The sequence below is a fragment of the Aurantimonas sp. 22II-16-19i genome (assembly GCF_002088275.1).
In the GTDB taxonomy this organism is placed as follows: domain Bacteria; phylum Pseudomonadota; class Alphaproteobacteria; order Rhizobiales; family Rhizobiaceae; genus Jiella.
This window is the reverse complement of record NZ_AQQS01000005.1, coordinates 114520-171117: the sequence shown is the minus strand read 5'-3', so window position 1 is coordinate 171117 and position 56598 is coordinate 114520. Positions and strand designations below refer to the sequence as shown.

The 56598-nt window shown below is 68.9% G+C and carries 53 protein-coding genes (2 of these 53 cut by a window edge); 36 read left to right on the top strand and 17 right to left on the bottom strand.

Annotated features, from left to right (window positions below; all coding sequences use genetic code 11):
* On the top strand, positions 1-1041 hold the 3' portion of the coding sequence (locus ATO4_RS06985) for an NAD(P)/FAD-dependent oxidoreductase (RefSeq protein ID WP_083590706.1). The gene continues 537 nt to the left of window position 1, outside the view; the window shows 1041 of its 1578 coding nt (coding positions 538-1578); its start codon lies beyond the left edge, outside the window; it ends in the stop codon at positions 1039-1041.
* A gap of 19 nt (positions 1042-1060) precedes the next feature.
* Here ATO4_RS06985 and ATO4_RS06980 read toward each other — a convergent pair whose 3' ends face one another.
* Positions 1061-2452: an FAD-binding oxidoreductase gene (locus tag ATO4_RS06980; protein ID WP_083590705.1), complete on the bottom strand. Its 1392-nt coding sequence runs from the start codon at positions 2450-2452 to the stop codon at positions 1061-1063.
* Positions 2453-2799: 347 nt separating this feature from the next.
* Between ATO4_RS06980 and ATO4_RS06975 the strand changes: the two genes are divergently transcribed.
* From ATO4_RS06975 to ATO4_RS06880, 20 genes are all read left to right on the top strand, one after another.
* Positions 2800-3591 carry a cyclase family protein gene (locus ATO4_RS06975; RefSeq protein ID WP_083590704.1) on the top strand — a complete coding sequence of 264 codons (792 nt, stop codon included), beginning with the start codon at positions 2800-2802 and terminating at the stop codon, positions 3589-3591.
* Positions 3592-3705: 114 nt separating this feature from the next.
* Complete coding sequence (locus ATO4_RS06970) at positions 3706-4188, top strand: MarR family transcriptional regulator (protein ID WP_083590703.1); 483 nt, start codon at positions 3706-3708, stop codon at positions 4186-4188.
* Between the two features lie 53 nt (positions 4189-4241).
* Complete coding sequence (locus ATO4_RS06965) at positions 4242-6404, top strand: indolepyruvate ferredoxin oxidoreductase subunit alpha (RefSeq protein ID WP_083590702.1); 2163 nt, start codon at positions 4242-4244, stop codon at positions 6402-6404.
* Complete coding sequence (locus ATO4_RS06960; RefSeq protein ID WP_083590701.1) at positions 6401-8077, top strand: indolepyruvate oxidoreductase subunit beta family protein; 1677 nt, start codon at positions 6401-6403, stop codon at positions 8075-8077. Before ATO4_RS06965 ends, ATO4_RS06960 begins: the two co-directional genes overlap by 4 nt.
* 195 nt (positions 8078-8272) lie before the next feature.
* Positions 8273-9079 carry an ABC transporter substrate-binding protein gene (locus ATO4_RS06955; RefSeq protein WP_083590700.1) on the top strand — a complete coding sequence of 269 codons (807 nt, stop codon included), beginning with the start codon at positions 8273-8275 and terminating at the stop codon, positions 9077-9079.
* 130 nt (positions 9080-9209) lie between these two features.
* Positions 9210-9881: an amino acid ABC transporter permease gene (locus ATO4_RS06950; RefSeq protein ID WP_083590699.1), complete on the top strand. Its 672-nt coding sequence runs from the start codon at positions 9210-9212 to the stop codon at positions 9879-9881.
* Between the two features lie 599 nt (positions 9882-10480).
* Positions 10481-11662 carry an ABC transporter substrate-binding protein gene (locus ATO4_RS06945; RefSeq protein WP_083590698.1) on the top strand — a complete coding sequence of 394 codons (1182 nt, stop codon included), beginning with the start codon at positions 10481-10483 and terminating at the stop codon, positions 11660-11662.
* A 434-nt stretch (positions 11663-12096) separates the two neighbouring features.
* Complete coding sequence (locus ATO4_RS06940) at positions 12097-13023, top strand: branched-chain amino acid ABC transporter permease (protein WP_083590697.1); 927 nt, start codon at positions 12097-12099, stop codon at positions 13021-13023.
* A complete protein-coding gene (locus tag ATO4_RS06935) occupies positions 13020-14042 on the top strand; it encodes a branched-chain amino acid ABC transporter permease (RefSeq protein WP_083590696.1) in 1023 nt (340 codons plus the stop codon). Before ATO4_RS06940 ends, ATO4_RS06935 begins: the two co-directional genes overlap by 4 nt.
* Positions 14039-14803 carry an ABC transporter ATP-binding protein gene (locus ATO4_RS06930; protein WP_083590695.1) on the top strand — a complete coding sequence of 255 codons (765 nt, stop codon included), beginning with the start codon at positions 14039-14041 and terminating at the stop codon, positions 14801-14803. Before ATO4_RS06935 ends, ATO4_RS06930 begins: the two co-directional genes overlap by 4 nt.
* Positions 14797-15498 (top strand): ABC transporter ATP-binding protein, encoded by a 702-nt coding sequence (locus ATO4_RS06925; RefSeq protein ID WP_083590694.1) that lies wholly within the window; start codon positions 14797-14799, stop codon positions 15496-15498. The genes ATO4_RS06930 and ATO4_RS06925 overlap by 7 nt, the downstream gene beginning before the upstream one ends.
* Positions 15499-15712: 214 nt before the next feature.
* On the top strand, positions 15713-16171 hold the full coding sequence (locus ATO4_RS06920) for a cupin domain-containing protein (protein WP_083590693.1): 459 nt from the start codon (positions 15713-15715) through the stop codon (positions 16169-16171).
* Between the two features lie 89 nt (positions 16172-16260).
* The gene (locus ATO4_RS06915; protein WP_083590692.1) at positions 16261-17526 is read left to right on the top strand and encodes a flavin-dependent oxidoreductase; all 1266 of its coding nucleotides are present in this window, start codon (positions 16261-16263) and stop codon (positions 17524-17526) included.
* A 138-nt stretch (positions 17527-17664) separates the two neighbouring features.
* The gene (locus ATO4_RS06910) at positions 17665-18429 is read left to right on the top strand and encodes an SDR family oxidoreductase (protein ID WP_083590691.1); all 765 of its coding nucleotides are present in this window, start codon (positions 17665-17667) and stop codon (positions 18427-18429) included.
* A 71-nt stretch (positions 18430-18500) separates the two neighbouring features.
* Complete coding sequence (locus tag ATO4_RS06905) at positions 18501-18968, top strand: MarR family transcriptional regulator (RefSeq protein ID WP_083590725.1); 468 nt, start codon at positions 18501-18503, stop codon at positions 18966-18968.
* Positions 18965-19798 (top strand): enoyl-CoA hydratase family protein, encoded by an 834-nt coding sequence (locus ATO4_RS06900; protein ID WP_083590690.1) that lies wholly within the window; start codon positions 18965-18967, stop codon positions 19796-19798. The genes ATO4_RS06905 and ATO4_RS06900 overlap by 4 nt, the downstream gene beginning before the upstream one ends.
* 2 nt (positions 19799-19800) lie before the next feature.
* Positions 19801-20955 carry an acyl-CoA dehydrogenase family protein gene (locus tag ATO4_RS06895; RefSeq protein WP_083590689.1) on the top strand — a complete coding sequence of 385 codons (1155 nt, stop codon included), beginning with the start codon at positions 19801-19803 and terminating at the stop codon, positions 20953-20955.
* A gap of 14 nt (positions 20956-20969) precedes the next feature.
* A complete protein-coding gene (locus tag ATO4_RS06890) occupies positions 20970-22613 on the top strand; it encodes a benzoate-CoA ligase family protein (protein ID WP_083590688.1) in 1644 nt (547 codons plus the stop codon).
* Between the two features lie 44 nt (positions 22614-22657).
* Entirely contained in the window at positions 22658-23065 is a 408-nt protein-coding gene (locus tag ATO4_RS06885) for a RidA family protein (protein ID WP_083590724.1), read from the top strand.
* 47 nt (positions 23066-23112) lie between these two features.
* A complete protein-coding gene (locus ATO4_RS06880) occupies positions 23113-23973 on the top strand; it encodes an alpha/beta hydrolase (protein WP_083590687.1) in 861 nt (286 codons plus the stop codon).
* A 105-nt stretch (positions 23974-24078) separates the two neighbouring features.
* Here the strand turns inward: ATO4_RS06880 and ATO4_RS06875 are convergent, their stop codons facing one another.
* The 7 genes from ATO4_RS06875 to ATO4_RS06845 all read right to left on the bottom strand — a co-directional run bounded on the left by ATO4_RS06875 (position 24079) and on the right by ATO4_RS06845 (position 31260).
* Positions 24079-25545: an aldo/keto reductase gene (locus ATO4_RS06875; RefSeq protein ID WP_083590723.1), complete on the bottom strand. Its 1467-nt coding sequence runs from the start codon at positions 25543-25545 to the stop codon at positions 24079-24081.
* A gap of 65 nt (positions 25546-25610) precedes the next feature.
* A complete protein-coding gene (gene kynA, locus ATO4_RS06870) occupies positions 25611-26483 on the bottom strand; it encodes a tryptophan 2,3-dioxygenase (protein WP_083590686.1) in 873 nt (290 codons plus the stop codon).
* Positions 26480-27745 carry a kynureninase gene (gene kynU, locus ATO4_RS06865; RefSeq protein WP_083590685.1) on the bottom strand — a complete coding sequence of 422 codons (1266 nt, stop codon included), beginning with the start codon at positions 27743-27745 and terminating at the stop codon, positions 26480-26482. The genes kynA and kynU overlap by 4 nt, the downstream gene beginning before the upstream one ends.
* Positions 27742-28734, bottom strand: coding sequence for a branched-chain amino acid ABC transporter permease (locus tag ATO4_RS06860; protein WP_083590684.1), 993 nt, complete (start codon positions 28732-28734; stop codon positions 27742-27744). The genes kynU and ATO4_RS06860 overlap by 4 nt, the downstream gene beginning before the upstream one ends.
* On the bottom strand, positions 28731-29633 hold the full coding sequence (locus ATO4_RS06855; protein ID WP_083590683.1) for a branched-chain amino acid ABC transporter permease: 903 nt from the start codon (positions 29631-29633) through the stop codon (positions 28731-28733). The genes ATO4_RS06860 and ATO4_RS06855 overlap by 4 nt, the downstream gene beginning before the upstream one ends.
* Entirely contained in the window at positions 29630-30382 is a 753-nt protein-coding gene (locus ATO4_RS06850; RefSeq protein WP_083590682.1) for an ABC transporter ATP-binding protein, read from the bottom strand. The genes ATO4_RS06855 and ATO4_RS06850 overlap by 4 nt, the downstream gene beginning before the upstream one ends.
* Positions 30379-31260: an ABC transporter ATP-binding protein gene (locus ATO4_RS06845; protein WP_083590722.1), complete on the bottom strand. Its 882-nt coding sequence runs from the start codon at positions 31258-31260 to the stop codon at positions 30379-30381. The genes ATO4_RS06850 and ATO4_RS06845 overlap by 4 nt, the downstream gene beginning before the upstream one ends.
* Before the next feature lie 173 nt (positions 31261-31433).
* Between ATO4_RS06845 and ATO4_RS06840 the strand changes: the two genes are divergently transcribed.
* The 5 genes from ATO4_RS06840 to ATO4_RS06820 are packed head-to-tail and all read left to right on the top strand — an operon-like array spanning position 31434 to position 35364.
* The gene (locus ATO4_RS06840) at positions 31434-32195 is read left to right on the top strand and encodes a GntR family transcriptional regulator (protein ID WP_083590721.1); all 762 of its coding nucleotides are present in this window, start codon (positions 31434-31436) and stop codon (positions 32193-32195) included.
* Positions 32192-32575, top strand: coding sequence for a TIGR04076 family protein (locus tag ATO4_RS06835; RefSeq protein WP_083590681.1), 384 nt, complete (start codon positions 32192-32194; stop codon positions 32573-32575). Before ATO4_RS06840 ends, ATO4_RS06835 begins: the two co-directional genes overlap by 4 nt.
* Before the next feature lie 2 nt (positions 32576-32577).
* A complete protein-coding gene (locus tag ATO4_RS06830; RefSeq protein ID WP_083590680.1) occupies positions 32578-33627 on the top strand; it encodes an aldo/keto reductase in 1050 nt (349 codons plus the stop codon).
* Positions 33624-34079 (top strand): hypothetical protein, encoded by a 456-nt coding sequence (locus ATO4_RS06825; protein WP_083590679.1) that lies wholly within the window; start codon positions 33624-33626, stop codon positions 34077-34079. The genes ATO4_RS06830 and ATO4_RS06825 overlap by 4 nt, the downstream gene beginning before the upstream one ends.
* A 10-nt stretch (positions 34080-34089) precedes the next feature.
* Complete coding sequence (locus tag ATO4_RS06820; RefSeq protein WP_083590678.1) at positions 34090-35364, top strand: ABC transporter substrate-binding protein; 1275 nt, start codon at positions 34090-34092, stop codon at positions 35362-35364.
* A gap of 140 nt (positions 35365-35504) precedes the next feature.
* Here the strand turns inward: ATO4_RS06820 and ATO4_RS06815 are convergent, their stop codons facing one another.
* A complete protein-coding gene (locus ATO4_RS06815) occupies positions 35505-37067 on the bottom strand; it encodes a 3-hydroxyacyl-CoA dehydrogenase (protein ID WP_083590677.1) in 1563 nt (520 codons plus the stop codon).
* A 97-nt stretch (positions 37068-37164) separates the two neighbouring features.
* Entirely contained in the window at positions 37165-37935 is a 771-nt protein-coding gene (locus ATO4_RS06810) for an enoyl-CoA hydratase-related protein (protein WP_083590676.1), read from the bottom strand.
* A 171-nt stretch (positions 37936-38106) separates the two neighbouring features.
* On the opposite strand from ATO4_RS06810, the gene ATO4_RS06805 reads away from it, so the two are divergent.
* Positions 38107-38532 carry a hypothetical protein gene (locus tag ATO4_RS06805; RefSeq protein WP_083590675.1) on the top strand — a complete coding sequence of 142 codons (426 nt, stop codon included), beginning with the start codon at positions 38107-38109 and terminating at the stop codon, positions 38530-38532.
* Entirely contained in the window at positions 38529-39311 is a 783-nt protein-coding gene (locus ATO4_RS06800; RefSeq protein ID WP_083590674.1) for an aspartate/glutamate racemase family protein, read from the top strand. The genes ATO4_RS06805 and ATO4_RS06800 overlap by 4 nt, the downstream gene beginning before the upstream one ends.
* 34 nt (positions 39312-39345) lie before the next feature.
* On the opposite strand, the gene ATO4_RS06795 is transcribed toward ATO4_RS06800, so the two are convergent.
* The 7 genes from ATO4_RS06795 to ATO4_RS06765 form a co-directional block, all read right to left on the bottom strand.
* Positions 39346-40950: an ATP-dependent acyl-CoA ligase gene (locus tag ATO4_RS06795; RefSeq protein ID WP_083590673.1), complete on the bottom strand. Its 1605-nt coding sequence runs from the start codon at positions 40948-40950 to the stop codon at positions 39346-39348.
* Positions 40951-40984: 34 nt separating this feature from the next.
* Complete coding sequence (locus tag ATO4_RS06790) at positions 40985-41449, bottom strand: acyl-CoA thioesterase (RefSeq protein WP_083590672.1); 465 nt, start codon at positions 41447-41449, stop codon at positions 40985-40987.
* Positions 41449-43827, bottom strand: a complete 2379-nt coding sequence (locus ATO4_RS06785; protein ID WP_083590671.1) for an FAD-dependent monooxygenase — start codon at positions 43825-43827, stop codon at positions 41449-41451. The genes ATO4_RS06790 and ATO4_RS06785 overlap by 1 nt, the downstream gene beginning before the upstream one ends.
* Before the next feature lie 167 nt (positions 43828-43994).
* Entirely contained in the window at positions 43995-44801 is an 807-nt protein-coding gene (locus tag ATO4_RS06780) for a cyclase family protein (RefSeq protein ID WP_083590670.1), read from the bottom strand.
* Entirely contained in the window at positions 44798-46039 is a 1242-nt protein-coding gene (locus ATO4_RS06775; RefSeq protein ID WP_083590669.1) for an SDR family NAD(P)-dependent oxidoreductase, read from the bottom strand. Before ATO4_RS06775 ends, ATO4_RS06780 begins: the two co-directional genes overlap by 4 nt.
* Positions 46036-47223 (bottom strand): thiolase family protein, encoded by a 1188-nt coding sequence (locus tag ATO4_RS06770; protein WP_083590668.1) that lies wholly within the window; start codon positions 47221-47223, stop codon positions 46036-46038. Before ATO4_RS06770 ends, ATO4_RS06775 begins: the two co-directional genes overlap by 4 nt.
* Positions 47223-48869 (bottom strand): AMP-binding protein, encoded by a 1647-nt coding sequence (locus ATO4_RS06765; RefSeq protein ID WP_083590667.1) that lies wholly within the window; start codon positions 48867-48869, stop codon positions 47223-47225. The genes ATO4_RS06770 and ATO4_RS06765 overlap by 1 nt, the downstream gene beginning before the upstream one ends.
* A 634-nt stretch (positions 48870-49503) precedes the next feature.
* Here ATO4_RS06765 and ATO4_RS06760 point away from each other — a divergent pair.
* The 8 genes from ATO4_RS06760 to ATO4_RS06725 form a co-directional block, all read left to right on the top strand.
* On the top strand, positions 49504-51048 hold the full coding sequence (locus ATO4_RS06760) for an ABC transporter substrate-binding protein (protein ID WP_083590666.1): 1545 nt from the start codon (positions 49504-49506) through the stop codon (positions 51046-51048).
* A gap of 49 nt (positions 51049-51097) precedes the next feature.
* Positions 51098-52105 carry an ABC transporter permease gene (locus ATO4_RS06755; RefSeq protein WP_083590665.1) on the top strand — a complete coding sequence of 336 codons (1008 nt, stop codon included), beginning with the start codon at positions 51098-51100 and terminating at the stop codon, positions 52103-52105.
* A gap of 52 nt (positions 52106-52157) precedes the next feature.
* Complete coding sequence (locus ATO4_RS06750) at positions 52158-53006, top strand: ABC transporter permease (RefSeq protein WP_139802296.1); 849 nt, start codon at positions 52158-52160, stop codon at positions 53004-53006.
* Entirely contained in the window at positions 53003-53887 is an 885-nt protein-coding gene (locus ATO4_RS06745) for an ABC transporter ATP-binding protein (RefSeq protein ID WP_083590663.1), read from the top strand. The genes ATO4_RS06750 and ATO4_RS06745 overlap by 4 nt, the downstream gene beginning before the upstream one ends.
* Entirely contained in the window at positions 53880-54749 is an 870-nt protein-coding gene (locus ATO4_RS06740) for an ABC transporter ATP-binding protein (protein ID WP_083590662.1), read from the top strand. Before ATO4_RS06745 ends, ATO4_RS06740 begins: the two co-directional genes overlap by 8 nt.
* A gap of 79 nt (positions 54750-54828) precedes the next feature.
* Positions 54829-55812 (top strand): TRAP transporter substrate-binding protein DctP, encoded by a 984-nt coding sequence (gene dctP / locus ATO4_RS06735; RefSeq protein WP_083590661.1) that lies wholly within the window; start codon positions 54829-54831, stop codon positions 55810-55812.
* Between the two features lie 69 nt (positions 55813-55881).
* Positions 55882-56394: a TRAP transporter small permease gene (locus ATO4_RS06730; RefSeq protein ID WP_176222885.1), complete on the top strand. Its 513-nt coding sequence runs from the start codon at positions 55882-55884 to the stop codon at positions 56392-56394.
* A gap of 3 nt (positions 56395-56397) precedes the next feature.
* Positions 56398-56598 carry the start of a TRAP transporter large permease subunit gene (locus tag ATO4_RS06725; RefSeq protein WP_083590659.1) on the top strand. The gene runs 1110 nt beyond the window's last position, so 201 of the gene's 1311 nt are visible here — the first part of the coding sequence; the start codon lies at positions 56398-56400; its stop codon lies off the right edge, out of view.

Here is a 56598-nt window from a genome sequence, read left to right as displayed (position 1 = left end):
CCGCGCGAGTTCCTCGAGCAGACCTTCGTCTCGCCCGAAATCCGGGCCGCGATGGGGGCCTGGGGCATGCATCTCGATTTTGCCCCGGACATCGCGGGCGGCGCGCTGTTTCCCTATCTCGAGAGCATGGTCGACCAGGCCATGGGCATGGTCGTCGGCAAGGGCGGCGCCGACACGATCGTCAGGGCGATGGTGGCGCGGATCACCGAACTCGGCGGCGTCGTCCAGACCGGCTGCGGGGTCACCGGCATCCGTCGCGGCGGCGGCAGGGCCGACGGCATCCGCCTTGCCGACGGGAGCGAGGTAACCGCAAGGCGCGCGGTCGTCGCCGGCGTGACGCCGGGTGCTCTGGTCGAGCGGCTGCTGGGCGGGGACAGCGGCAACGCCGGCTTCGATGCCGGCGCCCGCAGGTTCCGCCACGGACCGGGAACGATGATGGTGCATCTGGCGCTGTCGGATCTGCCCGACTGGAGCGCGGGGGACGAGCTGAAGCGCTTCCTCTATGTCCACCTTGCGCCCGATCTCGACATGATGGCGAAGGCTTATGGCGAGGCGATGGCCGGGCTCCTGCCGGTCGAGCCGCTGATCGTCGTCGGCCAGCAGACGGCGGTGGACCCGTCGCGCGCGCCGGAGGGCAGGCATACGCTCTGGGTCCAGGTCCGCATGGTGCCCGGCGAAATCCGCGGCGACGCCGCCGGCATCATCACCTCACGGGACTGGACAGAGGCCGGCGAGGCCTATGCCGACCGCGTCGTCGACATCATCGAGCGCTACGCCCCCGGGACGAGAGCCAAGATCCTCGGCCGCCACGTCGAGACGCCGGCTGATCTGGAGCGGCGCAACCCCAACCTCGTCGGCGGCGACAGCGTCTCGGGCAGCCATCACCTGTCGCAGAACTTCCTGTTCCGGCCGATGCCGGGCTGGGCGCGCTACCGCACCCCGGTGGAGAAGCTCTATCTGATCGGCGCCTCGACATGGCCGGGCGGCGGCCTCGGCGCCGGTTCCGGCTACATGCTGGCGCAGGAACTCGGCAGGCGATGAGGCCGGCCTCGCAAGCTGCTCAACCCAGCACCTTGCCCGGATTGAGGATCCCCTTCGGGTCGAGCGCGAGCTTCATCCGCCGCATCAGGTCCAGCTCCTGCGGGGAGCGGGTGTAGGGCAAGTACTTGCGTTTGAGCGTGCCGATGCCGTGTTCGGCGGAGATGGTGCCGCCCGCCTCGCGCACCGTGTCGTAGACGAAGGCGGAGATTTCGGCGGCCGGCTGCTCCCTGCCGGCCGAGGGGACGTTGACCACGAGGTGCAGGTTGCTGTCGCCGATATGGCCGTAGGACAGGGCGATGACGTCCGGCCAGCGGCTCTTCAGGCCGGCCTCCAGTCGTTCGACGACCGGGCCGGTGACATGGGCGGGCACGCCGACGTCGAAGGCCGTGATCGGGCCCATGATCTTCGAATATTCCGCGACGCTTTCGCGGATGGCCCAGAAGTCGGCGACGTCCTTGCCGGAGGCCGCGAGCAACGCGTCCTCGACATGGCCTTCCTCCAGCATGGCGCCGAGGACCGCCTCCAGCCGCGCGGCCTCGTGTTCGGCGTCGAAGCCGCTGACCTCGATGAGGACGGTGATGGCGTGCCGACCGGAAAGCGGACGCGGCAGGGACGGCAGGCTGCCGGCCATGAAGTCGTAGAAGCTCGGCCACATCACCTCGAAGGAGGTGAGCGACGGGCCAAGCCCCGCCCGCGCCGCCCGCAGCAGCGCCAGGGCGGCGTCGAAGTCGCGGCAGCCGCAAAGGGCGCTGGTCGAGAAGGTCGGCCGCGGCTGCAGGCGCAGGACCGCCCGGGTGATGACGCCGAGCGTGCCTTCCGAGCCGATGAACAGCTGCTTGGAATCATATCCCGCATTGTTCTTCAGCATCTTGTTGAGCGAGGTGACGATGGTGCCGTCGGCCAGCACGACCTCGAGGCCCAGGACATGCTCGCGCGCCATGCCGTAGCGGATGACGCGGTTGCCGCCGGCATTGGTCGACAGGACGCCGCCGATCGTGCAGGAGCCGCGGGCGCCGAGATCGACGGCGAGGAACAGGCCCGCCTCCTCCGCCGCGGCCTGGGCAGCCTGCAGCACCACCCCCGCCCCGACCGTCATCGACGCCATGGCGGGATCGATCTCCTCGATCCGGTTCATCCGCTCCAGCGACAGGGCGACCGCGCCCGCGACCGGATGCGCGCCCCCGGCAAGGCCGGTCAGGCCGCCCTGGGGCACGACGCCGATCCCGGCCTCGCTGCACAGCGCCAGGACTGCCGAGACTTCTTCGGTGCTTCGCGGCCGTATCCAGGCCAGCGGGCGCACCGGCGGCGCACCGCTCCAGTCGTGCCAGGCGCGCTCGGGGATCGCCTCCGCCAACGTGACGATGGCGGGATCCAGGCGCTGGCCGAGAAGCCGTTCGGGCTGCATGTCCATCCGTCACTCCCTCCGGCAGCCCCGTGCACGTCGCCCGGAGCCTTGCATTGCAGCATCAGTCTATATCCATTTTCATACGATTCCCAAGCGATGCCATGCGATCGGCCGCCTCGGTCCATCATTCAGCTCAGACATCATCATGCTGCAGCTGCACAGAAGTGATGGCATTTCGCAGCTGCGAAGAGTCTTGCTCGGGTTATGAGCAGATACTGCCTGTTTCTACGGCGAGAAGCACAGCCTCTCAGCAGACTGGAAAGATTCCGAGGAGATACTTGCAAACGCATATTTGCCACGATAGCGTACAGCTCCCAACATTGCCCTGAAGCGGGCAGCGACAGGAGGTGGCGATGGCCGATACGCAGGCACTGGCAGGTCTGGCGAACATGCTTCTCAGCGGCGCGGTGGAGGTCGTCGACCTCAGCGCCGTACTGGGTCCGAACACGCCGCTTCTGAAGCTGCCGCCGGAACTTGCGGTCGACACGCCGAAGATCGAGATCCACAAGATCTCGGCCTATGACGAGAACGGCCCGTGGTGGGCCTGGAACTGGCTGAAGGTCGGCGAGCACTCGGGCACGCATTTCGACGCGCCGCATCACTGGATCACCGGCCGCGATTATCCCGACGGCGCCACCGACACCATCGTCCCGCAGAACTTCGTGGCGCCGGTCAACGTCATCGACTGTTCGGCCGAGGCCGCCGCGGACAACGACTTCCTGCTGACGGCGGACGCCGTCAAGGCCTGGGAGGCCGATCACGGCGAGATCCAGCCGGGCGAGTGGGTCGTCATGCGCACCGACTGGTACAAGCGCAACAAGTCCGAGGACGCCTTCCTCAACGCCGACGAGACCGGCCCGCATTCGCCCGGGCCGACGGCCGAATGCATCCAGTACCTGGTCGACAAGGGCGTCGTCGGCTGGGGCACCGAATGCATCGGCACCGATGCCGGCCAGGCGGGCGGCATGGAGATCCCCTTCCCCGCCCACAATCTGATGCACAAGAACAACCGCTACGGCCTCGCGAGCCTCTGCCATCTCGACAAGCTGCCGCCGAAGGGCGCGATCCTGATCGCCGCGCCGCTGAAGATCGAGAACGGCACGGGCAGCCCCATCCGCGCTTTGGCGCTGGTGCCGAAGCAATAGGGCGAGGCATGGCGGCAAGGCCCGCGATCCGGGACATGACGGGGCCGGGCGGCAGGTGGCGGCAGCATGATGCCGCCCCCGCATGCGGCACGACGCAAGCGGCTGGAAGTGTCGATGAGTGACGACCCGAGAGAGACGGAGGAGCGCACCCTCTCCCTCGGCGTGATCGGCCTGCAGCAGTTCGCGCCCTACCTGATGAACCGGATCATGGGTCGCTACAACGCGACGCTGCGGGACGAATTGAAGGCCCGCAGCCTCACCACCGCCCAGGTTCGCACCCTGGCGATCCTGGCGGTGGCCGAGGGGCTGACGATCAACGAGGTCGCGGTCTACGCCGTCATGGAGCAGTCGACCATGAGCCGCACCCTCGACGCCATGGAGGCGCAGGGGCTGCTGCGGCGCGAGACCGACGCCGGCGACAACCGGGCGCGGCGGATCTTCCTGAGCGACGCGGGCCGCGCGCTGTTCGACGAGGTCTGGCCGGTGATGCTCGGCATCTACCGCCAGATGTTCGAGGGCGTCGACGAGGCGGAATATGCGGGCTTCGTCGCGGTGCTCCAGAGAGTCCTGCGCAACGTCCGCAAGCACGATTTCTGACATGACGGCCCGGCTGCGGCGCGGGCCCGGAATATCCGGAAAGGAGACGCGGCATGGCCGAACGGTCTTTTGCGAAAGAGGTCCAGAAGCTGCGCATGGGCGCGGGCGAGGAATTCTCCGGCGAAGGCATCCTCGCCATCACCAAGGCGCTGCTCCAGTGCGGCGTCGGCTATGTCGGCGGCTATCAGGGCGCGCCGATCAGCCACCTGATGGACGTCCTCGCCGACGCACAGGACATTCTCGGCGAACTCGGCGTTCATTTCGAAGCCTCCGCCTCCGAAGCGACCGCCACCGCGATGCTCGCCGCCTCCGTGCACTATCCGATCCGCGGCGCCTGCACCTTCAAGTCGACCGTCGGCACCAACGTCGCCTCCGATGCCCTCGCCAACCTCGCCTCGGGCGGGGTGACCGGCGGCGCGCTGATCATCGTCGGCGAGGACTATGGCGAAGGCTCCTCGATCATGCAGGAGCGCAGCCATGCCTTTGCGATGAAGAGCCAGGTCTGGCTGCTCGACCCGCGGCCGAACCTGCCCTCCATCGTCAAGTCCGTCGAGGACGGCTTTGAGCTGTCGGAGGCCTCCAACACCCCGGTCATGCTGCAGGTCCGCATCAAGTGCTGCCATGTCCACGGCAAGTTCGTCGCCAAGGACAACAAGCGGCCGCCGACCACCGTCGCCGACGCCCTGTCGAACCCGCGGCGCGACACCGGCCGCATCGTCCTGCCGCCCGCCTCCTTCCTCCACGAGAAGGAAAAGGTCGAGAAGCGCTGGCCGGCCGCCGTCGACTTCATCCGCTCGCGGCAGATCAACGAGTTCTTCGGCGCCGCGACCGGCAGGATCGGCCTCGTCCTGCAGGGCGGCATGTACAACGGCGTCATCCGCGCCCTGCAGCGCCTCGGCTTGGCCGACATCTACGGCGACACCGAAGTGCCGCTCTACGTCCTCAACGCCGTCTATCCGCTGATCGACGACGAGTTCCTGACCTTCTGCGAGGGCAAGGACGCGGTCCTGATCATCGAGGAAGGCCAGCCGAACTACATCGAGCAGGCCTTCGGCTCCCTGCTCTACCGCAACGGCGGCACGACGCGGCTTCTCGGCAAGGGCTACCTTCCGGTGGCCGGCGAATATACCGGCCAGGTGATGCTGGAGGGGATCGGCGACTTCCTGCGCGACCAGGCCCCGGAGCTGCTGCCGGACCAGATCCGCGCGCCGAACCGCGCCGAGGAGGAGCCGGACCCGGCGACCGACCTCGCCAAGGTGGTGCCCGGTCGCCCGCCCGGCTTCTGCACCGGCTGCCCGGAGCGGCCGATCTTCGCGGCGACCAAGCTCGTCGAGCAGGAGCTCGGGCCGCACCACATCGCCTCGGACATCGGCTGCCACCTGTTTTCCATCATGCCGCCCTTCGATCTCGGCGCGACCACGATGGGCTACGGCCTCGGGCCGGCCTCCGCCTCGGCCTTCAACTCGCCGGACGCCACGCGGCGCTCGATCTCCTTCGTCGGCGACGGCGGCTTCTGGCACAACGGCCTGACCTCCTCGATCGGCAATGCCGTGTTCAACCAGAGCGACGGCGTGATCGTCATCGTCGACAACTACTATTCCGCCGCGACGGGCGGCCAGGACATCCTGTCCTCGCGCGCCGCCAACAAGTCGAAGTCGACCAAGCACCCGATCACCGAGGCGGTGAAGGGGATCGGCGTGAAGTGGGTCCGCCACATCGACCGGACCTACGACGTCACCAAGGTCCGCGACACGCTGCGCGAAGCGCTGACCACCGAGGAGAAGGGGCCGAAGGTCATCGTCGCCTCGTCGGAATGCATGCTCAACAAGCAACGCCGCGAGAAGCCGCTGGTCAGCAAGGCCATCAAGGGCGGCGAGCGGGTGGTCAAGCCGCGCTTCGGCGTCGACGAGGACGTCTGCACCGGCGACCACGCCTGCATGCGGCTGTCGGGCTGCCCGTCGCTGTCGGTGAAGACGCTGGACGATCCGCTGCGCGACGATCCGGTCGCCCATGTCGACCACACCTGCGTCGGCTGCGGCAACTGCGGCGAGGTCGCGGACGCGGCCGTGCTGTGCCCCTCCTTCTACCGCGCCGACACGGTCCACAACCCGACCGGCGCCGAGCGCTTCTCGGCCCGGCTGAGCCGCCGGGTGATCGGCTGGCTGCAGCGGCGGCGCGAGAGCCGGCGGCTGGTCTTTTCGGGGGCATCCGCATGACCGTCGCCCTCGACCATCGGCCGGACTCGGAGCTCGGCGACAGGATCCTCAGGGTCGCGATCCTCGCCGTCGGCGGCCAGGGCGGCGGCGTTCTGACCAACTGGGTCGTCGACGTCGCCGAGCGCAACGGCTACCGGGCGCAGTCGACCTCGGTCGCCGGCGTCGCCCAGCGGACCGGCGCCACCATCTACTATGTCGAGATGTGCCCTGACCGCGGCCGCCAGCCGGTGTTCTCGCTGTCGCCGTCGCCCGGCGACGTCGACGTGATGATCGCGGCGGAGCTGATGGAGGCGGGCCGCGCCATCATCCGCGGCTTCGTCACGCCGAACCGGACGACGCTGATCGCCTCGTCCCACCGGATCGCCGCGGTGTCGGAAAAGATCGCGCCCGGCGATGGGCGGGCCTCTTCCCATGAGGTCGAGATCGCCGCGCAGAAGGCGGCCAAGACCTTCATCGGCTTCGACATGGAGAAGATGGCGGTCGAGGCGGGCAGCGTCATTTCCTCCAGCCTCTTCGGCGCCCTCGCCGGCGCCGGCGTGCTGCCGTTTTCCCGCGAGAGCTTCGAGGCGACGATCCGCGAATCGGGACGCGGCGTCGAGGCCAGCCTCCGCGCCTTTGCCCTCGCCTGCGACGAGGCCGCCCGGCGGCAGGGCGGCGAGAAGATGGGCGCGCCGCAGCCGCCACGCGTCGAGCACGCCTCGCCGGCGCCGCTGCCGCTCGGGGGGCAACCGGAAAGCGAGGATCCGCGCACCGACGGCCCGGCTGCGCCCCGCGCCGGCGAACCCGTCGGCGACGAGCGCCTCCTCGCGCAATGGCGCGAGCTCGACCGTCGCATCGCGGCGCTGCCCGAGGTCGTGCGGGAGATGGCCGAGCCGGGGCTGCGCAAGGTCGTCGACTACCAGGATCCGGCCTATGGCGCCGAATATCTGGACCGTCTCGACGAGGCGCTCGCCAGGGACGACGCCGCCCATGGGTTCGTCCTGTCGCACACGGCGGCGAAGTATCTCGCCAATGCCTTCTGCTACGACGACGTCATCCGCGTCGCCGACCTGAAGACCCGCTCCAGCCGGTCGGCACGGCTGCGACGCGAGATCGGGGTCAGGGACGACGACGTCCTGCAGGTGACCGAGTACTTCCACCCGCGGATCGAGGAAGTCTGCGGCTCGATGCCGGCCGGTCTCGGCCGCTGGATCGAGGCCCGTCCGGGCCTTGCGACATGGCTCGACAAGCGGGTGAACAAGGGGCGCCACATCCGCACCGACGGGCTCTTCGGCTTCGGCATGCTCTGGGTGATCGGCGGCATGCGCCACTGGCGCCGCTCGCTCTTGCGCCACGCCGTGGAGGCCGAGCACATCGATGGGTGGTACCGCCTGGCGCTCGGCACCGTCGCCAGGGACTACGACCTCGCCGTCGAGATCCTGAAATGCCGGCGGCTGATCAAGGGATACAGCGACACCCACGCGCGCGGCCTGTCGAAGTTCGACCGTGTGCTCTCGGCGCTGCCGCTGCTGGAAGGCCAGGACGATGCCGCCGGCTGGCTGCGGCGCCTGCGCGAGGCGGCGCTGAAGGACGAGCAGGGCACGATGCTCGATGGGGCGCTGCAGACCGTCGCCTCCTTCGCCGAAGCGAAGGACCGGCCGGACGGGGCGGCAAGCCAGGAAACTGTCGCCTGACTGGGGGGCCGGCCGGGGCAGGATCGCAAGATGACGCGCCCGGAAGGGCCAGGAAATCAGCGCATGCGACGACGGGGCGGCTGCCATATGCGGGATGCTTGCGAAGGTCGCGTGCAGAAGGTCTGATGCTGGCGGAGGAGCTTGCCTCCGCACCGGCCGAACATGGCCAACCGGGATTGGGAAAGTGAGGCTCACATGACGACGACCAAGAAGACGAGGACCCTGGCGTGGCTCGGGCTTGCCGCGGCGGGGCTTTTCGCCATGCCGCAGCTCGCGGCGGCCGACACGCTGACCGTCGGCGCCTATCCGGCCAATCCCCCCTGGGAGGTGAAGACCGAGACCGGCTCGTTCGAGGGCTTCGAGGTCGACCTCGCCAACGAGATCGCCAAGCGCATGGGCGACGAGGTGGAGTTCCAGGATCTCGGCTTCCAGGCGCTGTTCGCCGCCACCGCCTCGGGGCGCATCGACATGGCGATCTCGACCATCTCGATCACCAACGAGCGCCTGCAGAACCAGTCCTTCACCCAGGGCTACTACGACAGCGACCTGGCGCTGGTGACCCAGATCGGCTCGCCCGTGAAGTCGCTGGCGGACATGAAGGGCCAGCCGGTCGGCGCGCTGTCCACCTCGACGGGCGAAACCTGGATCAAGGAGAACCAGGAAAAATACGGCTTCGGCGACTACAAGGGCTACGACACCTTCCAGAACCTCCTCCTCGACGTGCAGAACGGCCGGGTCGCCGGCGGGATCAGCGACATCGGCGGCTTCCAGTACGCCATGAAGCAGATGCCGCAGCTCGAGATCGCCGAGCGCATCCAGACCGGCGACCGCTTCGCGATCATGATGGCGAAGAATTCGCCGCTGCTCGGCGAGGTCAACGACGCGATCAGCGCCATCAAGCAGGACGGCACCATGGCGAAGCTTCACGAGAAGTGGCTCGGCGTCGCCCCGGACGCCGGCACCTCGACGGTCGAGGTCCTGCCGATCCCTGCGGCCGAATAGGCCTTCGCGCTCTCCCGCACGACACCGCGGATCATCCGCCGGACGAAGGATGCGGGCGCGGCCATGACCGCCGCGCCCCGTCTCGCCGAGCGCCCTCCCCAACGACACCGACGCGCCCCGCGGAGCACCCATGGGTTTCATCGATACCTTCTTCAACATCGACGTCATGCTGCGGGTCTTCCCGATGCTCGTCGCCGGGCTGAAGAACACCGCACTCCTGGCGGCCTGCACGCTCGTGATCGGCTCGCTCTGCGGGATCGGGCTCTGCATCCTCAGGCTCTACGCGCCGAAGCCGATCGGCTATCTCGCGGTCGGCTTCATCGACATCTTCCGGGCCCTGCCGATCCTCGTCGTCCTCGTTCTCGTCTATTATGCCCTGCCCTTCGTCGGCATCCGCCTGTCCTCCTTCGCCTCGGCCGTCCTCGCGCTGTCGCTGGTGCTCTCCTCCTTCACCGCGGAGGTCTTCCGCTCCGGCATCCAGGCGATCCCGAATGGCCAGACCGAGGCCGCCCGGGCGCTCGGCCTGCATTTTCCGGCCATCCTGTGGAAGGTGATCCTGCCGCAGGCGCTGCGGATCGCGATCCCGCCGCACACCTCCAACTGCGTCGCCATCGCCAAGGACACCTCGCTGGCCTCGGTCGTCGCCATGCCCGATCTCCTGAAGCAGGCGACCGATGCCCAGGCCCTCACGGCGAACCCCTCGCCGCTGATCGCCGCCGCACTCCTCTACCTCATCATTCTCTGGCCCGCGGTCCGGCTGGTGGCCATGCTGGAGAAGCGCTACTCCGAGGCGCCGCGCTAGAGCATGATCCCGAAAAGCGGGAACCGCCTTTCGGAAAAGATTATGTGGCAACAAGAGGATAGAGCAGATGTCGATCGAAGCTGATTTCATCCCGCGCTAGCGAAACGGCGGCCGAAGCAGGGGCGCACCATGCCTTGACCCGCCCCGCTCCTCATCGATCTGCGACGGAACCTTCCTCCACCCGAAACGCATTGCAGCGGCCGAATCCGATCGGGCCGGATGCCGGGCTTGCACCGCCCCCTCAGACAGCTACTGTGTCCGCGCAAGGCGGCCGGCAGCGGCGCTGCATCCGGAAAAGCCGGCTTTTCCGCGATGCGGCATCGTCTTGACGAGCGCCCGGATTGCCACCGGGTTTCGAAGGCCGTCCCGCGCGGTATCCTGGGGTTGCGGCATCCGCCGGTCCTGCCGCACTGCACAAGAATTGGGCCGGCTCAAAAGAGCGGCGGATGCTGTTGCGGCGGAATATTTTATGTGTAAACTAATTTTCGAGCACGGGACGCGACTGCCAAGCCGCGTCTCGTCCGGGCCTTGCCGGCTACCCTGACACGGGTCTGTTCCAGCCTGGGGCCGTCGTCGATTTTCATGAGGGAGATGCAGGAATGACCACGATCCGCACAGTCGCCATCGGCCTGCTGGCGGCAAGCGCCCTTGCCGGCTCGGCCCTGGCCCAGGACAACGCCGACAACAAGCTGAAGGTCGGCGTCATGCTGACGCTGTCCGGTCCCGCCGCGGTTCTCGGCGAGCAGGCCCGGGACGGCTTCATGCTGGCGGTCGAGGACATGGGCGGCAAGCTCGGCGGGCTCGAGACCGAGGTGGTCACGGTCGACGACGAGCTGAAGCCCGACGTCGCCGCCAACAAGGCGCGCGAACTGGTCGAGCGCGACGGAGCGGACTTCGTCGTCGGCCCGATCTTCTCCAACATCCTGCAGGCGATCGCCAAGCCCGTGACGGATGGTGGCGCCTTCCTGATCTCCCCCAATGCCGGCACGTCGAACTTCGCCGGCGCCGAGTGCAACAAGAACCTGTTCGTCTCCTCCTACCAGAACGACCAGGTCCACGAGGTTCTCGGCAAATATGCTCAGGACCAGGGCTACGGCCGGGTCTTCCTGATGGCGCCGAACTACCAGGCCGGCAAGGACGCGCTCGCCGGCTTCAAGCATTCCTACAAGGGCGAGGTCGTCGGCGAGCTCTATACCCCGCTCGGCCAGCTCGACTTCTCGGGCGAGCTCGCCCAGATCGCCGCGATGCAGCCGGACGCGGTCTACACCTTCATGCCGGGCGGCATGGGCGTGAACCTCGTCAAGCAGTATCGCCAGGCCGGGCTCGAGACGATCCCGTTCCTCTCCGCCTTCACCGTCGACGAGACGACGCTGCCGGCCCAGAAGGACGCGGCGGTCGGCTTCTTCGGCGGCGCCAACTGGGCGCCGGACATGGACAACGAGAAGTCCAAGGCCTTCGTCGCCGCCTATGAGGCGAAATACGGCAGCGTTCCCGGCACCTACGCCATGCAGGCCTATGACGCGGCGCAGATGATCGACGCGGCGATCAAGGCTGCCGGCGGCGATCTTTCCGCCAAGGACGCCCTGCGTGACGGCCTTCAGGCCGCCGACTTCACTTCGCTGCGCGGCGACTTCAAGATCGGCCCGAACCACTATCCGATCCAGGACTTCTACCTCGTCAAGGTCGCCAAGCGCGACGACGGCAAGTACCAGACCGAGATCGAGACGAAGATCTTCGACGACTACGCCGACAACTACGCCAAGGACTGCAAGATGAACTGAGGCGGGGCGGGCCCGTCTTTCGCCGACCCCTTCCACGGGCGAGGATGCAGCGACACTCTACGCGAGCTTTTCAGGTGGGGCGCGGTGTTTCCACTTCGTCATCCCGGGCTTGACCCGGGATCCATTCCAAGCCGTCTCACATGGATGGATCGGCGGCAGAATGGGCGTTCTTCAGAACCGGCTTGGCGGTGGCGGCGATTTGGCATGGATCCCGGGTCAAGCCCGGGATGACGAAGCGGGGATGATCGCCCCCGTCTGGCGACGTCAGGCGATAACGCCGGGCGTGATCCTCGAGTGCCGTTTCGAGGTCGTCGTCTCGAAGACGCCGGCATCTCGAGACCGGGCGCGCGAGTGTCGCCCCGGCACCCATAATCGAAACCCCATCTCCCTCCCGGATTATCGGGACCGGGCCCGAGGATGACGACGCGCAAGGTATGTTCAACCTCTTCCTCCTCCAGACGCTGAACGGCGTCCAGTTCGGGATCCTCCTGTTCCTCGTCGCCGCGGGGCTGACGCTGATCTTCGGCATCATGGACCTGATCAACCTCGCCCACGGCGTCCTCTACATGGTCGGGGCCTATTTCACCGCGACCTTCACCGCGCTCACCGGCGACTTCTTTCTCGGCATCGCCATCGCGCTGCCCGCCGCGCTGCTGTTCGGTCTCGTCCTCGAATTCCTGATCTTCCGGCATCTCTACGAGCGCGACCATCTCGACCAGGTGCTGGCGACCTTTGGGCTGATCCTGATCCTCAACGAGGGCGTCAAGATCGTCTGGGGCGCGGCGCCGATGAGCGTGCCGATCCCGGACGTCCTGTCCGGCGCGATCCCGCTGATCGGGCCGCTGAAATATCCCTTCTACCGGGTCGCCATCATCGCCGCGGGCCTTCTCACCGCCGTCGGCCTGTGGCTCCTCGTCAACCACACGCGGATCGGCATGCTGCTCAGAGCCGGCGCGGTCAACGCGCCGATGGTCTCGGCGCTCGGCGTCGACATCCGCCGGCTGTTCATGCTGGTCTTCGGCTTCGGGGCGATGCTGGCCGGCTTTGCCGGGGCGATGGTCGCGCCGATCCTGTCGGTCGAGCCCGGCATGGGCGACGGCATCCTCATCCTCACCTTCGTCGTCATCGTCATCGGCGGCGTCGGTTCGGTGCGCGGCGCCTTCGTCGCGGCGATCCTCGTCGGCCTCGTCGACACCTTGGGTCGGACATTCGGCCCGATCGTGCTCCGGGCCGTCATGGAACCCTCCGCCGCCTCGCAGACCGGCCAGACGCTGGCGCCGATGCTGATCTACATCCTGATGGCGGCGGTGCTGTTCTTCCGGCCCTCCGGGCTGTTCCCGGCGAAGGGCGCGGCGGCATGAGCGCCAGGACCTCCGACCTCGGGATCGCCGGTGCCGTGCCGGACGTCGCAGCACCGCGCGGCGGCAGGCTCGCCGGGCGCGGCACCGCACTCGCCGCCCTTCTGATCTTCCTGGTGCTGGCCGTGCTGCCGCCGGTCGCGGTCGCCGTCGACGACCCATTCCTCGTCGTCACCGCGACGCGGATCATCGTCTTCGCCATCGCCGCCCTGTCCCTCGACCTCGTCCTCGGCTACGGCGCCATGGTGTCCTTCGGCCATGCCGCCTTTCTCGGCCTCGGCGCCTATGCGGTCGCGATCCTGTCGTCGCACGGCATCTCCGACATCCTCGTTCAGGGCGTCGTCGCGGTCGCCGCCTCCGCCCTCTTCGCCCTCGTCACCGGGGCGATCTCGCTGAGGACCAAGGGCGTCTACTTCATCATGATCACGCTGGCCTTCGGCCAGATGGCATATTTCTTCATGGTCTCGCTGTCGGCCTATGGCGGCGACGACGGGCTCACCCTCGCCGGCCGATCGACGCTGTTCGGGCTGCCGATCCTGCGGAGCGACCACGCCCTGTTCTATCTGAGCCTCGGCGTCCTCGCCGCCGCCTTCGTCGGCCTGCGCGCCCTCACCCTGTCGCGCTTCGGCCGGGTGTTGCGGGGCACCAAAGAGAACCCGGTCCGCATGCAGGCGATCGGCTTCCAGCCCTTCGCATTCCAGCTGACCGCATACGTGATTGCCGGCGCTCTGGCCGGCCTCGCCGGCGTTCTCCTCGCCAACCAGGCCGAGTTCGTCTCGCCGGCCTATATGAGCTGGCAGCGCTCGGGCGAGCTCATCGTCATGGTCGTCCTCGGCGGCATGGGAACCCTCGTCGGCGCGATCGGCGGCGCTATCGCCCTGCTGCTGCTCGAGGACTGGCTGGCGCATTTTTCCGAGCACTGGAAGCTCGGCCTCGGCGTCTTCCTCGTCCTGCTCGTCCTCTTCACCCGCGGCGGCATCGTCGGCGGCGTCGAGCGGCTGTTCGGGAGGACGCGGCCGTGAACGAGCCCCTCCTCACCGTCACCGACCTGCGCAAGTCCTTCGGCGCCCTCGCCGTCACCGACGGGGTCAGCTTCGACGTCCATAGCAACGAGCTCCACGCCATCATCGGGCCGAACGGCGCCGGCAAGACGACGCTGATCCACCAGTTGTCCGGCAGTCTCGGATGCGATTCCGGCACGGTCCGCCTCGCCGGCGAGGACATCACCCGGCATTCGATGGTCGACCGGGTGCGGCGCGGCCTCGCCCGCTCCTTCCAGATCACCTCGATCCTCGACGGATTCACCGTGATCGAGAACGCCGCGATGGCGGTGCAGGCACGGTCCGGCTCGAGCTTCCGCTTCCTGCGCCCCGCCTCGAAGGAGCGCCGCCTCAACGACGAGGCCATGGCGGCCCTTGCCCGCGTGAAACTCGACGACCGGGCGCAGCGGCGCGCCGGCAGCCTCTCCCATGGCGAGAAGCGCCAGCTGGAGATCGCCATCGCGCTGGCGACGGGCGCCAGGCTCCTCCTCCTCGACGAGCCGCTGGCCGGCACCGGCCACGAGGAATCCGCCATCCTCGTCGAACTGATGCGCGAACTGAAGACGACCCACACCATCGTCCTCATCGAGCACGACATGGACGCGGTCTTCGCCCTGGCGGACCGGGTCAGCGTGCTCGTCTACGGCCGGCTCATCGCCACCGGCTCGCCGGAGGAGGTGCGCTGCCATCCGGAGGTGCGCGCCGCCTATCTCGGCGACGAGGAGGAGGCCGCCCGATGCTGAAAGTCGAAGGTCTCGAAAGCGCTTACGGCGACAGCCGCATCCTGTTTGGCATCGATCTCTTCGTCGGTGCCGGGGAGGTCGTCACCCTGCTGGGACGCAACGGCATGGGCAAGACCACCACGGTCAACTCGATCTTCGGCCTGTTGAAGCCGCGCGGCGGGCGCGTGTCGATCGACGGCGAGGACGTCACCGGCAGGCCGCCCCACGTCGTCGCCAAGCGCGGCCTCGGCCTGGTGCCGGAAGGCCGGCAGATCTTCCCGACGCTGTCGGTCGAGGAGAACCTCGTCGCGACCCATCGCTCCGACGGGCCGGGCGCGCCGAAATGGACGCTCGATGCCGTCTACCGGCTGTTTCCCCGGCTGAAGGAGCGCCGCCGCAACATGGGCAACCAGCTCTCCGGCGGCGAACAGCAGATGCTCGCCGTCGGCCGGGCGCTGATGACCAATCCCCGGCTCGTGGTCCTCGACGAGGCGACGGAGGGCCTCGCCCCCCTGATCCGCGAGGAGATCTGGGCGTGCCTCACCGAGATCAAGAATGCCGGCGAGGCAATCCTCGTCATCGACAAGAATGTCGACGCGCTGGCCCGGTTCGCCGACCGCCACGTGGTGATCGAAAAGGGCCGCGTCGCCTGGTCGGGCACCACCGCGGAACTGCGGGCGACGCCGGCGGTGAAGGAGCGGTTTTTGCATGTGTGAAGAAGGATACGGCCCTTTCCCGCGCAGGCCGGCGAGGAGAGCCGCCGAGACTGTAGCCCCTCACCCTGAGCTTGTCGAAGGGCGAGGGGCGCCAGGCACCCCCTGGAGGCTTCACCCTCGTGGTTCGACAGGCTCACCATGAGGGTGAAGGGGCAATGCCCGACCCACTCGAATGAACACACCGCTCATAGCACTCACACAAGGACCACACCCCATGCCAGTGATGACCATCGGCGTATCCAAGGCCAATGAGGGGATGGACGGCATCAGCTGGAACATCCTCGGCCAGACCTACGTGCCGAAGCAGCATTCGCACGATTCCTTCTCCTGGCATGCGACGTTCCATGTCGGCACCTTCGTGCCGCCGCACATCCATCCGACCCAGGAGGAGTTCGTCTACATCCTGTCGGGCCGGCTGGACGTCCTCCTCGACGGCAAGGAGGGATTCGCCGAGCCGGGCGACCTGGTGCGCCTGCCGAAGGGCATTCCCCACGGCCTCTTCAACAAGACCGATACGGACGTGAAGTGCCTGTTCTGGGTCTCGCCGGCCCAGCGGCTCTACGACCTCTTCTGGGCGCTGCACAATCTCGGGCCGCAGGCCGATCCGGCCGAGGTCGTCGCCGTCGCCGCGCGCCACGAGGTGGACTTCCTGCCGCCGCCGGACGCGGCCTGAGCCAGACTGAGGCGGCTCGATGGGCCCAGATGAAGGGGCCGAGCCGGTGGTGATTCATCCGCGGAGGCGGGATTGAGGGAGAAAGAGCCATGAAGGTCATCATCGTCGGCGCCGGCATCGGCGGCCTCACCACCGCGCTGATGCTCCATCAGCGCGGCATCCGCGCCGAGGTCTACGAGCAGTCGCCGGCGGTGCGCGAGGTCGGGGTCGGCATCAACACGCTCCCCCATGCGATCCGCGAACTCGCCGAGATCGGCCTTCTCCCGGCCCTCGACAATGCCGGTATCCGCACCCGGGAGCTGCGCTACTACAACCGCCAGGGCCAGGAGGTGTGGCGCGAGCTGCGCGGCATCGACGCCGGCCATCCGGTGCCGCAGTTCTCGATCCATCGCGGCCGGCTGCAGAAGCTGATCCACGACGCGGTGATCGCAAGGCTCGGGCCCCAGTCGGTGAAGACCGGGCTCGCCCTTGCCGGCTTCATCCAGGACGAAGGCGGCGTCACCGCCCACTTCACCGACAGCGTCAGGGGCGGCGCCGGCACCACGGTGCGCGGCGACGTCCTGATCTGCGCCGACGGCATCCATTCGGCGGCGCGGCGGCTGTTCTATCCCGACGAGGGCGCGCCCTCCTGGAACGGCGTCGTGATGTGGCGCGGCGCCACCGAGTGGACGCCTTGGCGCGACGGCCGGACGATGGCGATCGGCGGCGGCATGGGGGCGAAATTCGTGCTCTACCCCATCGCCGAGGCCGAGAACGGCAAACAGCTGATGAACTGGGTCGTCAACATCAAGATGGCCGACGGGGCGAAGTCGCCGCCGCCGAAGGAGAGCTGGTCGCGCATCGCCCAGCGCGCGCTGGTCCTGCCTTATGCCAGCCGCTTCAAGATCCCGGATTTCGACGTCTCGGCCCTGGTCGAGGCGACGCCCATGGCCTTCGAATACCCGATGTGCGACCGAAATCCCCTGCCCCGCTGGACCTTCGGCCGGGTGACGCTGCTCGGCGACGCCGCCCATCCGATGTATCCCGTCGGCTCCAACGGCGCCTCCCAGGCGATCCTCGACGCCCGCTGCCTCGCCGACAACCTCTCCCGGGCGGACCATCCCTGCCAGGCACTCTGGGCCTACGAGAAGGAGCGCCTGCCGATCACCGCCGAGGTCGTCAGGATGAACCGCAAGGGCGGTCCGGAGCGGGTGATCGACGAGGTCGAGAAACGTGCGCCGGCGGGCTTTGCCAATGTCGAGGACGTCATCCACCGGGCCGAGCTGAAGGCGATCGTCGGCGGCTATGCCGGCAAGGCGGGCTTTGCCACCGAGGCCGAACGGGCCGAGCCGGAGCGCCGGGCCGCCAACGCCTGAGCCATACGCCCGGCGCTCCGGCCCGGCGCAACCCGCCGGCCGGCCGGGCCGGCACCACGAGACCGGCACGACGACGTTGCGAAGCGCCGGGAAAATAGTTTAAGGCTAAAACATCTTCCACGACGTCCGGATGCAGACTTGCCCAGCGAACCCCGCCCCCGCCATATCCTCGTGACCGGCAGCACCCGCGGCATCGGCCGGGCGGTGGCGGCCGCCTTCGTCGCGGCGGGCGATACGGTCACGGTGCATGGCCGCAGCCCGGACAGTGCCGAGCGCTGCCGCGCCGAACTCGGCGCGGCCGACGCGATCGCCGCCGACGTCGCGGATCCGGAAGCTCTCGCGACAGCGCTGGCAGCAGCAGCCGAGCGGTGCGGCCCGATCGACGTCCTCGTCAACAATGCCGGCGGCGCCGAGACCGCGCCATTGTCGCGGACGGACGTCGACCAGCTGCGGCGCATGATGGCGCTGAACCTCGAGCCGATGCTGGTGGCCATGCGCGCCGTCGTGCCGGCCATGAAGGAGCGCGGCCACGGCCGCATCGTCACCGTCGCCTCGACCGCCGGGCTGAAGGGCTACGCCTATGTCGGCGCCTATTGCGCCGCCAAGCATGCCGCAGTCGGCCTCACCCGGGCGCTGGCCGCCGAACTCGCCGCGACCGGGATCACCGTCAACGCGGTCTGCCCGGGCTATACCGATACCGACCTCGTTTCCGGTTCGATCGACAAGCTGCAGGAAAAGACCGGCCGCGATCGCGAGTCGCTGCTGGAGACCTTCACCAGGACCAATCCCATGGGACGGCTGATCCGGCCCGACGAGGTGGCGGCCGCCGTCCTGTGGCTGGCGAGCGCCGGCGCCTCCGCCGTGACCGGCCAGGCGATCGCCGTGGCAGGAGGCGAGTTGTGAGCATCGCCGGGCGCAAGGGCGAGACGGTCGACGCCGAATCCAAGGTCGAGGAGAGCCCCCAGGACCACCGGATGGAGCTGCGCCTGTGGCTGCGGCTACTGACCTGCGCCAACATGATCGAGACCGAGATCCGCCGGCGGATGCGCGCCTGCTTCGACACGACCCTGCCGCGCTTCGACATGATGGCCCAGCTCGAGCGCTCGCCGGACGGCCTCCTCCTCGGCGAGTTGTCACGGCGCATGATGGTCTCCAACGGCAACGTCACCGGCCTCGTCGACCGGCTGGTCCAGGAGGGACTGATCGAGCGGCAGATCTCGCCGACCGACCGCCGCGCCGCCCGCGTGCGGCTCACCGAGGAAGGCCGCGCGACCTTCGCCAAGATGGCGAAGGCGCACAGCGACTGGATCGCCGAGCTTCTGGCGGACATGCCGGCCCGCGACCAGGACGTGCTGCTGCAGCGCCTCGGCTCGCTCAAATCCTCGGTCCAGTCGGCCACCGGCGGGGCCATTCCGGAACCCAGACGCAGAGGCAAGACATGAAGCTCCAGAAGCAGGTCGTGGCACCGCTGGCCGATTTCCGCCCGGATCATTTCGGCCTCGCGATCGACGAGGGGATCGCCACCGTCACCCTCAACCGGCCGGAGAAGAAGAACCCGCTGACCTTCGACAGCTATGCCGAGCTGCGCGACACGTTCCGGGCCCTGCGCTTCGACGATCAGGTGACGGCGGTGGTGATCGCCGGCGCCGGCGGCAATTTCTCCTCCGGCGGCGACGTCTTCGAGATCATCGAGCCGCTGACCCGGATGAACGTGCCCGAGCTCCACGCCTTCACCACGATGACCGGCGACCTCGTCAAGGAGATGCGCGCCTGTCCGCAGCCGATCGTCGCCGCCGTCGAGGGGGTGTGCGCGGGTGCCGGCGCGATCATCGCCATGGCGTCCGACATGCGCGTCGCCGGCGCCGGGGCGAAGGTCGCCTTCCTGTTCAACCGGGTGGGGCTTGCCGGCTGCGACATGGGCGCCTGCGCGATCCTGCCGCGCATCATCGGCCAGGGGCGCACCTCGGAGCTGCTCTATACCGGCCGCACCATGACCGCCGAGGAGGGCGAGCGCTGGGGCTTCTTCAACCGGCTGACGGAGGCCGGCGGCGCGATCGAGGCCGCCACCGACCTCGCTCGCACGCTGAATGCGGGGCCGACCTACGCCAACTCCGTCACCAAGCGCATGCTGCAGATGGAATGGGCGATGGGCATCGACGAGGCGATCGACGCCGAGGCGCTGGCCCAGGCGCTGTGCATGAAGACCGGCGATTTCCGCCGCGCCTTCGAGGCCTTCGCGGCAAAGCGCAAGCCCGTCTTCGAGGGGAACTGAGGGTGGCCGACAAGAGCTTCCTGTCCTGGCCGTTCTTCGAGCCCCGCCATGCGGCGCTGGCCGACGAGGCGGATCGCTGGGCGAGCGAGCATGTCGCCCGCCTCGTCGACCACCACGACGTCGACGCCAGCTGCCGCCGGCTGGTCGCCGCCATGGGCGAGGCCGGGTTCCTCGCCTACGCCGCGCCCGAGGACGGCCGCTTCGACCTGCGCAGCCTCTGCATCCTGCGCGAGACCTTCGCGCGCCATGACGGGCTGGCCGATTTCGCCTTCGCCATGCAGGGTCTCGGCACCGGCGCCCTGACGCTGTCGGGAAGCGCGGCGCTGAAGGAGGCCGTGCTGCCGGGGGTGCGCATCGGACGCACGATCGCAGCCTTTGCGCTGACCGAGCCGGAAGCCGGTTCAGACGTCGCCGAGATCGCGCTGTCCGCGAGACCCGCCGGCGACGGCATGGTCCGGCTCGACGGCGAGAAGACCTGGATCTCCAACGGCGGCATCGCCCACCACTACGTCGTCTTCGCCCGCACCGGCGAGGCGCCCGGCGCCCGCGGCATCTCGGCGTTCTCGGTGCCGGCCGACACGCCCGGCCTGTCGATCGCCGAGCGGCTGCACACCATCGCGCCGCACCCGCTCGCCCGGCTGAAGTTCGAGGATTGCCGCATCCCGCTCGAAAACCGGATCGGCGAGGCGGGTGCCGGCTTCAAGGTGGCCATGGCCACCCTCGACGTCTTCCGCTCGACCGTCGGCGCGGCCGCCCTCGGTCTCGCCCGCCGGGCGCTCGACGTGACGCTGGAGCGGTCCCGCACGCGGCGGCTCTTCGGGGCCCCTCTGGCCGACATGCAGCTGACCCAGACGGCGCTCGCCGAGATGGCGACGGCGATCGACACCTCGGCGCTGCTGGTCTACCGCGCCGCCTGGACCCGCGACGCCGGCGCCCCCCGCATCACCCGCGAGGCGGCGATGGCCAAGATGGTCGCGACCGAAAGCGCCCAGGGCGTCATCGACCGCGCCGTGCAGCTGCATGGCGGCGAAGGCGTGCGCTCCGGCTCCGTGCCGGAAACGCTCTACCGCGAGATCCGCGCGCTGAGGATCTACGAGGGTGCCACCGAGGTGCAAAAACTCATCATCGCCCGACAGCTCCTGTCCGAGACCCGTTGAAGGGGACGCCCGACATGCCCGGCTCGTGCCATACCGACACCTTTGTCCTCGACAATCTCCCGGCCCCCGACGCGATGCCGGATTTCGTCAATCTGGAAGAGCTCGGCTATCCGGAGATGCTGAACGCGACCGTCGAGCTGGTCGACCGGCATGTCGTAGAGGGCCGGGGCGATCGCCCTGCTTTGGTCGCACCCGGGCTCCGCTGGACCTATGGCGAGCTCAGCCGGACCATCGACCGGATGGCCAACGTCCTGACCGGCGAGCTCGGCATGGTTCCCGGCAACCGGGTGCTGCTGCGCTCGGCCAACAACCCGACCAAGGTCGCGCTCTACATGGCGATCATCAAGGCGGGCGGGATCGTCGTCGCCACCATGCCGCTGCTGCGGGCGCGCGAACTCACCCAGATCATCGACAAGGCCGAGATCGGCCTCGCCTTGTGCGACGCCTCCCTCGCCGAGGAGATGACGAAGGCGGCAAGCACGTCGAAGACCCTGCACCGCGTCGTCACCTGGTCGGGCACGGCCGGCGGCGAACTCGGCGAACTCCTCGATGGGGCGAGCGACGAATTCACGCCCGCCCCGACCCGGGCGGACGATCCGTGCCTCCTCGGCTTCACCTCCGGCACCACCGGGACGCCCAAGGCGACGATCCACTACCAGCGGGATCTCCTCGTCATCTGCGACTGCTATGCCGGCAAGGTCCTGAAGGCGACGGAGAGCGACGTCTTCATCGGCTCGCCGCCCCTCGCCTTCACCTTCGGGCTCGGCGGCCTCGTGCTGTTTCCGTTCCGGGTCGGCGCTTCGGCGGTGCTCCTCGAGAAAGCCTCGCCGCCCGATCTCGCCAAGGCGATCGGCGCGTATCGGGCGACGATCTGCTTCACCGCGCCGACGGCCTATCGCGCGATCCTCGGAAAGATCGAGGAATACGACCTGTCCTCCCTGCGCAAATGCGTCTCGGCCGGCGAGACCTTGCCGAAACCCACCTACGACGCCTGGCTCGAAGCCACCGGCATCAGGCTGATGGACGGCATCGGCGCGACGGAGATGCTGCACATCTTCATCGCCGCGGACGAGGACGAGATCCGGCCCGGCGCTACCGGCAAGCCGGTTCCCGGCTACGAGGCGAAGGTGATCGACGCGTCCGGCAACGAGGTGCCGCGGGGCACGCCCGGGCGGCTCGCCGTGCGCGGCCCGATCGGCTGCCGCTACCTCGCCGACGAGCGCCAGGCCGTCTATGTCGAGAACGGCTGGAACGTCACCGGCGACACCTACATCGAGGACGAGGACGGCTATTTCTGGTTCCAGGCCCGCAACGACGACATGATCGTCTCCTCGGGCTACAACATCGCCGGCCCCGAGGTGGAGGCGGCCCTCCTCGCCCATCCGGCGGTCGCCGAGGCCGGTGTCGTCGGCGCGCCCGACCCCGACAGGGGCCGGATCGTGCGGGCCTATGTCGTCCTCGCCGAGGGCCACGAGCCGGACGCGCCTCTCGCCAAGGACCTGCAGGAGCATGTCAAACGCGAGCTCGCACCCTACAAATACCCGCGATCCGTCATCTTCGTGGATGCCTTGCCCAAGACGGAGACCGGCAAGCTGCAGCGCTTCGCGTTGCGCAGACAGGCGGAAAACGAAATGCAAGATCAGGGAGATCGCCCGTGAGTGTCACCCGGACCTCGGCGGCCGGCAAGACCGCCCGCGGCGAGATGGATGCAACGGAGGGCCTGACGGTTCTCCAGCCGGCCAGCTGGAAGAAGCCGAGGGGCTATGCCAACGGCCTGGCGGGGCGCGGCCGCCTGGTCCTGACCGGCGGCCTGATCGGATGGAACGAGAACGAGGTCTTCGCCGACGGCTTCGTCGCGCAGGTCGAGCAGACCCTGAAGAACGTCCTCGCCATCGTGGCGGAAGCCGGCGGGGGCCCGGAGCACGTCGCCCGGCTGACCTGGTACGTGAAGGACATCGACACCTACCGCAACTCGCTGGGTGATCTCGGCCCCGTCTATCGCAACCTGTTCGGCCGGCACTATCCGGCGATGGCGCTGCTCGCCGTCGCGGATCTGGTCGAGCCCGAGGCCCTGGTCGAGATCGAGGCCACGGCGATCATTCCCGACTGAGCGGGTTTTCCCGGCGGGCTCCCGCCTTTCAGGTTGAACGGACGGCAATGACTTCCTCGCTTATCTGGACCGGCGGCGAGCCGATCACCGACTACGACGTCGCCTATGACAATGGCGGCGCGATTCCCGGCTCGAGCACCTTCGTGCCCCGCTGGAAGGCCGATGCCGCGGCGTTCCGCGAACGGATGGCAGCGGGCGGGCGGGCCGAAACCGGCGTCTTCTACGGCCAGAAGCCGCGCCAGCACTACGACCTCTTCAAGCCGGAGAGCGCGCCGGCCGGCCTGATGGTGTTCATCCATGGCGGCTACTGGAAGAGCCAGGAGATCGGCAACTGGTCGCACTTCGCCAAAGGCGGCGTCGAGCGGGGCTTCGCCGTGGCGCTGCCCGAATATACGCTCTGCCCCGACGCGACGATCCCCGAGATCAGCCAAGAGATCGGCGCCTTCCTCGACCATGTCGCGGCGCGGACGGATGGCCCGATCCGCCTGTGCGGCCATTCCGCCGGTGGCCATCTGGTGACCCGCATGCTCTGCGTCGATGCGCCCCTCGCCCAAGAGACCGCCAGCCGCATCGACCGCGTCGCCTCGATCAGCGGCTGCCATGACCTTCGCCCGATCATGCGCTCGGGCATGAACGCCGTCCTCAACCTCGATCCGGCCACGGCCCGATCCGAGAGCCCGGCCCTCCTGGAGCCGCGCCCCGGCATCAACCTCCTCTGCGTCGCCGGCGGCGCCGAGCTTGCCGAATTCCGCCGCCAGAACGCGCTCCTCGCCAATGTCTGGCATGGCTTCGGCGGCAGGACGCGGGCGATCGAGACGCCGGGGCGCCATCACTTCGACGTCGTCGACGACCTCATCGACCCGGCGAGCGAACTCGTCGCGATGCTCACGGATGTCGAAGCCGGTTGAACGGCCGGGCGACCAGCCTGACGCCTCGTCCCCGGAGCGGCTGCGGAAGCGCCATGACGGCGCCGGCGTGCCGCCGCCGGAACCGACGGTTCCGGCCCTCCGGCCTCAGCCTTCCCGCACGACGGCTTCCGCTTCGATCTCGACGGCATAGTCGCCGACCAGCGCCCCCGCGGCGAGGAGCGTGTTCGCCGGGCGGATCTCGCCGAACGCCCGGCCATGCGCCCGCGACACCGGCTCCCAGTCGTCGATGGACCGCAGATAGACGCGGGTGCGCACGACGTCTTCCATCGAGGCGCCGAGGGCGTTGAGGCTCGCGCCGATCTTGTCGAGGATGTAGGTGGCCTGGGCGCCGGCGTCCCCCGGCGCGACCACGCGGTCGCGGCCATGGGTCGCGGTGGTGCCGGAGACGAAGACACGATTGCCCTCGCGCACCGCGCGGCTGTAGCCGGCGAGCGGCTCCCAGACGCTGCCCGACGAAACCCGCAGGCGTTCCGGCCGGCCGGGCACGGCTTCTGCCCTGTAGACCGAGGGCACCTGGCCCAGATGATGGCTGAGATCGCCCGACGCCGTCAGATAGGGTGGCCGGCGGTATTCGTCGCCGCAATCGCCGGGGATCGGCCGGGCGGCGGCGAGCGCGGCGTCGAGCCGCTCGCGGTCCTCGGCATCGAGGGCGAAATCGAAGAGCTTCAGATTGTCGGCCCGGTGCTCGCTCTCGCCGAGCCGCGCGCCGATGATCACGCCCGCCACCGCCGGCTGCTCCAGCACCCAGCGGCTCGCGACATTGGCGATCGAGACGCCGTGGCGCCGGCCGATCTCGGCCGCCGCCGCGAGGATCGTCTGGAGAACGTTCCAGCCCCCGGCGGTATCGATGAAGCGCTTGTACTTCATCCGGCTCCAGTCGGCGATCGCCTTGGGCTCGGGCTGACCCAGCCAGCGATCCGACAGAAAGCCGCCGCAGAGCGTGCCATAGGCGAGAAGGCGCGTGCCCGTAGCGGCGCAGACCTTCGACAACGGGCCGGCGGCGCGGCGGTCGATGAGCGAGAAGGAGACCTGGTTCGAGACCACCGGGATTCCGTCGGCGACCGCCAGGGCCAGATGCGCCGCATCGACATTGGTGAGGCCGATCGCGCCGATCAGGCCCTCCGCCTGCAGCGCCTTGAATTCGTGCAGCGCGTCGAGCCAGGCCGGGTGCTCGAAGGTCCACCAGTGCAGCTGCAGGAGATCGACCCGCTCGACGCCGAGGCGGCTCAGCCGCTCCTCGACGCCCGCGCGCACGATCTCCGGCGTCATCGGCCCCGGCTCCGGGCACCATTTGGTGAAGGCGAGCGGCCTCGGCGCTCCCTCATGACGGGCGAGCAGCCGTCCCGCGATCAGCTCGGCGCTGCCGTAGTGATCGGCCATGTCGAACGTGTCGAATCCGGCATCGGCGTAGGAGCGGAGCGCATCGGCCGCCGCGTCGAGATCCAGCGGCGTGCCGCTCCGCTCGATGTCGGCCACCTGCCACAGGCCGGTGAGGACGCGGCTGATGGACAATTCGGGCGTGAGCGCGAAGCGCTCGGGACGATCGGTCATCGTGGTCTCCGATGGAAGGGGCATTGTACGGGGCGCGGGCGGACTGCCTGCCGCGCCTCGATGGCTCAGATGCGGGTGCGGATGTCCCAGAGCTCGGGAAACAGGCGGACCTTCAGCATCGCCTCGAGATAGGCGACGCCGCTGGTGCCGCCGGTGCCGCGCCGGTAGCCGATGATGCGGGCGACGGTGGTCACATGGCCGAAGCGCCACTTGCGGAACGCATCCTCGAAATCCACCAGCTTCTCCGCCAGCTGGTAGAGGTCCCAATAGGTGCCGACGTCGCGATAGACCGCCAGCCATGCCTCCTCGACCGAGGCGTGCTGCCGGTAGGGCTGGGTGAGGTCTCGCCCCAGATGCGCCTCGTCCGGTGCGAGGCCCCGGCGCTTCAGGAGTTCGAGCGCGACGTCGTAGAGGCTCGGCTCCTTCAGCAGCGTCTGGAGATCGGCATGGATCGCCGGCCGGTGTTCGTGGGGCCGCAGCATGGCGGCGTTCTTGTTGCCGAGGATGAACTCGACCGCCCGGTACTGGTGCGACTGGAAGCCCGACGATTTTCCCAGAACGTCGCGGAATTCCATGTATTCGGCCGGCGTCAGGGTGGCGAGGACGTCCCAGGCCTGGATCAGCTGCACGAAGATCCGGGCGACGCGGGCCATCATCTTCTCGGCCCGGCCGAGCTCGTCCCGCGCGATGGCGGCCCGCGCGCCGCGCAGCTCGTGCAGGATCAGCTTCATCCAGAGCTCGCTGGTCTGATGCTGGATGATGAACAGCGGCTCGTCGTGATGATCGCTCAACGGGTGCTGGGCCGACAGCACCTGGTCGAGGGCGAGGTAGTCGCCATAGGACATCTCGCCCGCCATCGACAGATGCGCGCCGTCCGCCTCGGCGGTGCGCTGGTGCCCGAAGCCGAGCGTGCCGGCCGTTCCCGCGTCGCCGCTCATGTCACGGCCCTCCTGACGTTGAACCGTGGCTCACGCCATTCCTGCGTCCGCAGAACCTCGAAGAGATGCCCCGCGGCGTCGAAGGCGTCGACATGGCGGGTGTAGAGCGGCGTGAAGCCGAAGCGGAGGATGTCGGGCGCCCGGAAGTCGCCGACGACGCCCCGCGCGATCAGCGCCTGCATCACCGCATAGGCGTCGTCGTGGCGGAACGACACCTGGCTGCCGCGCATCGCCGCGTCCCGCGGGCTGGCAAGGCTGACGCCGAGATCGCCGCAGAGCGTCTCGACCCGGGACAAGAACAGCTCGCACAGGGAAACCGATTTCTCGCGGATCGCGGCCATGTCGGTGTCCGCGAAGAGGTCGAGGGCGGCGTCGAGGGCGCTGAGCGAGATCACCGGCGGCGTGCCCGTGAGAAACCGCGCAATGCCCGGGGCAGGCGCGTAGCCGGGATCGAAGGCGAAGGGCGAAGCATGCCCGAACCAGCCCGACAGCGGCTGCACGGCGGCGTCCTGGAGGCTTGGCGCGACGAACAGGAAGGCCGGCGCGCCCGGCCCGCCGTTCAGATACTTGTAGCCGCAGCCGATGGCGAAATCGGCACGGCTCGCCGCAAGGTCCACAGGCACCGCGCCGGCCGAATGGGCGAGGTCCCAGATCGTCAGGGCGCCGTGGCGATGCGCCAGAGCCGTGAGGCGCGCCATGTCGTGGATCCGGCCGGTGCGATAGTTCACATGGGTGAGCATCAGCACCGCGACGTCGTCGCCGAGGGCCGCCTCGACCTCGTCGGGGCCGTCGACCAGCCGCAGTTCGTGACCCTTGCCCAGGAGCGCCGCGAGCCCCTCGGCCATGTAGAGGTCGGTCGGAAAGTTCGCCCGCTCCGAGACGATGACGCGGCGATCCGGCCGCATCGCCAGCGCGGCGGCCAGCACCTTGAAGAGGTTGACGGAGGTGGAATCCGTGGCGACGACGCTGTCGCCGGGCGAGCCGATCAGGCGGGCGATCTTGGCCCCGACCGTCATCGGCAGGTCGATCCACCCGGCGGTGTTCCACGAGCCGATGAGCCCCTCGCCCCATTCCCGCTCGGTGACGGCGCGGACGCGCTCGCGCACCGAATGGGCGAGGACGCCGAGGGAATTGCCGTCGAGATAGATCAGCCCCTCCGGCACGTGAAACCGGTCGCGGTGCGAGGCGAGCGGGTCGGCCCGGTCGAGCGCCTCGGCGTCGGCTCGTTCCGACACGACAGGGCTGTGGCTGCTGACGGTCATGGCGCAAGCGTTCCTTCTCGCTGACGGGCCGGCTCTGGCGCCGATTTCCCCAGATATCGCGACACCACCCGCTTCTCGCCGAGGATGCCTTTCGGCCGCAGCAGCAGGATGGCACAGAGGGCGACGCCGATCAGCACGATCTGCAGGGAGGCGCCCCGTGCCTGCTCCCCGGCCGGAAGCACGGTGCCGATGACCGAGGCCGAAGCCGCCCAGATCGCCCAGACCAGAACCGCTCCGACGATGGCGCCGCGATGGTTGCCAGAGCCGCCGACGATCAGCATCGCCCAGACCTGGAAGGTCATCAGCGGCAGATAGTTCTCCGGCGCGATGAAGCCGATGAAATGCGCCTGCACGGCGCCGCCGAGCGCCATCAGGGCGCCGCCGACCGCGAAGGCCTGGAGCCGGAAGCCGGACGCGTTCTTGCCGAGCGAGACGGCCGCCGTCTCGTCTTCCCGGATCGCCCGCAGCACCCGGCCCCAGGGCGAGGCGCTCAGATGCTCGACGACGAGGTAGGCCGCAAGGAGGACCGCGGCTGTGAGGCCGAGATTGAGAAGGCCGAAGCGGAAGGGATCGTCGGCGCTCGCCGCGAAGGGCCGCGGGATGAAGCCCATGCCGAACGGGCCGCCGGTGATCCATTCGAGATTGAGCGCCGCGAGTTGCACGGTGACCGCGAAGCCGAAGGTGGTGATGGCGAGGTAATCCGAGCGGAGCCGGATGGTCAGCCAACCGAGCCCATAGGAGAGGACGGCCCCCGCGATGCCGGCGGCGATCCAGCCGACGACGATCGGCAGGCCGAAGCCGCCCAGCCGGTCCGCCGCATCGGGCGTCGTGAGGATCGCGGACACATAGGCGCCGACCGCGACGAAGCCGGCGACCCCGACGTTGAACAGCCCGGTCTGGCCCCATTGGACGTTCAGGCCGACGGCGATGATCGCATAGGACAGCGCGATGGTCAGGAAGAAGGCGCCGTAGCCGACGAGGTCGATCATGTCGCCGCCTTTCCCAGAATCCCCTGGGGACGCAGCAGCAGGACCAGCGTGAGGATGACGAAGCCGACGGCGGCGCGCCACTCGGCCCCGACCGTCTGCACCGCGAGTGCCTCGCAAAGACCGACCAGCAGGCCGCCGAGGATCGCGCCCGGAACGCTGCCGATGCCGCCGAGGATCGCCGCGGCAAACAGCGGCAGGAGGAGGTCGAACCCCATATAGGGGCGGATCTGCACGAGGAGGCCCGCCATGACGCCGGCACCGGCGGCCAGCGCGCCGCCGAGGCACCAGACGGTGCGGATCACCCGCCGGACGTCGACGCCCGCCAGCCGCGCCAGCACCGGGTTCTCGCTGACCGCCCGCATCTGCCGGCCGATCGCCGTCCGAGTCAGGAGCAGATGCACCGCGATGACCAGAACGGCGGTGACGCCGAGCATCAGGAGCTGGTCCGGCGTGGCCCGCAGCCCGCCGCCGAGCGGCATCGCGATCTGCAGCTCACGGGTGAAATAGACCGGCTTCGAGGTGAAGACGAATTCGAGCAGGCTGCGAAGGGCCAGCGAGGCCCCGAAGCTCGCGATCACCATGATGATCGTCGCCGAGGCGCGGCGGCGGAACGAGGCGAAGAGCAGCCAGTCGATGAGGATGGCGAGCCCGCCGGTCAGGAGGGCGGCGGCGATTGCGGCGACGGGCAGCATCCAGCCGAAGGAGAACGGCCCGATCGGGACCATGCCGAAGGGCACGGCCGCGACGACGGCCAGCGCCAGATAGGCGCCCCAGGCGATGAACTCGCCATGGGCGAAATTGGCGAACCGCAGGATGGCGTAGGTCAGCGTGACGCCGATGGCGCCGAGGCCGATCATCGAGCCGGCGATCAGCCCGTCGACGATGAATTGCGCATTCATGCCGTCTCTCCCGCCGCGGCGTGGTGGCCGAGGAACATCTCGCCGAGGCGGGGATCCTCCGCGAGGCCTTTGGCGGGCCCCCGATGCACGATCCGCCCGTCGGCCAGCACCAGGGCCGTGCGGGCGACGCCGAGCGCCGCCCGGACGTTCTGCTCGACGAGGACGATGGTGACGCCGAGCCCGTTCACCCGCGCCAGGGTCTCGAACACCTCGCCCACGAGCTTCGGCGAAAGCCCCGCCGACGGCTCGTCGAGGATGATCACCGTCGGCTCGACCAGGAGCGCCCTCGCCGTCGCCAGCATCTGCCGCTGGCCGCCCGACAGCGCACCGGCCGCTGTTGTCGGACGGGCGGCGAGATCGGGAAAGAGGTCGTACATCGCCGCGATGCGCTCTGAGCGCCGGCCCGCCGGCAGGACGCCGGCGCAGAGCTTCAGGTTCTCGTCGATCGTCAGGCTGGCGAAGATGTTCTCCGTCTGCGGCACGAAGGCGAGGCCGGCGCGCACGAGGAGATGCGCGGCAATCCCGGTGATCGGCTTGCCGGCAAGCGTCACCGCCCCGGCATGGATCGGCACCAGCCCGGCGATCGCCTTGACGAAGGTGGACTTGCCGGCCCCGTTGGGGCCGAGGATCGCGACGAAGTCGCCCTGCCCGATGCTCGCATCGATGCCCTTGACGATCGGCAGGTCCGGCTCGTAGCCGGCGACCAGCGCCTCGACGGCGAGCGCAGGAGGGGCCTCGGCGACACTCATGCGGGCGCCCCGCCGAGATAGGCCTCGATCACCGCCGGATCGCGCGAGACATCCTGCGGCGCGCCCTCGGCGAGAAGCCGTCCCGACGCCATCACCAGCACCCGCCCGCACAGCCGCTTGATCATGTCCATGTTGTGCTCGATCAGGAGCACGGTGATGCCACGCGCGTTGATCGCGGCGATCCTGTCGATGATGAAGTCGAGCAGCGACGGGTTCACGCCGGCCGCCGGCTCGTCGAGGAGGATGATGCCCGGCTGCGCCATCATCGCCCGGCCGAGTTCCAGGAGCTTGCGCTGGCCGCCCGACAGCACCCGCGCTTCCTCGCCGGCGAGCCGCGACAGCTGAAGGAATTCGAGCAGTTCCTCGGCGCGCTCGACGGCGGCGCGTTCCTGCCGGCGCACCTCCTTCAGCCGGACGAGATTGCCGAGCAGCGTCTCGCCGGTCTGGCCCTGCGGCGCCGTCAGCATGTTCTCGAGAACCGTCATCCCGGCAAAGGGCCGCGGGATCTGGAAGGTGCGGGCAAGGCCCCGGGAGATCCGCCGGGATGCGGCCTCGGACTGGACCTGAACGCCGCCGATCGCGATGGTTCCGGAGTCGGGCTTGAGGCTGCCGGCGATGAGGTTGAACATCGTCGTCTTGCCGGCGCCGTTCGGCCCGATCAGGCCGAGCATGCCGCCGGGGTCGAGGTGAAACGACATGCGGTCGACGGCCCTGAGCGGCCCGAAGGCGATGGACGCGTCGGTCACCGCGAGCGCCGGAACCAAACCCTGCCGGTTCCCCTGCCCGTTCGCGCCGGACCCTTCGGCCACACGCGACGAGGCGGAGCCGGCGTCGGCCGCCTGCCCGTCGGTGCGTCGGGGTCCATTCTCGGCTGTCATCACCAGCTTCCGGTCAACGCATTTCTGATCTTTGATCAAACTTTACAGCTGAAGCCTATTTCGCTAGCATCCGTTTGACAAGATGCGAAACGAGGCAGGGAGGATGCGTCGTCCCTGCGTCCCGCCCGACCATGACGGCCGGCGGCCTTTTCAGGGACGTTGACCCGACTGCCATGGCCGAACCCTCGAGCGATCCCGGCGCGCCGTCCCGCCGCCCCCAGCCGGGGCGCAGGAACACCCGGGCCCTGTCCATGCTCGCGCCGGTGGAGCGGCACACCGTCCAGCAGCGGGTCTATCTGGAACTGCGGCGCTCCCTGATCGAGGGCCAGTTCGAGGCCGGCGAGGTGATGCGCATCCAGGACGTCGCCTCGCGGCTCGGGACGAGCACGATGCCGGTGCGCGAGGCGCTCGGCCGGCTGGTCTCGGAACAGGCACTGGAGCCGCTGCCCAATCGCTCGATCCGGGTCCCGCTCCTGACGCGCGAACGCCTCGACGACATCGCCGCGGCACGGCGCCTGATCGAGGGCGAGGCCGTCAGGCTGGCGGTGCGGCGGCTCACCGCGGACGACATCGCCACGCTGCGCCGGATCACCCGCGGCTACGACGAGCTGACCGCCGGCGAAGAGGATCACGGCCACCGCGCCATCTACAACCACGCTTTCCACTTCGGCATCTACCGGGCCGCGGGCTCGAAGGTCCTGCTGCCGATCATCGAGAGCCTGTGGCTGCAGTCCGGCCCGTTCATCCGCGCCTCCGCGAGCCTCTATGACGGCGCCGACGGGCTGTCGGCGACCCACCACCACTGGCGGATCATTGCCGCGCTGGAGGAGCGCGACGGCGAGGCGGCCGTTATGGCGCTCGGCGAGGACGTCGAGCGCGCCTTCGAGCTGTTGCGCGACCGGCTCGCCCGCGAGGAAACGGAGACGACGCCATGAGCGACGCGGATGACGGCTTCTCGCTCCATGACCTCAGGGTCGAGGCGATCTGCCCGCCGGGCCGGACGATCTATTGCGGGGCCAAGGCCGGCGACTTCTTCGAGCTTCGCGGCGAGATGCTGCACCTGCCGGAGGGCCAGGGCTTCTCGATCTATTCCCTCGCGGCGGTCCTGCCGCTGCTTGCCGCCAAGCAGCGCCCGACCCACCCGAACGACTGGATGAGCACCGACGCGGAGGTCGCCTGCCCCGATCCCAATTGCCCAAGCCGCCTGCGCATCACGCGGCTCGGCCTGCGCCGCTTCAGCCATGCCGAGACCACCGCGGTCCCCCTGCATCAGCCGGAAGCAACGCCCGCTTTGCCGGACGCCGACGAGGAATGACGATGGAATACGCCGAGCTCTCTGCCGATCACCGCATCTCCCGCGTCATCCGCGGCAACTGGCAGCTGGCCGGCGGCCACGGCGCCGTCGACGCAAGGGAGAGCGTCGAGGATCTGATCGCCTTCGCCGATGCCGGCATCGTCACCTTCGACTGCGCCGACATCTATACCGGCGTCGAGGAGATCATCGGCGCGTTCCGCGAGGCGTATGCGGATCGCCGCGGGCAGGCCGCACTCGACGCCGTCCGCGTCCATACCAAGTTCGTCCCGGATCTGGGCGCGCTCGGTGAGATGACGCAGGCGTCGGTGACGGCGGCGATCGACACCTCGCTGCGGCGCCTGAAGACCGACCGGCTCGACCTCGTCCAGTTCCACTGGTGGGATTATGCGGCGGATGGCTGGCTGGAGGTCGGCGGCTGGCTGACGCAATTGCGCCAGGCCGGCAAGATCCGCAACATCGGCGGCACGAACTTCGACACCGAGCATCTCCTGGCGTTCTGCCGCGCCGGCGTACCGATGGTCTCGATGCAGGTCCAGTATTCGCTGCTCGATACGAGACCCGAGCGAGAGATGGTGGCGGCGGCCGGCGCCAACGGCGTCCAGCTCCTCTGCTACGGGACGGTCGCCGGCGGCTTCCTGTCGGATCGCTGGCTGGGGGAGCCGGAACCCGCCTCCCCGCTGGAGAACCGTTCGCTCGTCAAATACAAGCTGATCATCGACGAGGCCGGCGGTTGGGGCGTCTTCCAGCACCTTCTGGCGACGCTGCGGCGCGTCGCCGACCGGCACGGCACCGACATCGCCACCGTCGCGAGCCGCTGGGTGCTGGACCGGCCGGGGGTCGCGGCGACGATCGTCGGCGCCCGCAACCGCAGCCATCTGCCCGCCAATCTCGCCATCGCCGATCTGAAGCTGGACGCGGACGACCACCAGGCGATCGAGGCCGCGCGCTCGGCGATGCGGGTGCCGCCGGGCGACGTCTACGCGCTGGAGCGCGACCGCGACGGCCCGCACGGCTCGATCATGAAATACGGCCTGAACGGTACGGCGGCATGACGACGGCAGCCCGCACCCTCGGCGAAAACGCGCTGGCGGAGGTCGAGGCGGCGCACGCCTTCTTCGCCGACTGGTTCACCGGCCGGATCCGCGACCCGGCCGTGCTCGAAACGCGCCTCTCCACCTTCGATCCTGCCTTCGTCCGCATCTCGCCCGAGGGCAGGATCGTCACCGCCGCCGACCTCGCCGCGCTGCTCGGCCGGCGGCGGCTCGAGGAGGACGAGGCGTTCTCGATCACCATCGAGGATGGCGGCATCGTCTTCGAGGGGAGCGACGCGGCGCTGGTCACCTATGTCGAGCGGCAGTCCTCGAAGGGCACCGAGACCCGGCGCCGGGCGACGGCATTCTTTCTCGCCGCGCCGGCGGCGCCGAACGGCGTCGTGTGGCGGCATCTGCAGGAAACCATGATGGTTTCAACCCAACCGACGCCGATCGGCGGCCGGTCAACCTGAGGGAAATGGCATGACGACTAGGACGCTTCTTCTATCCTCGGCCCTCTGCGCGGCGTCGCTCCACTTCGCGGCCGGGACCGCCCTTGCCCAGGACTGCACGGTGACCGTCGGCATGGTCATGGAGCTGACCGGTCCCGCCGGCCAGTACGGCCAGGCCGGCGCCAAGTCCGTCGACATGGCCTTCCGCGACCTCAACGAGGCCGGCGGCGTGAACGGCTGCAAGCTCGCGACCGAGACCCGCGACAGCCAGAGCCAGGGCAATGTCGCCGTCGACCAGGCCACCCAGCTCGTCAACGTCCAGAAGGTGCCGGTGCTGATCGGCGGCATCATCTCGTCGGTGTCGATCCCGATCCTCACCTCCGTGACGGCTTCCGCCGGAGTGCCGCAGGTCTCGCCGGCCTCCTCCTCCCCGACGCTGACCGAGCTCGCCCGCGAGGGCAAGACCAACGGTGTCTTCTTCCGCACCATCACCTCCGACGCCCTCCAGGGCACCGCGGCGGCGAAATACGCCATGGATCAGGGCCTCGACAAGCTGGCGATCGTCCACGTCAACAACGACTTCGGCGTCAACATGATGCGCGAGTTCCAGAAGGCCTACGAGTCGCTGGGCGGCAAGATCACCTCGGTGACGCCCTATAACGAGAAGCAGGCGAGCTACACCTCCGAAGCCACCGCGGCGATGGAAGGCGAGCCGGAGGGCCTCTACCTGATCAGCTACCCGGTCGACGGCGCGACCATCGCCCGCGCCTGGATCAGCCAGGGCGGCCCTGCGACGTTCCTCCTGAACGACGGCATGAATTCCACCGACTTCATCGAGGCCGTGGGCGCGCGCTATCTCGACAACGCCTATGGCACCTCGTCCGGCACCAGCCCGACCAAGTCCAGCCAGTATTTCTACGACAACTACGAAGCGTTCTCCGGCGGCATCAAGCCGGACGCTCCGGCGGCCGACCGCTCCTACGACGCGGGCGCGATCGTCGGCCTCGCCATCGCCAAGGCCGGCAAGGCCGAACCCGCGGCGATCAAGGCCGCGATCCCGGAGGTTGTCGATCCGAAGGGCGAGACGGTCTTCGCCGGGCCGGAGGAGTTCAAGAAGGCGCTGGCGCTGATCAAGGAAGGCAAGCCGATCCGCTACGAAGGCGTCATCGGCCCGGTCAACTTCGACCAGTATGGCGACATCACCGGCCCGTTCCGCCTGTGGAAGATCACCGACGGCGCGGTCGTCACCACCGGCGAGATGTCGGCGGACGACGTCACCGCGCTGAAGGACCAGCTGGGCCAGTGATGCGCTGATCGATCGTCGATTGGGGTCAGTGCCTTACATGAGGTTCATCACCTGACGGATCATCGGCTGGCCCGTCGCAGGCGGGGGCGCTTCGCATGTCGCGGAGCGCTCCCGGCTCGCCCCTCTCCAGACATGGCGCCCTATCCCTCCGGCGTCGTCAGCGGCACGCCGAGACGGGCGCGGCGGACGAGCCAGGGGCTGGGGCGGTAGCGCGGATCGCCGTAGAAATCGTGCATCGCCGCAAGGATCGCCAGGATCCGCTTCGGGCCGATGGCATCGCCGAAGGCCAGCGGGCCCTTGGGATAGCCGAGGCCCAGCGTGACGGCGGCGTCGATGTCCTCCGGCGCCGCCACCCGCTGCTGGGCCATCTCGCAGCCGAGATTGACGATGCTCGCCACGATCCGCTGCGCGACGAAACCGGGGCTGTCGTGGATCACCGACACCCCCGTTCCGTCCGCGGCCAGAAGCGCGTGGGCCTGGTCGCGGCAGGCCCGATCGCTGACGACGCCCGTCATCAGGGTACGCCTGCCCCTGCCGGCGAACAGCATGTCGACGGCGACCGTGCGGCACGGGTCGAGCCCCTCCTCCAGGGCGGCCATGCTGGCGTCCATGCCCCATGGCGCGACGAAGCACAGCGCATCGGCCGAGGGGGCCGCGCTCGCCTCGACCTCCGCCCCGGCGCTGGCGAGGATCTGCCGCAGCTCCTCGGACGCAGCCTCGTCGCGGCCGCTCACCCAGACCGGGCGCCGGGACGAGTCGGCAACCGGCAGCTGCGCCTCGTCCACCGGCTCGGCCTTGCCGCCTCGATAGACGTAGAAGCCCTCGCCGCTCTTGCGTCCAAGCAGCCCCGCCGCCTTGCGCTGGGCGCCGAGCGGCGACGGGCGAAAGCGCGGCTCCTCGTAATACTGCCGGTAAAGCGACTCGCTGACCGCCTGGGCGACGTCCATCCCGACGAGATCCATCAGCTGGAACGGCCCCATGTTGAAGCCTGCCGCCTCCACCATGACCCGGTCGACGTCGGCGAAGCCGCAGATGCCCTCGCCGACGATGCGCAGGCCCTCGGAGGTGAAGGCCCGTCCGGCGTGGTTGACCAGGAAGCCCGGCGTGTCGGTGGCGCGGGCCGGCCGGTGTCCCATCCGCCTCGCCAGTGCCTCGAGGCAGGCCACAGTGCCGGGCGCCGTGCGCGCGCCTGCGATCACCTCGACGACCCGCATCAGGGGAACCGGGTTGAAGAAGTGATAGCCGGCGACCCGCTCCGGCCGTTCGGCGGCGGCCGCAAAGCCGGTGACGGAGAGCGAGGAGGTGTTGGTGGCGAGGATGCAGTCCGGCCCGACCGCGGCCTCGAGGGCCTTCAGCACCCCGTGCTTGACCTCCATGCGCTCGACGACCGCCTCGATGACCAGGTCGCAGGACGCAAAGCCGCGATAGGCGTCGGCGTCGGAAAGGACGAGCGGCCGGACGCGTCGGGTCGCCGCTTCGGCCTCGGCCACGCTCATCCGGCCCTTCTCGACCTTGCGCTTCAGCATGTTCTCGACGAAGTCGCGGCCTGCCCGCCCGGCATCGGGCGCGACGTCGGCGAGGATCACGTCGACGCCGGCCTCCGCGGCGATCTGCGCGATGCCGCGTCCCATGGTGCCGGCCCCGACGATGCCGAGCGTCAGCGGCGCGGCGCGGTCGCCGAAAGCAGCGATACGATCATTCATGCGCATTGTTCCCTTGTTGGGGCCGCCTTGTTCGGCCCCCTGATCACGCCCCAGGACCGGGCCCCTCGACCGGGTCTCCCGACCCAGCCGTCGCGCGTCAGCGCCCGGTAAAGCTCGGCTTGCGCTTCTCGAGGAAGGCTCGCATGCCCTCCTTCTGGTCGGCCGTATCGAAGAGCAGCTGGAAGGCCTGCCGCTCCATCAGGAGTGCGGAATCCAGCGGCTGGTCCGCGCCGGCGAGCACCGTCTCCTTGATCTTGCGAGCGGCGATCGGCGGCATGGCGGCGATGGCGCGGGCGAGTTCCAGCGCCCGGTCCAGCGCGGTTCCATCCGGAACGACCTCGGAGACGAGCCCCATCGCCTCGGCCTCGGCCGCACCGAAGGGTTCGCCGGTCAGAAGGATCTTCATCGCCTTGAACTTGCCGACGGCCCGGGTCAGCCGCTGGGTGCCACCGGCGCCCGGCATGATGCCGACCTTGATCTCGGGCTGGCCGAACTTCGCGCTCTCGCTGGCGACGATGATGTCGGCATGCATGGCGAGTTCGGCCCCGCCGCCGAGCGCCCAGCCTTCCACCGCGGCGATCAGCGGCTTCGGGAAGCCCTTGATCGGCGCCCAGAGCCGTTCGAGCCCGCGCAGCATCATCTCCGACGCCGATGCCTCGGCCATCGCCTTGAGGTCGGCGCCCGCGGCGAACGCCTTGGGACCACCGGTGAGGACGACGGCCCTCACCTCTCCGTCGGCGGCGAGCGCGCCGAAATGGGCCGCCAGTTCCTCGCGCAGGTCCGCGGTCAGCGCGTTGCGCGTCTCGGGCCGGTTCATGCGCAGGAGCGCAACGCCATCCTCGTGTCGTTCGAGCTCCGTCGCGGCCATCGCCCGTCTCCCTCTCGCCCTGCGGCGCGCCGTCGTTGACACGGCTCGCCACGTTAGTCACTTTAAGCTTAAACTATATACCGACGACGGAAGCCCGCGCCACCCGTTCGCCGTTGTCTTCTGCCGCTGTGCTCCGCCTCGCTTCCCCTCCAACGTCGTCGGACCCCGCCCATGCAGGACCCCCACTGCCACTCCTCGAGCATCATGGTCGAGCGGCCGGCGGAGACCGCCTTCGAGATCATGGCCGACGGCCTCAGCCAGGGCCGCTGGACGCTCGGCAGCTATGAGCGCCGGGAGATCGAGCCCGGCCTCGTCGTCGGCACGTCGCTGTTCTCGGGCCGGCAGACCTATGTCCGCCTCAAGGTCGACCGCGACAGGCTGCTCGTCGACTACGACGTCGGCCCGAGCATCGACGCCCTGCGGTTCCGCAACATGTCGCGGGTCATCCCCGGGCCGGTCCTGAACATGGGCCCGGAGCAGTGCGTCGTCACGCTCCTGTCCTGGCGCCTCGCCGACCAGAGCGAGGCGGCCTGGATGCAGACCTCCACCTCCCACGAAGCCGAGATGTTCCTGATCAAGGGGCTTTTGGAGCGATGAGGATCTTCTGGCAGAGCTTCATCGACGCGACCGCGAGCCGTCCCTACATGGAGCGGCTTTCGGCCTATCTGAACGCCATCGCCGCCCCCGGCACCAGCGTCCATGTCGCCGGCATCTCGCCGCCCGACCGCGACTTCGGCCGGCTTGCCGAGATGCGCTGCGCGACGGTCGCCGTCGACAACGGCCTTCAGGCCGAGGAGGATGGGTTCGACGCCTACGTCATGGGCCATTTCCAGGATCCCGGCCTCTACGAGCTGCGCTCGGCGGTGCGGATTCCGGTGATCGGCGTCGGCGAGGCGACGCTCCACGCCGCAGCGCAGCTCGGCCGCAGGCTCGGCCTGGTGACCCTCGATCCGGTCTTCGAGGTCTGGCACCTGGAGCAGGCCGAGCGCTACGGGCTCGCCGACCGCATCCGCCACGTGACGGCGATGGCCTGCCGGCCGGAGGATTTCTCCGCGGCCTTCGCCGGAGACGAGACGGCCCGGCAGCGCATGCTCGCCGACTTCACCCGCTGCGCGACACCGCTCGTCGAAGCCGGCGCCGACGTGATCGTGCCGGCCGGCGTCCTGCCGGGGCTTCTGTGCGGCAGCGAGCATGGCTTCAAGGTCGGCCACGCCCCGGTGATCAACTGTGCCGCCATCGGCCTGAAGAGCGCCGAGATGTGGGTGCAGCTGCATCGCATGGACGGCATCGAGCCGAGCCGGGGCCCGAGCTTCGCGCTGGCGCCCGAGCGGGCCAAGGCGGACTTCCGCAGCCTCGTCGCCAGGGGCCGGCCCTGACGTCGTCCGTCTCGCGTGAGCCGGCCACCCGGCCTCACCGCACCTTGATGCCGGCCGCCTCGCGGTCGAAGGTCGTCGGCGTCACGCCGCGCTCGGACAGCTTGAACTTCTGCACCTTGCCGTTCTCGGTGGTCGGCAGCGCCTCGACGAAGTCCAGGTAACGCGGCACCGCATAGTAGGGCAGATTCGGCGCCGCAAAGCTGATGAGTTCGGCGGCACCGAGGCTGGCGCCGTCCTTCAGGACCACCGCGGCCATCACCTCGTCTTCGGCCAGATCCGAGCGGACCGGATAGGCCGCGGCCGCCGCGACGGCGGGATGGGCGGACAGCACCTGCTCGACCTCGAAGGAGGAAATGTTCTCCCCGCGCCGCCGGATGGCATCCTTCAGCCGGTCGACGAAGCGGAAGAAGCCGTCTGCGTCCCGCACCACCCGGTCGCCGGTATGAAACCAGAGGTTCCGCCAGGCTTCGACGGTCTTCTCGGCCATGCGGTAGTACCCGGTCGAAAAGGCGAAGGGCTCGTCCGCCCGCAGGACCAGCTCGCCCGCCTCTCCGTCCGCCACCTCGGTGTCGTCCGCGTCGACGACGCGGGCGGCAAAGCCGGGCCGGACCGTCCCCATTGTTCCGGGGCGTGCCTCGCCGGGCTTCGCCCCGATGACGAAGTTCGTCTCGGTGGAGCCGTAGCCCTCGACGAGACCGAAGCCGAAGCGCTCCTGGAAAGGCACGTGGAACTGCGCCGGGACGCCCGGACCGAGGGCGATGCGGACCTTGTGCGCCCGGTCGAGGGGTGTCGGTGGCCGCGACAGCAGCATCGGCGCCATTGCGCCGAGGAGATAGGTCACGGTCGCCTGGCTCTCGACCAGCGCCGGCCAGAGACCGGAGACGGAGAACCGCCTGCCGACGATCACCGTCGAGCCAGTCAGGAGCGCCTGGTAGACGGTGTTGAGCGCGTTGACGTGGAACAGCGGCAGCGTCGTGTAGAGCCGATCGCCGGCCTGGAGGGACAACAGGTCGGCGGTGTTGGCGCCCCACCAGAAGAGGTTGGCATGCGGGCAGCAGACGCCCTTCGACGGGCCGGTCGTCCCGGAGGTGTAGATGATCGCGGCCGTGTCGCCGGGCTTGACGGCGGCGGCCGGACGGGGATCACCGCCCCCCGGCCAGGCACGGAGATCGCAGCCCAAGTCCAGGCGCGGCGCCTCGTCCTTACCGCCGACGAGCCAGACCGTCTCGACCCCGACATCCCTGAGCGCGATGGTGTCGAGGGCGGGCAGGAAGGCCGCCTCGATGACCAGCAGCCTCGCACCGCAATTCTCCAGGATATGGCGCAGCTGCAGGCCGCGGGACGCGGTGTTGATCGGCACGGCGACCGCGCCGAGCCAGGCGCAGCCGAAGAACGCCTGGAGAAACTCGGCCCGGTTGGAGACGATCAGCGCCACCCGGTCGCCCGCCGCGACGCCCACAGCGGCGAGCGCGCCGGCATAGGTCGCCGCGATCCCGGTCGCTGCGTCGAAGGACCATGTCGGCCCGTCCGGAAAGCTGACGAACGCCGCCTTTCCATGGTGCGCCGCCTGGCGCTCCAGAAGCCGGGGAAGCGCCCGATCGGCGAAGGCAAAACGCTGTCCGAAGTCTGTCGCCGTCATCTGGAACCCTTTCCGCTGGCCGCGTCCCGCCGGCCTATTCGTCTGCGACGTAGCGCTCGATCTGCAGCCGCAGATCGTCCGGGATCGGCATGGCCTTCGGCTTTTCACCGGAGAGATCGCAATAGACGATGGTGTGCACCGCCTTCAGCACGGCATCGCCGTCGCCCTTCTCGGCCGCGATGCGCAGCGTGATCGAGCTGCGGCCGACCGCCTCGACGCGGAGGTCGAAGCGGATCCGGTCGCCGAGTTCGGCCGGGCCGACGAAGTCGACGTTGATCGACACCGCCGGGACGCCCTCCTTGCGATCGATGTGGATCTGCCGGAAGGTCGCGCCGCGCAGGCTGTCGAACCAGTCCTCGACCGTCCAGTTCACCATCTCGACGAGCCGCGGGAAGAAGGCGATGCCGGCCGGGTCGCAGTATCCGAAGCGGAGCTTGTAGACCGACCGGAAGACCTCGCCGCCGGCCGAATGCCCGGCCTCGCCGCTTTCCCCCGACATCACTCGGCCGCCTTGCGCTGGTCCTGGGCCTCGGCTTCGAGGTCATGGGGCCGCGGCCTCGCCTTGCGCTTCAGCTCGATCTCCTGCTCGCGCTTCCTGGAAAGCTCGCGATGCGCCTGGTCGCGGCCGGAGAGATATTGCTTCGGCCAATGCTGGTTGCGCGTGTCGTACCAGGCGGAAGCCTCGCGGGTGAAATACGGGTTCCACATGTGCGGGCGACCGAGCGCCACGAGGTCGGCGCGGCGGGTGTGGAGGATGGTGTTGACCTGCGCCGGCTCGGTGATCGCACCGACGGCCATGACGGCCAGCTTCGGCACGTTGCGAATGGCTTCGGCGAACTGGACCTGAAACATGCGCCCGTAGACCGGCTTCTGCTCGGCGACGGTCTGGCCGGCGGACACGTCGATCAGGTCGCAGCCGGCCGCCGCGAAGGCCTCGGCGATGGCGAAGGTGTCTGCCTCGCTGATGCCGTCCTCCGCCCAGTCCGACGCCGAGACGCGGACCGACATCGGTTTCTCGCTCGGCCAGACCGCCCGCATCGCCTCGAACACCTCGAGCGGATAGCGCAGGCGGTTCTCGATCGACCCGCCATAGGCGTCGGTCCGCTTGTTGGTCAGCGGCGACAGGAAGGAGGCCAGCAGATAGCCGTGGGCGCAGTGGAGCTCGATCATGTCGAAGCCGGCCCGCTCGGCCCGCTCGGTCGCCTGGACGAAATCCGCCGTGATGCGGTCCATGTCGGCCCGGTCCATGGCCTTCGGCTGCTGGCTGACGCCGTCATGATAGGCGAGCGGCGAAGCCGAGTAGAGCGGCCAGTTCAGCGCCTTCTCCTCGAGCGGCATGTCCATCTTCTGCCAGCCGAGCTGGGTCGATCCCTTGCGCCCGGCATGGCCGAGCTGCAGCACCATCTTCGTCGCCGAATGCGCGTGGACGAAGCTGGTGATGCGCTTGAACTGGGCCTCGTGCTCGTCGGTCCACAGGCCCGGACAGCCCGGCGTGATGCGGGCGTCTGCCGAGGGACAGGTCATCTCGATGAACACCATGCCGGCCCCGCCGAGAGCGTGGGAGGTGTAGTGGACGAAGTGCCAGTCGGTGAGGTTGCCGTTCTCGTCGGCGGAATACTGCGCCATCGGCGACATCACGACCCGGTTCGCGACCTCCATGTCGCGCAGCCGGAACTTCGTGAACATCGGCGTCGGCCGGCTCTTGCGATAGTCCTCGCCGGTCTCGGCCAGGACGCGCTCGTAGAAGGCCGTATCGACCTTCTCGACGAAGGCCGGATCGCGCACGATCAGATTGTCGTAGGTGATCGATTTCGCCCGGCACATGACGACCATGGCGAACTGCTCGGGATCCATGTCCCAGGAGCGGTTCATGTGCTCGAACCAGGCCAGCGAGACGTCGGCATTGTGCTGGATGATCTGGCAGGGCGTCCGGCGTTCGTCCTCATAGGCCTTGAAGGCCGCCTCGGCGCTCGTCTCTCCATGCGCCAGCACCGAATCCGACAGCGAGATCGCGCATTCCATCGCCAGCTTGGTGCCGGACCCGATCGAATAATGCGCCGAGGCCTTGGCATCGCCGAGGAGGACGATGTTGTCGTGCCACCACTTGTTGCAGAAGATGCGCGGGAACTGCCGCCAGTTCGAGCGGTTGAGCAGCAGCGGATGGCCCTGCAGCTCTTCTTCGTAGAGCGTCTCGAGGACCGCCTTCGACTGCTCCTCGTCCATGCCGTCGAAGCCGTGGCCGCGCCAGCAGGCGTCGTCCATCTCGAAGATCCAGGTCGAGCGCCCCTCTTCATACTGGTAGGTATGGGCGCAGATGATGCCGTGCTCGGTCTCCCGGAAGAAGTAGTTGAACTCGTCCATCGGACGGGACGAGCCCATCCAGCAGAAGCGGTTCGACTTGATCTGCACTTCCGGCTGGAAACTCTCGCGGAATGCCTCGCGGATGCGGGAATTGACGCCGTCGGAGGCGACGACGATGTCGCTGCCCGCGAACGTCGTCGCGATCTCCTCGGGCGGGATCGTGACGCCGAAATGCAGCTCGATGCCCTCTTCCCGGCAGCGCTGCTGCAGGATCTGGAGCAGCTTCTTGCGCGAAATGCCGGCAAAGCCGTTGCCGGCGCAGCGCATCTCCCGGCCCTGCTTGTGGACGGCGACGTCGTCCCAATAGGCGAACTCGCCCCGGATCCTGTCGAAGGACTTGCGGTCGCGCGACAGGAACTCGTGCAGCGTCTCGTCCGAAAACACGACGCCGAAGCCGAAGGTGTCGTCCGCCTGGTTCTGCTCGTAGATGGCGATCTGCCACTCCGGCCGCGCCTTCTTGGTCAGGAGCGCGAAGTAGAGCCCGCCGGGTCCGCCGCCGATCACCGTGATGCGCATCGCATGAGCCTCCAGTCGAGGATTCGGGAATGATTTATTTTAGGATTAAACTATTTTCAGGGACGCGGTGCAAGGGCGAAGCGCCACGCGGCAAGGCGCCGCAGCCATGGCGAAGAGCCGCGTGGACCGCCTTCGCGGCAGACACGCGGCGCTCCATTCCGGCCAGGTCAGCGACGGCCCGGCACCAGCGCGAGAACCCGCAACGGACTGCCGGAGCCGTGGCGGATCTTCAGCGGTGCGGCGAAGACCAGCGCGCCGCGGGCCGGCAGCCGGTCGAGATTGGCGAGGCACTGCAGGCCGTAGCGGCCCGCCCCGTGCAGGATGAAATGCGCCGGATAGGGTGGGTCGAGATGGCCGCCCTGCCCCGCATCCGTCCCGACGGTCTCCGTGCCGAAGCCGAGGATGTCGCGCTCCTCGACCAGGAAGCGCACCGCGTCGGCGTCGGGGCCGGGCGAATGGGCGCCGTCCTCGCGAAGGTTCAGGTAGCGGTCGGTGCCGGCATGCTTCGACCAGTCGGTGCGAAGGAGCACCCAGCTGCGAGGCGGGATCGCGCCATGCTCGGCTTCCCAGGCCTCGACATGCCGGCGGGTCAGAAGGAAGTCCTCGTCCGCGGCGCTCTCTGCCGAAACGTCGAGCACCACGGCAGGCGCCACCAGCGTCTGCGGGTCGAGGGCGTCGACGGTGGCGTTGGGCAGGTTGCGGCCCGAGATCCAGTGCGCCGGGGCGTCGAAATGGGTGCCGGCGTGCTCGCTGACGGTGATGGTGTTCCAGTACCAGCCGGGTCCGCGCGCGTCGTAGCGCGAGACCTCCTCCATCCGGAAGGGCTGGCACTGGCCGAACTCCGGCGGCAGGACGATCACCGGGAACTCCGGCGTCAGCGTGTGGGTGAGGTCGACGATCGCGACGTCGCCCGACGCCAGGCTCGATGCCAGTCGGGCGAGCAGCTCGACTGCATTTCCGGGACTGTCCGTCACGATCCGAGCTCCCGCTCCAGCGTCTTGGCATCCTCGGCGAAACGCGCCGCGACATCCGCCGCGACGTCGCCGACGAAGCTCTCCTCGATCCCCTCCTGAAGCGCCCTGACGACAGCGCTCGCGATCTGCCGGGGCGCGACCTTCGGCGGCGGCACGCTCTGGTGCCAGTCGTCCTCCACCGGTCCGGTGAAGACGGAGAGGACGCGTACGCCGCCCGGCCGCAGTTCGGCGCGCAGGCATTGCAGCATGGAGAGCCGTGCGGCCGCGGTGGCCGAGTGCACGCCGAAGCCCGGCCAGTTCGCCAGCGCATGCACCGGCAGGACGTCGGCGAAGGCGACGGCCGAGCTCGTCCCGTCGGCGCCGCGCCCGCGCATCGCCGGGCCGAAGCTTGCGGCAAGCCGCTGCAGGCCGAAGACGTTGAGCTCGAACGAGACCCGGGCGGTGGCAAGGCCTGGACCGTCGATCAGCCCGCCCGGCCGGACATGGTCGGCGGTGTTGACGATGATGTCCGTCTTGCCGCCGATCTCGCCGGCGAGCGTTTCCACCGAGCTCGTGTCGGTGAGATCGAGCGGCACGATCTGGACGCGCTCCATGGCTTCCAGTTTCTCGCGGCCGGCGAAGGGCTTGAAGGGATCGGCGATGCCGGCAAAGACCAGACTCGCCTCGGCCTTCACCAGCGCCTCCACCACCGCCTGCCCCGTCGGCGTCCTCGCATCGGTGACGAGCACGCGGCGGAACTTCGGGCTCGCCGTCAGTTCGCGCAGTTCGGGATCGTCGGCCATCGGCGCGCTCCATGTGGTCGGCAGCGCCATCATCACCGCATTGCCGCTCCTGTCGAGTTTCAGCACCATCCGCACGGGGCCGGGCACCGCCACGTCGCGGTGGAGATGGGTGACCACGGACGGCCCGCAGTCGAGCCGCACGAGGCCCACCCGCCAGGGCGTGCGCTCGCGAAAATAGAGGTCGGTCGTGGTGCGGATCGTCGTCTCGGCGATCGCCTCGCCGGCATCCGGCACCGGTTCCACGGCGAGATCGACCGAGAGGCAGGCGGCGCAGGCGTCGCGGGGCGGATAGGCGACGGTGCCGCAGTTCCTGCAGCGCTGCAGCGCGAAGACGCCGCGCGCCGCGGCGCCGACGAGGCCGAGGGCGGCGCGGCTGCGCTCTTGCGGCGGAAGCTGCGGCGGGCGGGTCGGCGCCTGGGGATCCTTCCTCGGCGGCGGACGCAGCGGCTCGCTCATGGCGCGTCGCCTTCGAGGATCACGGCGCCGGAGCAGAGGCCCCGGTCGTAATTGATCATGCCGAAGCCCGAAACAAGCGCGCGCCGCGCATCCGGAACGGGCCGGCTGAGCGACTGGCCGGTCACCTGGCGCAGGGCCTCGACGAGGCCGAGATAGCCACCCGCGGCGCCGGCCTGGCCGGCCGAGAGCTGGCCGCCGGAGGTGTTGTGGGGAAAGCTGCCGTCGTTGGTGAAGGTGTGGCTGCGCACGAAGTCCGGCCCCTCGCCCTTCCGGCAGAAGCCGAGATCCTCGAACTGCATCATCACGATCACCGGATAGTCGTCATAGGTCTCGACGAGGTCGAGCGCGTCCGGCGAAATGCCGGCCACCGCGTAGAGTTCGTCGATGTCCATCGCCCAGCCGCCGCGAAACTGGACCGGGTCGTCCGGGAAGGCGTTGTGCCGCTCGATGGTCGCCAGCGGCCGCGCGAAGGCGAGATCGAGGTCGCGGGCGATGTCGACGGTGGTGACGAGGAAGGCCTCGGCTCCGGCGCAGGGCATCACGCAGTCGAAGAGGTGGATCGGATCGGCTATCGGCCGTGCCTCCAGATAGGCGTCGAGGGTGAGCGGCTTCTTCATGATCGCGTGGGGATAGGTCAGGGCGTTGTCGCGCTGGGCGACGCAGAGCTTGCCGAAGTCCTCGCGGGTCGCGCCGTAGCTGCGCATGTAGTGGTCGGTGAGAAGCGCGAAGGAGCCGTTCGGCCCGCCATAGCCATAGGGGTAGCTCGCATCCTGGGCGAAGCGCGAGAAGGACGACAGCAGCTTGCGGAAGCTGTCCACCTCGTTGGCGTCCCCGGCGACACAGGCGACGATGCTGGCGTCTCCCGCCTCGACGGCCCGCGCCGCCCGGCGCAGCGCGACGACGGCGCTCGCGCCGCCCATCGGGACGGCATCGAGCCAGCGCGGGCTGAGGCCCAGATGCTGGGTGAGGCCGACGGCGCTATCGGGGGCAAGCGAGAAGCTCGAGACCGACAGCCCGTCGAAGTCGCGATGGGAAAGGCCCGCCCGTCCGGCGAGTTCGCAGAGCGCGCGCGCGATCCACCAATGCGCCGTCTTCGTCGCGTAGCGCTCGTAGGGGATCGTCACCGGCACGCAGACCGCGACGTCCTCGTAGCCCCGCCGGGCCTTGCGCCGGATCCGCTTCATCAGACCGACCGCTTCTTCATGGCGCGGGTGTCGATCGCCTCGCCTCCGGCCATGATCCGCGCGACATCCTGCTTCAGCGCACCGCGCTGGATCTTCTCCGTCGAGGTCAGGGGCAGCGCCGAAACGAAGGCGACATAGCCCGGCGCCTTGTAGTATGCGAGCCGCGACAGGGCGTGGCGGACGATCTCCGCAGCAAGCTGCCGTGCCGCCTGCGCGTCGGCGATCCTTTCACGGGCGACGACGAGAGCCGCGACCTCGTCGCCGCGGATGGGATCGGGCGTCGCGGCGACGGCGACCTGCGCCACGGCCGGATGCTCGCCGATGACGCTCTCCACCTCGACCGCGGAGATGTTCTCGCCCGAGCGGCGAATGACGTTCTTCTTGCGGTCGACGAAATGCAGCTGGCCGTCGGCATCGCGGCTGACGACGTCGCCGGTGTGGAACCAGCCGCCCTCCCAGGCGGCATCGGTCGCTTCGGGATCCTTGAGGTAGGCGCGGAAGAAGCCGCGCCTCGGATCCTCGCCCGCCGCGCGCACCAGCAATTCGCCGGGCTCGCCGATCCCGGCCTCGGCCCCGTCGTCGCGGCGGATCGCCACCTCGACGGCCGGCGCCGGCCGGCCGAAGCAGCTCGTGCCGATCTTGCGGGGCTCCTCGTTGGCGATCACCACCGCGCCGGCGCCCGTCTCGGTCATCGCCCAGGCCTCCAGCAGCGGAAAGCCGAAGCGCTCCTCGAAGGGTCCGTGCAGCGTCGAGGGCACGCCCGCCCCGAAGCCGAAGCGCACAGGATGATCGCGATCGGCCGGCGACGGCTCGGCGGTCATCAGCATCGCCGGCATCACACCCAGATAGTGGATGACGCTCGCCTCGAAGGCGCGCACGCTCGACCACCAGCTCCTCGGATGGAACCGGTCGAGAACGGCGATCGCGCCGCCGACGGTCACCATCGCCATCACCGAATAGGCGAGAGCGTTCATGTGGAACAGCGGCAGCGGCGTCAGCATTCGCTCGGGCGGATCGGTGCGAAGCGAACAGAGGCCGCCGATCCCCGCATACCAGTCGCCGGCGCCGAGGAAATAGGCGTTGGTCAGGACGCAGCCCTTCGGCCGCCCGGTGGTGCCGGAGGTGTAGAGCAGCGCGCATTCGCTCTCATGTGGGAGCGTCGCCGTGACGCATGGGCGCGGCGCGACCGGACAGTCCGCATCCGGAGCAACCACGTCGATGGAAGAACCGATGGCGTCGCCGGCCCGTTCGAGGTCACCGATCCGCTCTTCGAGCGAAACGGCCAGGCTGATTGCGGAATGGCCGATGAGATATTCGAGCTCGGCCGCGCGAAGGTCCGGATTGATCGGCACGATCGAGGCCCCGAGCCCGTTCAGCGCGAACCAGTGGACCAGGAAATCCGGCCGGTTGCGGAGCAGGAGGCCGATCCGGTGGCCCGGCCCGTAGCCGGCCGCCCGATAGACGTCGCGGCGGCTGCGCACGCGCGCCAGCATGTCGCCATAGGCGATCTCCTCGGCGGCGATCCCGTAGGCCGCCGCCGTCTCGGGCAGCACCACCAGGAAAGGACGCCCGGGAAACCGGTTCGCCGTCGCCTCGAACCTTGCGAAGACGGTGCCGCCCGCCTCGCCTGCCGGGTCCATCGTCATGATCCCGCTCACACGGATAGCTGAAGATTGCCGCAGGGCGCGTCGAAATCGGCGAGGTCCGGAGCTTCGGCCCGGGGGTGAAACGCCACTCGCCCGGCCGCCGGAAAGCGTCGTCCGCGGCGGCGAAGCCGAGCCGATCCTCGCCCTGCTTCTCCTCGTCCTGCGTCTGGCCGAGAAGTCGCGCCTCGCGGCGGACCGGCGACGCGGCGGCACGTCTCGAGCCGGGCGATGCCCCGCTCGCCATGGACTTCGCCATGGACCGGGCGCACCGGCGCCCTCACGGCTTGCGGATCTGTGGCGTGGCGCGGCATGGCGGCACTCTCCGTTCGCAGGATCGAAACGGGTGGCGGTCGGGCTGCGATTGAATGCTTTAATCTTAAAACATACAAGCCCCAAAATGCGCGACCGTCATCCTCTCGCACTGCCGCAATTCCTCCCGCTCTGCACAAAAAATATGCGCCGGCGAAAATGCCTAGGAACCCCCCTTGGCAAAGCCCCGCACTTGGTCCTTTAATGGTGAAATAATTTTAAGCCTAAAGCAGTCTGGCTGCGTTGCCAGCGGCATGCGGCCCGGTCGATGGGCGACCTTGTGCCAGCGCCCCGATGTCCAATCCGCACCTTGGGAAGCGATCGGATGACCATGAACACCACGAGACGAGACATCCTCAAGCTGGCGGGCACGGGCATCGTGCTGGCGAGCTTCCTGAAGGGCGCGAGCGCCAGCGCCGCCGATGCCGACACGGTGACGATCGCCTACAACGTCAATCTTCCGGCATGGGACCCGACCGTCGGCCCCTCCGCGGTCAACCCGACCATCCAGGCCATCTACCGGTCGGTCTTCGACCAGTATGTCGGCCAGAAGCCGGACCTGTCCTTCGAGCCTGGCCTCCTGACCGGCTGGGGCTGGAACGACGACAAGACCAAGGTCTGGATGGAGGTCCGCGAGGGAGTGAGCTGGCACGACGGCTCGCCCTTCACCGCGCAGGACGTCGTCTGGTCGCTGGAGCGCGCCGGCGACCCCGCCACCGGCAATCCGATCCAGTTCGTCTGGTCGACCATCGGCAACTTCACGATCGACGGCAACCGCATCGAGGCGGACGTGAAATCCTACGAGCCGACGCTGTTCAAGTGGATGGCGTTCCTCACCGGCTACGTCATGCCGAAGGCCTATTTCGAGAAGGTCGGCGCGGAAGGCTTCGAGCGCGCGCCGATCGGCACCGGCCCCTACAAGGTCGACGAGTTCCAGTCGAACGGCTTCCTGCGGCTGAAGGCCAACGAGACCTACTGGGGCGGCAAGCCGGCCTTCGACACGGTGATCTTCAAGTTCGTGCCCGATGCGTCGAGCCGCGTCGCCGAGATCGAGAGCGGCGGCTCGGACGTCACCCTCGAGATCCCCTACGAGGAATACGACCGGCTGACCAAGGGCGGCGGCTTCTCCGGGACGGCGGAGCCGATCTCCGACATCGGCATGATCTTCATCAACGACGTCGAGCCGCTGCTCGACAAGAACGTGCGCCTCGCCGCCCATCACGCCATCAACAAGCAGGCGATCATCGACCGTCTGCTCTCCGGCTACGGCGTCCCGATCGCCACGTTGGAAGCCCCTGAATATCTCGCCTACGACCCGTCCATCACGGTCGCCTACGATCCCGACATGGCGATGAAGCTCCTCGCCGACAGCGGCTTCTCGCCGGACAATCCGGTCAAGGTGACGATCCAGACCACCCGCGGGTTCAAGCCCAAGGATTACGAGATGATCCAGGCGATCGTCGGCATGTGGCGCAAGGTCGGCATCGAGGCGGAGATCGAGGTCTACGAGATCGCCAAGCACTACGAGCTGCGCGCCAACGATCAGCTGGCGCCCTTCGCCTTCTACAACTGGGGCAACGCCATCGGCGATCCGGCGACGTCGACGGGCTTCGCCATGTTCGGCCCCTCGCCCCATTCGGTCTGGGACACCGACGACCTCGATGCCGAGATCGGCCCGCTCTGGAACGAGAAGGACGAGGACAAGCGCATTGCCGGCTGGAAGGCCGTCAGCCGCACCATCGCCGACAACGGCTACGTCATCCCGCTCCTGCAATATGTCCAGCCGATCGTCTTCCGCGACGGCCTGTCGGTGGTGCCGAACGGGTCCGGCGCCCTGCAGGCGACGCTGGTCGCACCTGCCAGGGCTTGAGCGGCACGATCGAACCCCGCCAGGAAGAACGGTCGAGCTGACGACGCCCATGCTCTCCTCCCGCGCCCTTCGGCAGATCGTCTTCGCCATCGTCACGCTGTTCGGCGTCGCGGCGGTGTCGTTCGTCCTGCTGCGGGTCGTGCCCGGCGATCCCATCGCGATGATGATCGCGCCGGGGGCGAGCACCGAGGACATCGCCCGGCTCCGGGCGGCCTACGGCCTCGACAAGGGCCTTTTCGCCCAGTTCGTCATCTGGCTCGGCCATGCCCTCACCGGCGACTTCGGAACCTCGATCTCCATGCGCCAGGACGTGGTGCATCTGATCGCCGGCCGGCTGCCGGCGACCATCGAGCTGACGCTGACGGCGCTCGTCATCGGGCTCGTCCTGGGGATCGGCGCCGCCGTCGCCTCGACCCTCGGGACCCGGCGGCTGGTCGGCAGCACCGTCGACAACGCCAACGGCATTCTCCTCGCGGTGCCGGACTTCGTCTGGGCGCTCGCCTTCGTCCTCCTGTTCGGCGTCGCCTGGCCCATCCTGCCGATCTCCGGGCGTGTCGACCCGCGCCTGCCGATCGATTTTGCGACCTCCTTCCTTCTGATCGAAGGCCTGCTCCGCCTGCGCCTCGACATCGCCGGCGACGTCCTCGCCCACATGATCATGCCGGCCATGGCCCTCGCGCTGCCGCTGGCGGCGGTGATCCTGCGGGTGCTGAAGGGCGCGCTGGAGAGCGAGGCGCTCCAGGACTACGCGCTGCTCGCCCGCATCCGCGGCGCCTCGCGCCTGCGGGTGACGCTCCGCGAGACGCTGCGCAACGCCATGATCCCGACGCTGGCGCTCACCGGGGTGCAATTCACCTTCCTGTTCGGCGGCACGGTGATCGTCGAGCGGATCTTCGCCTATCCCGGCATCGGCAACCTCGCCATCGATGCGGTGATCAACCGCGACCTGCCGCTGGTCCAGGGGCTGATCCTGACCTTCGGGCTGATCTTCATCCTGATCAACCTTGCCGTCGAGGCGAGTTTCGCCCTCCTCAATCCGAGGCTGCGGCATGGTTGAGCGGGCCCTCCCCGAAGTCCCCCGGCTCGGCGGCTCGGTGGCCCGCCGGGGCATGCCGTCCTGGCTGAAGAGCCTTCGCCGCGAGCCGCGGGTCGCCATCGCGGGCGGCTATCTCCTGCTGTTGCTTCTCGCCGCGATCTTCGCGCCGCTGATCTCGCCCCACGATCCGCTGGAGCAGGATCTGATGCTCAACACGCTGCCGCCGGCCTGGAGCGCGGGCGCCGAGCCCGGCTACCTGCTCGGCACCGACAGCCTCGGGCGCGACATCGCCTCCCGGCTGATCCACGGCGCCCGCGTCGCCCTCACCGTGGCGATCGTCGCGGCGCTGGCCGCCGGTGCCTTCGGCACGGTGCTGGGCCTTCTCGCGGGCTATTTCGGCGGCTGGGTCGACGCGGTCGTCTCGCGGCTGATCGACATCTGGATGGCGTTCCCGCCCGTCCTCCTGTCGATCCTCCTCGTCGCGATGATCGGGACCGGCCTCTCCTCCGTCATCCTCGCCATCGTGATCATCGACTGGACGCGGTTCTGCCGCGTCGTGCGCTCCGAGACGCTCCAACAGACCCGGATGGACTACGTCGATGCCGCCGTCGTCCTCGGCCGCAGCCGCTGGACGATCCTGACGCGGGAGGTGCTGCCGAACGTCCTGCCCGTCGTCCTGGTACTCCTCAGCCTGGAAATGGGCATCGCCGTGATCGTCGAGGCGGTGCTGTCCTTCGTCGGGCTGTCCGTCTCCTCCGACATGCCGACCTGGGGCGGCATGATCGCCGAGGGGCGGCAGATCATCTATCACGGCTGGTGGGTCATGGTGTTTCCGCTCGCCCTGCTCGTCCTGACGGTGCTCGCCTTCAACCAGCTCGGCGACGGTCTGCGCCGGCTGACCGACCCGGTGATGCGGCGATGAGCCCGGCGCTGCTCTCGATCGCCGGCCTGTCGGCACGGTTGAAGCGGCCGCCGCACGCGCCGCTCCTGCGCTCGGTCGATCTCGAGGTGGCTCCCGGCGAGGTCCATGGCCTCGTCGGCGAGAGCGGCGCCGGCAAGTCGACGATCGGCAAGGCGATCCTCGGCATCCTGCCCGGCGCGATCGAGCTTGCCGGCGGCACGATCCGGTTCTGCGGCGAGGACCTCCTCGCCATGCCGGCCCGCCGGCGGCGGGAGATCCTCGGCTCGCAGATCGCCCTCATCCCGCAGGATCCGATGACCTCGCTCAACCCGTCGCGGCGGATCGGCGACCAGCTGACCGACGGGCTGCGGCTGAAGCGCGGGCTGAAGGGCAAGGCGCTCGAGGACAAGGCTTTGTCGCTGCTGCAGGACGTCCAGATCAACGATCCGCAAGCGGTGCTCCGGCGCTATCCGCACGAGCTGTCGGGCGGCATGCGCCAGCGCATTCTGATCGCCGCGGCCTTCTCGCTGGACCCCAGGCTGATCATCGCCGACGAGCCGACGACGGCCCTCGACGTGACGGTCCAGAAGGAAGTGCTGCGGCTGATCCGGGCCATGCAGGCGAGCCACGGCACCGGCGTCCTTTTCGTCACCCACGACCTCGGCGTCGTCGCCCAGATCTGCGACCGGGTGACGGTGCTCTATGGCGGCATGATCGTCGAACAGGGCGCGACGGCCGACGTCCTGGCCGCCCCGTCGCACCCCTATACGGCGGCCCTGATGGCAGCGAGCCCGCGGCACGACCGGGCCGGTAGCGGCATGCAGCCGATCCCCGCCGGCCTCACCGCGGCGCTCCAGGGCGAGCTCGCCCGCCATGGGCTGGAGCGAGCGACCTATGCTTGACCCGCAAGCTCCCATCCTGGTCGAGGCCGACGGCGTCGAACTCGAACTGCCGGACATGAACGCGGCCCGTGCCTTCGGGCGGCGACCGCTGACGCGCATCCTGCATCCGGTCTCCCTTTCGATCCGCCGGGGCGAGATCGTCGGCATCGTCGGCGAATCCGGGTCCGGCAAGAGTTCGCTGGGCCGCGTCCTGCTTCGCCTGCACCAGCCGACGGCCGGCCGGCTCGCCTTCGACGGCGTCGACATCACCCATGCCTCGCAGGACACGCTGCGCCCGCTGCGCCGGCGCATGCAGATGATCTTCCAGGATCCGCAGTCGTCCCTCAATCCGCGCCGGCGCATCCGGTCGATCGTCGCGGCCGGCCTGGCGCTGGACGCCGGGCACCGGGGCGAGAGCCGCGACGGCGAACTCGTGCGCCTGATGGGTGCCGTCGGGCTCGATCCCGCCCTCCTCGATCGCTTCCCGCACGAACTGTCCGGGGGCCAGCGCCAAAGGGTCGGAATCGCCCGGGCGATCGCCACCCGGCCGGACTTCGTCCTCGCCGACGAGATCGTCTCCGGCCTCGACGTCTCGACGCAGGCCCAGGTGCTGGCGCTGCTGCGGCGGCTCGCCGGCGAGCTTCACCTCGCCCTCGCCTTCATCAGCCACGACCTCTCGGTGATCCGCAACCTCTGCGACCGGGTGGTCGTCATGCGCGCCGGCCGGATCGTCGAGGAGGGATCCTGCGCGGCGCTGTTCGACAACCCGCAGGCGGACTACACGCGCCGGCTCCTCGACGCGATCCCGCCCCTCGTGCCCGACCCGCACTGGCTGGGACGACCGCCCCCCGGGGCGGCACCGACGGTGCGAGCCGCCGGATGAACAACGCCGGCGGCCTCCACGGCCGCCGACGAGCCACGCTCCCGAGACAAAAGTCCATCGAAGCGAAAGGGAATCCTTCATGCGAACTGCCCTGAGACTTGCCCTCGCCTGCGGCCTTTTGGCCCTTTCGGTCGGCGCCAGCCGCGCCGACGAGGTCACCCTCAACGCGGCGCACTTCACGCCTGCGCAGAACTCCTTTGCCCAGAGCTTCCTGAAGTTCGTCGACAAGCTCAACGCCGCCGGCAAGGGCGTGGTGCAGATCAAGGTGCGCGGCGGGCCGGAGGTCATCCCGCCCGGCCAGCTGGGTCTCGCCCAGAAGAACGGCCTGATCGACATGATCAACGCACCGGCCGGCCAGTATCTGGAGATCGTGCCGGAGGGCGAGGCGTTCTCCGCCTCGACAAAACTTCCCCAGGAGATCCGCGAGAACGGCGGCTGGGACCTGATGCAGAAGATCTTCGGCGAGAAGGGCAATGCCCATCTCCTCGCCCATGTCGACGCCGGAACCGGCTTCAACATCTTCACCGTCGACGAGCCGACCCGCTCGGAGGACGGCAGCATGGAATGGAGCAGCCTGAAGATCCGCTCCTCGCCACTCTACCGGCAGTTCTTCGAGACGCTGGGCATGACGGTGATCGTGCTGCCGCCGGGCGAGGTCTACACGTCGCTGGAGCGCGGCGTGATCAACGCCAACGCCTATCCGGTCTTCGGCTACAAGTCCTTCGGCTGGGACAAGTTCACCAAGTGGCGGGTCGATCCGAGCTTCTTCCAGACCGACGTCCTGATCTCGATGAACAAGAGCAAGTGGGACTCCCTGTCGCCCGAGGCGCAGAAGATCCTGACGGACGTCGCGATCGCACACGAGCAGGAGAGCCTCGAGGCGATCCGGACCGAGAACCAGCGCCAGGCCGACGAGATGGTCGCCGAGGGTCAGAAGGTCTTCGAACTCGAGGGCAAGGGCCGCGAGGAGTTCCTCGCCAAGGCCGCCAAGGCGAGCTGGGACCGGATGGAGACCCGCGACCCGACCTACGTTCCCGAGCTGCGCAAGCACTTCCAGAACTGAGACCCCAGCAAGACGGCACCGCCGGCGCTCTTTCCGCGCGCCGGCGGCACGATGGAGCACACCCCGGGCATGCAGAACTTCTTCAAGGTCGTCGGCTGGGCGAGCTTCGCCCTCGCCACGCTGGTCAAGCTGATGCTGGCCGCGATCGTGGTCGAGGTCGTCGCCGACGTCGTCCTGCGCAACCTCAACTACCGGCCGATCGCCTGGGGCGTCTCGGCGACGGAGTACGGCCTGCTCTACGCCGCCTTCCTGCCGATGCCGTGGCTCGTCCGGATCAAGGGACACGTCTTCGTCGAGTTCCTCAGGCGCGCGCTGCCGGCGGGCGGCCGGGTCGTCCTCGAAAAGCTCGTCTATGCCCTGTGCATCGGCCTGTGCCTGTACCTCACCTACTTCGCCTTCGCCTCGGCCCTGGAGGCGCTGAACACCGGCGCCTACGAGACCAAGACCTTCGACATGCCGAAATGGCTGATCTTCCTGCCGATCGCCATCGGCTTCTTCCTCTCGGCGCTGGAATGGCTGCGATACCTGGTCGGCCACGACAGTCTCTACAATGTCGACCCGCTCGAGCGCGAAGGGCTTTAGACCATGGACTGGCTGTTTCCCTTCGCCCTGATGGTCGGCCTGATCCTGTTCTTCATGGGTCTGGGCCTGCCCGTCGCATTCGCCTTCTTCCTCGTCAACATCATCGGCCTGTTCCTGTTCTTCGGCGGGTCGGCCGGCGTCACCCAGATGATCGCGAACTTCTCCGACGCGATCGCCAGCTACTCGCTGGCACCGCTCCCGCTG

Coding starts and splice junctions, on each gene's coding strand:
- ATO4_RS06825 (WP_083590679.1), top strand. CDS start 33,624: ATGACGACGGCAGCCCGCACCCTCGGCGAAAACGCGCTGGCGGAGGTC.
- ATO4_RS06790 (WP_083590672.1), bottom strand. CDS start 41,449: ATGTCGGGGGAAAGCGGCGAGGCCGGGCATTCGGCCGGCGGCGAGGTC.
- ATO4_RS06945 (WP_083590698.1), top strand. CDS start 10,481: ATGACCACGATCCGCACAGTCGCCATCGGCCTGCTGGCGGCAAGCGCC.
- ATO4_RS06855 (WP_083590683.1), bottom strand. CDS start 29,633: ATGAATGCGCAATTCATCGTCGACGGGCTGATCGCCGGCTCGATGATC.
- ATO4_RS06810 (WP_083590676.1), bottom strand. CDS start 37,935: ATGGCCGCGACGGAGCTCGAACGACACGAGGATGGCGTTGCGCTCCTG.
- ATO4_RS06830 (WP_083590680.1), top strand. CDS start 32,578: ATGGAATACGCCGAGCTCTCTGCCGATCACCGCATCTCCCGCGTCATC.
- dctP (WP_083590661.1), top strand. CDS start 54,829: ATGCGAACTGCCCTGAGACTTGCCCTCGCCTGCGGCCTTTTGGCCCTT.
- ATO4_RS06920 (WP_083590693.1), top strand. CDS start 15,713: ATGCCAGTGATGACCATCGGCGTATCCAAGGCCAATGAGGGGATGGAC.
- ATO4_RS06820 (WP_083590678.1), top strand. CDS start 34,090: ATGACGACTAGGACGCTTCTTCTATCCTCGGCCCTCTGCGCGGCGTCG.
- ATO4_RS06925 (WP_083590694.1), top strand. CDS start 14,797: ATGCTGAAAGTCGAAGGTCTCGAAAGCGCTTACGGCGACAGCCGCATC.
- ATO4_RS06980 (WP_083590705.1), bottom strand. CDS start 2,452: ATGGACATGCAGCCCGAACGGCTTCTCGGCCAGCGCCTGGATCCCGCC.
- ATO4_RS06755 (WP_083590665.1), top strand. CDS start 51,098: ATGCTCTCCTCCCGCGCCCTTCGGCAGATCGTCTTCGCCATCGTCACG.
- ATO4_RS06890 (WP_083590688.1), top strand. CDS start 20,970: ATGCCCGGCTCGTGCCATACCGACACCTTTGTCCTCGACAATCTCCCG.
- ATO4_RS06745 (WP_083590663.1), top strand. CDS start 53,003: ATGAGCCCGGCGCTGCTCTCGATCGCCGGCCTGTCGGCACGGTTGAAG.
- ATO4_RS06860 (WP_083590684.1), bottom strand. CDS start 28,734: ATGATCGACCTCGTCGGCTACGGCGCCTTCTTCCTGACCATCGCGCTG.
- ATO4_RS06835 (WP_083590681.1), top strand. CDS start 32,192: ATGAGCGACGCGGATGACGGCTTCTCGCTCCATGACCTCAGGGTCGAG.
- ATO4_RS06935 (WP_083590696.1), top strand. CDS start 13,020: ATGAGCGCCAGGACCTCCGACCTCGGGATCGCCGGTGCCGTGCCGGAC.
- ATO4_RS06770 (WP_083590668.1), bottom strand. CDS start 47,223: ATGAAGCGGATCCGGCGCAAGGCCCGGCGGGGCTACGAGGACGTCGCG.
- ATO4_RS06900 (WP_083590690.1), top strand. CDS start 18,965: ATGAAGCTCCAGAAGCAGGTCGTGGCACCGCTGGCCGATTTCCGCCCG.
- ATO4_RS06880 (WP_083590687.1), top strand. CDS start 23,113: ATGACTTCCTCGCTTATCTGGACCGGCGGCGAGCCGATCACCGACTAC.
- ATO4_RS06775 (WP_083590669.1), bottom strand. CDS start 46,039: ATGAGCGAGCCGCTGCGTCCGCCGCCGAGGAAGGATCCCCAGGCGCCG.
- ATO4_RS06760 (WP_083590666.1), top strand. CDS start 49,504: ATGACCATGAACACCACGAGACGAGACATCCTCAAGCTGGCGGGCACG.
- ATO4_RS06730 (WP_176222885.1), top strand. CDS start 55,882: ATGCAGAACTTCTTCAAGGTCGTCGGCTGGGCGAGCTTCGCCCTCGCC.
- ATO4_RS06740 (WP_083590662.1), top strand. CDS start 53,880: ATGCTTGACCCGCAAGCTCCCATCCTGGTCGAGGCCGACGGCGTCGAA.
- ATO4_RS06785 (WP_083590671.1), bottom strand. CDS start 43,827: ATGCGCATCACGGTGATCGGCGGCGGACCCGGCGGGCTCTACTTCGCG.
- ATO4_RS06955 (WP_083590700.1), top strand. CDS start 8,273: ATGACGACGACCAAGAAGACGAGGACCCTGGCGTGGCTCGGGCTTGCC.
- ATO4_RS06875 (WP_083590723.1), bottom strand. CDS start 25,545: ATGACCGATCGTCCCGAGCGCTTCGCGCTCACGCCCGAATTGTCCATC.
- ATO4_RS06845 (WP_083590722.1), bottom strand. CDS start 31,260: ATGACAGCCGAGAATGGACCCCGACGCACCGACGGGCAGGCGGCCGAC.
- ATO4_RS06885 (WP_083590724.1), top strand. CDS start 22,658: ATGGATGCAACGGAGGGCCTGACGGTTCTCCAGCCGGCCAGCTGGAAG.
- ATO4_RS06970 (WP_083590703.1), top strand. CDS start 3,706: ATGAGTGACGACCCGAGAGAGACGGAGGAGCGCACCCTCTCCCTCGGC.
- kynU (WP_083590685.1), bottom strand. CDS start 27,745: ATGACCGTCAGCAGCCACAGCCCTGTCGTGTCGGAACGAGCCGACGCC.
- ATO4_RS06975 (WP_083590704.1), top strand. CDS start 2,800: ATGGCCGATACGCAGGCACTGGCAGGTCTGGCGAACATGCTTCTCAGC.
- ATO4_RS06950 (WP_083590699.1), top strand. CDS start 9,210: ATGGGTTTCATCGATACCTTCTTCAACATCGACGTCATGCTGCGGGTC.
- ATO4_RS06850 (WP_083590682.1), bottom strand. CDS start 30,382: ATGAGTGTCGCCGAGGCCCCTCCTGCGCTCGCCGTCGAGGCGCTGGTC.
- ATO4_RS06960 (WP_083590701.1), top strand. CDS start 6,401: ATGACCGTCGCCCTCGACCATCGGCCGGACTCGGAGCTCGGCGACAGG.
- ATO4_RS06915 (WP_083590692.1), top strand. CDS start 16,261: ATGAAGGTCATCATCGTCGGCGCCGGCATCGGCGGCCTCACCACCGCG.
- kynA (WP_083590686.1), bottom strand. CDS start 26,483: ATGAGCGGCGACGCGGGAACGGCCGGCACGCTCGGCTTCGGGCACCAG.
- ATO4_RS06805 (WP_083590675.1), top strand. CDS start 38,107: ATGCAGGACCCCCACTGCCACTCCTCGAGCATCATGGTCGAGCGGCCG.
- ATO4_RS06840 (WP_083590721.1), top strand. CDS start 31,434: ATGGCCGAACCCTCGAGCGATCCCGGCGCGCCGTCCCGCCGCCCCCAG.
- ATO4_RS06800 (WP_083590674.1), top strand. CDS start 38,529: ATGAGGATCTTCTGGCAGAGCTTCATCGACGCGACCGCGAGCCGTCCC.
- ATO4_RS06940 (WP_083590697.1), top strand. CDS start 12,097: ATGTTCAACCTCTTCCTCCTCCAGACGCTGAACGGCGTCCAGTTCGGG.
- ATO4_RS06765 (WP_083590667.1), bottom strand. CDS start 48,869: ATGACGATGGACCCGGCAGGCGAGGCGGGCGGCACCGTCTTCGCAAGG.
- ATO4_RS06965 (WP_083590702.1), top strand. CDS start 4,242: ATGGCCGAACGGTCTTTTGCGAAAGAGGTCCAGAAGCTGCGCATGGGC.
- ATO4_RS06795 (WP_083590673.1), bottom strand. CDS start 40,950: ATGACGGCGACAGACTTCGGACAGCGTTTTGCCTTCGCCGATCGGGCG.
- ATO4_RS06815 (WP_083590677.1), bottom strand. CDS start 37,067: ATGAATGATCGTATCGCTGCTTTCGGCGACCGCGCCGCGCCGCTGACG.
- ATO4_RS06905 (WP_083590725.1), top strand. CDS start 18,501: ATGGAGCTGCGCCTGTGGCTGCGGCTACTGACCTGCGCCAACATGATC.
- ATO4_RS06750 (WP_139802296.1), top strand. CDS start 52,158: ATGCCGTCCTGGCTGAAGAGCCTTCGCCGCGAGCCGCGGGTCGCCATC.